The sequence below is a fragment of the Kitasatospora sp. NPDC048545 genome, from assembly GCF_040651155.1.
Classification (GTDB): domain Bacteria; phylum Actinomycetota; class Actinomycetes; order Streptomycetales; family Streptomycetaceae; genus Kitasatospora.
Map to the genome: position 1 here is coordinate 53961 of NZ_JBEZIQ010000029.1, position 55777 is coordinate 109737.

Sequence of the window (55777 nt, forward strand, 5' to 3'; positions counted from 1 at the left end):
CGCCCGACACCGCGCGCTGATCGGACTTCCGGCGGCGTCCTCCCTGGAGACCGCCGTGGTCCGTCCCTTCGGCCGCGGCGCGGTGCGGGCCATCCGGTGGGCGATGTCCGACCCTGCGCGCACCGGATGAGCGCCCCGCCAGGCCTCGAACGTGCGGAACCCCGGCAAGCCGCCCCAAGCCGCTCGGGACTCCGGATGATGTGAACGTGACGCCCTACTGACCTCGGCTCGTCAGGGTGAACCTTCTCGAAGTCCCCGATGGGTGCGGTGCAGTGGCTGTACCGGGTGGTGGGTGAGATCTGCGGATGGGGGCGGGTCGGCCGCCGCGGGACGGGTGCGCCGGGAGCCGGTGCGGACGCGGGCCGCCGAGTCGTTCGAGCAGGGAGTCAAGCCGCCTGATGGCGTGGGCGTGGGCGGTCAGTGGAAGAACGGGTCGTCCACGACGTGGACCCAGCCGCCGTCCGGCCGGCGTCGGAGGATCTCCGTGGTCGCGGAGATCACCGGCTCGGGGTCGACGCCCGTCAGGGTGGCGGTGCTCGACACCAGGGCGGAGGCCCTGTCGTCGCCGTTGTACGTCCTCGTTCCGATCGGGTCCGGCGCGCGGTTGCCCGGCGCGGGTGGGCGCATCGCCCACCGGTGCAGGCCAACGCCGGGACCGTATCGGTGACACGGGGGGATCACCCGGCCGGTCCGGTGCCTTCCGGTCCGGTGCTCTCCCCCTCGCAGGGCACATTTCGTGACATCGGCAGCGACAGTGGGACGGAAGCCGTACAGTCCCCTGCAACACCCCATGGACGGAAGACGAGGAACCGTGGCAGACAGCCGTTTCAGCGACACCATCTCCGCACTCGAGGGAGAGCTTCCCGGTATCGAGGCGCGACGGCGGGGACTGGAGGCCGAACTGGCTGCCGTCGTCGCGCACGAGAACGCCCTGCGCGGCGCGCTGGAAAGCCTGCGCGCCCTCTCCGGCCTGCCGCTCCCGCAGATCGCCGTTGCGGTGGAGAACGCCGCGCCCCTGACGACCCGTGAAGAGGTCGACGTGGCGCCCCCGTCGCAGCAGGGGCAGCGGCCTGCCGAGCTGCCGGCCGCCGAAACCGAGGCGCTCCCGACGCAGGGCCAAGGCCAGGACCAGGACCAGGACCGGGCGCCGCTGAAGAGGGCCGCCACCGCGAAGAAGGCCACCGCGAAGAAGGCCACCGCGAAGAAGACCGCCGCGAAGAAGACCGTGGGGGCGAAGAAGGAAACCGCGAAGAGGACCGCCGCGAAGAAGACCACCACCAAGGAGACAACCGCGAAGACCGCGGCGACGAAGAAGGCTGCGGCCGCGACGAGGACTCCGGCGAAGAAGGCCACATCGAGGGCCCGGGTGACGACGGCTGCGAGGAAGCCCGGGACGACCACCGCCACGGCAGCGGGCGAAGCCCGGACAGCCGAGCCGCAGACGCACGGGACCGCGGAGACCGGGACCGCGGAGACCGGGCCCGCATCCAGGCGGCGCAGTACCGGCGTCACCGCCGAGAAGGTGCTCGCGGTCCTGGCCGGCGCCGAACGGCCGTTGCGCGCCCGGGAGGTGGCCACCGAGCTGCGGATCGACGGCGGGCAGGGCGCCGTGAACGCGCTGCGCACCATGCTGGAGCGGCTGACCAAGGCCGGCCGTGCACAGCGCCCGGGTCGCGGCCTGTACGCGAAGCTCGACGGCTGACCTGCGGGCGTCCGGTCGGCAGTGGCGGCGTTCGGAGGCTGTTCCGTGGACGGGGCAGCGGTGTCCGGGTGCCGCCGGATGCCACGGCGGCGGGAGGCCGAGGAGGCCGGTCCGAACGGGCGGTCGGCGCTGCCCGCCCGTGGTGCATGAAGGCCGTGATCACTGGGGGTGCCATGGCGCTGTTCTCACCGAAGTGCCCGGTCGGCCCGGACGAACGGGTCTGGGTGGAGGAGTCCATGGCCTGGCTGGCAGCCGAGTTCGGCCGTGAGGTGCTGCGCCGCGCCCCGGTCCTGCCGACCGCCGAGTTCTTCCCGGGACCGTACCGGGGCTCCGACGAGGACATCCGGAGCGTGGTCACCCGGATCTGCGGCTACCTGGACGTGGCGCCCGACCGGCTGACGATCGAGATCGAGCCGGACGACGGCGAGCACGTCATGGTCGCCGACCTCAACCTCGCCCGGAGGTCCCGCTCCGCCGCGGGGCACTACCGGCGTGAGAACGGGCGCCCGGTGATCGCCGTCGACCAGCGCCAAGCCGCCCGTCCGGTCGCGCTGGTCGCCACCATCGCCCACGAGTTGGGCCACGTGCGCCTGCTCGACGAGCAGCGGATCCCCGCCGACCGGCGCGACCACGAGCCACTCACCGACCTGCTGACGGTCCATTTCGGCCTCGGCATCTTCACGGCCAACTCCGCCTTCACCTTCAGTCAGAGCAGCCGGGGCTGGTCGTACTCGCGCCTCGGCTACCTGAGCCAGCGCGGGCTCGGCTACGCGCTGGCCTGCTACGCCCACCTGCGTGGCGAGACCAGGCCCACCTGGGCGGCACACCTGGCCACCAACCCGAGGGCCTACCTCACACAGGGCCTTCGCTACCTGGGCCGGAACCCGCCGAGCAGGTGACGGAGGGGGGAGTCCGTCGGACGGCTTGACCGGGCGCGCCGTCAGTGAGCCTGTGCCTCACCGGCCGGTGCCGGTGTCGGTGCCCGGAGCCGGCTGGGACCGGGACGCCCGGTGAGCCGTCAGGCGACGAGCTCGTAGATGCTTCTGGCGGTGAGCCAGAGCCCGGCCAGGAGCGAGAGGGTGATGATCAGCTGGTCCTGGTGCCGATCGAGCCAGGTCCGCAGGGCGTCCAGTCGGGCGTGCGCGGTGTCCGGGGCCCAGACGGTGTACAGCTCCATCGCCAGGAGGCTGAGGGTGGCCAGCAGGCAGTAGCCGGTCAGGGCGAGCCAGGCGTAGGCGGTGGAGAGGTTCGCGTCGACGGCGGTGGCGGCGCCGGCGCCGACCAGGGCCCACGGCTGGAGGAGCCAGGCGAGTCCGGCAGCGGTGGCGAGCGAGGCGTTGTCGACGCGCCCGGTCCAGCTCGGCGGCTGGTGCGGGTGGGGAGGGCGTCGGCTCCGGTAGCAGCCGAACAGGACCAGGCCGACGCCGATCGCGAGCTCGGCGGCGAGGGCGGCGTCCGAGGGCGCGCTGTCGTGGGCGGGTGGCGTTCCGCCGGTGAGCAGCATGACGCAGGCGATCACCGCGACCAGGTTGGCCAGCCAGGACAGCAGGAAGGCGAGGCCCTTGCGGGTGCCGCGCAGGGAGGAGAGCAGCAGGACGAAGGCGCTGTTGTGCAGTGGTCCGAGGGTGATGGCCGTACCGATCACGATCAAGTCGACGACCATCGGTTCAGCCCCTCCCTCGATCGGGTAGACGCCCTGCCCGGCACGCCTGGAGACGGGCTCCGGCGTACGCGGCGGGCAGGGTACCGGCGCCCGTACGGCGCCGCGTCCCGACTCTGCGGGCCCCGGCCTGGCGCGTCAAGCAGGCCACGCCGACACCGCCGTCTCCCACCGCCTCCCCGTCCACGGCGGGTCACCGCACGGGTAGCAGGAGTTCCGCGTACAGGCCGCCGCCGGGGGCGGGGGAGAGCCGGGCGGTGCCGCCGTGGAGTTCGGCCACCCAGCGGACGATGGCGAGGCCGGTTCCGGTGCCGGTGCTCGTCGTTCCGGTGACGCGGCGTTCGAAGACCCGCGTACGGTCCTCGGCCGGTACGCCGGGGCCGTGGTCCCGTACGGCGATCCGGCCGGCCGTGACGCTCACGTCGACCGGGGTGCCGCCACCGTGCCGCAGCGCGTTCTCCACGAGGTTGCGAACGGCCTGGGCGAGCAGTTCGGGGTCGCCGTCGACGACGACGGCCTCGGTGGTGACGGTGACGCCGGTGCTGTCCGGCAGTTCCTCGACGGTCTGTTCGACCAGCTGGTCGAGCCGCAGCGGGGTCAGCTCGACGTCCTGGGTGCCGGCCTCGACGCGGGCCCGGGCCAGCAGACCGGTGACCAGCCGGCCCAGGCGGTCGACGAGGCGGACCGCTTCGTCGAGGGCGGCAGGTGCCCGGGCGGGGGAGGTGCCGCCGGTTTCGACCACCAGGCGCAGGGTGGCCAGCGGGGTGCGGAGTTCGTGCGCGGCTTCGGCGAGGAACTGTTCCTGTCGGTCGAGTCCGCGCAGCGCAGGTCGCATGGCCCGTCCGGACAGCAGGTGCCCCACGGCGGCGGCGGCCAGCACCAGGGCTGCGCAGCCCAGGGCGAGCCGGCGGACGAGGCGGTCATGGGCGGCCAGGCTCTGTGCGGGGTCGGCTCCGACCAGCACGGCGGCGCCGATCCGGTCGCCGTCCCAGACGGGGGCGGCGGCCCACTGGATCTCCCGGCCACCGGCCTCGGCGGCCATGAAGACGGTCTCCTGCTCGTGCTCGACCTGCCTCCAGATGTCGTCCAGCCCGGCCTGGTCGGGAAGCGGGGCGCGTGCGGCGGGCGCGGCAGACGCGTGGCGGACCTGGGGCAGGCCGGGCGCGGGTGCCCGGACGACGGCGAGCCGCTCCGCGCTCAGCGCCAGGTCGTCCTCCGCCAGGGCGTCGAGGTGCAGGACTCCGCCGTCGTAGTAGAGCGTGCGGGCGAGGCCGTCGGCTCGGCGGCCGACGTCGTTGTCGAGATCGTTCGTGCGGGACCGGGCGTCGGTGCGCACCGCCAGGACCGCGAGGAACAGGAGGCACAGGGCGGTGGTCGCGGCGAAGAGCAGGGTCGTCGCCCACCGGACGCGCTGCAGGTGTGCGACGGCGGGACCGGACCGCATCACCGGTCCGTGGCGGGGTCGGTGAGCCGGTAGCCGACGCCCCGGACGGTCAGGACGAGCCAGGGCGGACCCAGTTTGCGGCGCAGCTGGCCGATGAGGACGTCGACGACGTTGGAGAGCGGTTCGGTCTGCTCGTCCCAGCAGCGTTCGATGAGTTCGGTGCGCGTGACCACCTCGCCGGCGCGCAGCATCAGGACCTCCAGGACGGCGAACTCCTTGGCGGTGAGGGTGAGCAGTACGCCGTCGCGTCGTACCCTGCGGCGTGGCAGGTCGAGTTCCAGGGTGCCGACGCGCAGTTCCGGCAGCCGCGCGGGCTGACCGCGACGGCACAGGGTACGGACGCGGGCACTGAGTTCGGCGAAGGCGAAGGGCTTGACGAGGTAGTCGTCGGCGCCGTGCTCGAACCCGGCCACGCGGTCGCTGACCGCGTCGAGGGCGGTGAGCAGCAGGACGGGCAGGGCGGAGCCGGCCCTGCGCTGGGCGGACAGGAGGGTGAGCGCGTCCCCGTCGGGCAGGGTGCGGTCGGCGACCAGGCAGTCGTAGGTGTTGACCGCGAGCTTGAAGTCGGCGTCGGCGAGGGAGGTGGCGAAGTCGACGGCGAATCCTGCCTCGCGCAGACGGCGGGTGATCACGGGGCCGAGTTCGGGGTCGTCCTCAAGGACAAGTACGCGCATGGCGGGCGAGCCTACTGGGTCGAAAAGAACATGAACGCCGGGGTGGTCGTGATTGGGCTGTTATGCCCGTCCACCGGGCCGCCGGGTGTCGTGCCCGTCCGCCGGGCGGCGCCGGGGCCGGGGCATTCCGCGTCGGGAGCTGCCGAACCACCTCATGATCCCCTCATGGACGAGCGGGCAGTCTGCGGGCATGGCAAAGATCCGTATGCACAAGCGCGTCATCGGCCTGACCGCCGCAGGCGTGGCGGCCACCGTTCTCGCGGCCTACTGCGTCCAGTCCGCACAGGGCGCGGACTCCCCCAGCACGGGCGATCCGCGGGCGGTGGTGCGCGTGGACCAGGTCGGCTACACACCGGGCGAGGTCAAGCAGGCCTACCTGATGACCTCCGTCCCCGCGGCCAACGCGTCCTTCCGGGTCCTCGACACCTCCGGGAAGGAGGTCCTGAAGGGCAGGGCCGGCTCGTCCACCGGAGGCTGGAACAGCACGTACAAGGCCGTCCACACCCTGGACCTCTCCCCGCTGACCGAGCCCGGCGACTACCGGGTCGAGGTGTCCGGGCCCGTCACCGCCGTCTCCCCGACGTTCCGCGTCGCCACGGTGGACGGACTCTTCGGCAAACTCATCCGGGACAACGTCCGCTTCTTCCAAGCCCAGCGCGACGGCGCCGACGTGATCCCCACCGAACTGCGCCGCCGGCCCTCGCACCTGGCCGACCGCCAGGCCACGGTCTACGACACCCCGGCCTACGCCGACGACGAGACGGTGCTGACCTCGCCCCTCAAGCGCGTCGCGGGCCCGGTCGACGTCTCGGGCGGCTGGAACGACGCCGGCGACTTCCTCAAGTTCACCCACACCGCCTCCTACTCCACCGCGAGCCTCCTGCTCGCGCAGCGCACCACACCCGCCGGCGGGCAGGAGCTGGCCGCCGAGGCGCGCCACGGCCTGGACTGGCTCGACAAGATGTGGGACGACACGTCGCGCACCCTCTACGTCCAGGTCGGGCTCGGCAAGGGCGACACCGCCGACGGCAACGGCGCGATCAGGTCCGACCACGACGTGTGGCGCCTGCCGGAGGTCGACGACGCCCTCGACGTCAAGCCCGGCGACCCCGACTACCTGATCAAGCACCGGCCGGTCTTCCGCGCGGCGCCGCCCGGCAAGCCGATCAGCCCCAACCTCGCCGGACGCGTCGCCGCCACCTTCGCCCTGGCCGCCCAGCTGGACGCCGCCGAGAACCCCGAGCGGGCGCACGAGGAGCTCGACAAGGCCGCGCACGTCTACGCCCTCGCCGACACCACCCCCGGCGACCAGCTGGTCACCGCCTTTCCCCACGGCTTCTACCCCGAGGCGTCCTGGCAGGACGACATGGAATTCGGCGCCGCCGAACTCGCCCTCGCCGCGAAGGCGCTGGACGACAGGCGCGCGGCCGACTGGACCAGGCAAGCCGGACACTGGGCCCGGCAGTACCTCACCTCGGACAGCGTCGGCACCCTCGGACTCGGGGACGTCAGCGCCCTCGCCCACGCCGACCTCGTCCGCCTGCTCGACGACGGCGCCGCCCGCACCGAAGCGACACGCGAGCAGCTCACCGCCGACCTCCGGCGCCAGCTCGACGACGGCAGCGCCCGCGCGGCCCGCGACCCCTTCAGGGCCGGCGCCGTCTACACCGACTTCGACTCCGTGCCCCACACCTTCGGCCTGGCCGCCACCGCCCGGCTGTACCGCCGGGTGACCGGGGACTCCCACTACGACGCGTTCGCCACCCAGCAGCGCAACTGGGCCCTGGGCGCCAACGCGTGGGGCTCCTCCTTCGTCATCGGGGCCGGAACGACCTTCCCGCACTGCCCCGAACACCAGGCCGCCAACCTCGCCGGCGACCTCGACGGGGACGGCGACATCCTCCTGGGCGGTGTCGTCAACGGCCCCAACGCGGCGGACAAGCTCAAGGACCTCAACTCCTTCCCCACCATGCGCGCGTGCCCGACCGGCCAGGGCAACCCCTTCGCGGCCTTCGACGGCCGCGGCGGCGGCTTCATGGACCACGTCGGCGCCTGGCAGACCGTCGAATCCGCCGACGACTTCACCGCCACGGCCCTGCTCGCCTTCACCCTCGCCGCCGCGCCCCAGGACGCCGGCAGCAAGCCCAACTGACAGCGCGCAGCGCCACGGGTGCACGTCCGGCCGGATCCGGGCGGGACCGATCAGGATTCGAGAAGCCCCGGGCACCGGGCCGCCCGTAGCGTGATGGGCATGGGAAACAACGAAAGCACCGCGTCCACCGTGTCCCTCGCGTCCGTCACCCTTGAGGTGGCCGACCCCGGGGCCGCGCACCGCTTCCACGCCGCCTTCGGCGTGGACCGGCATGTCCGCCTGCGGGAGTCCGAGGCGCCGTCCGTCGGGTTCCGTGGCTTCGCGCTGGCGCTCACGGTGTCCGGGCCGGCCACCGTCGACGCCTTCCTCGCGGCCGCGGTGGGCGCCGGCGCCACGGTGCTCAAGCCCGCGGCGAAGTCGCTGTGGGGTTACGGCGGCTCGGTGCAGGCGCCGGACGGGACGGCGTGGAAGGTCGCGACCTCGGCGAAGAAGGACACCGGCCCGGCCACGCGCGAGATCGACGACGTCGTCCTGCTGCTCGGTGTCGAGAACGTCAAGGCCACCAGGGAGTTCTACGTCGGCCGGGGCCTGACCGTGGCCAGGAGCTTCGGCGGCAAGTACACCGAGTTCGCCTCCGGCGGGCCCGGTGCCGTGAAGCTGGCGCTGTACAAGCGCCGTGCCCTGGCCAAGGAGGTGGGCGTCGCGGTCGACGGCAGCGGCTCGCACCGCATCGTCCTCGGCGGCACCGCGGGTTCGTTCGCGGACCCGGACGGCTTCGCCTGGGAGGCCGCGGTACCGGCCACCGCTGCCGGCCCGTCCGCCCGCTCCTGACCCGCCACCGGCGGTACGCGGCCGAGGGGGAGGAGCGTCCGCAGTCCGGCGTCGAAGCGGTGCTGGTCCTGGCCACTGCGGAGCTGCCGCGGAGTGAGGTCACGGGCAGGGGTGGCGCTCAGCAGGGGCAGGTCCGCTCCGTACATCCGCCCCAGGCCACTCAGCCGTACTCCTCCTGGCAGCGGTCGGCGTTTCCCGGCGAGGCCGGACGGCCCGATCGGACAGGACGGCAGCTCCTGTCCACCGGGGCATCTGTCCGGGAGCTGCCGTCCCCTGTCGACCGGATGTGTCGCCGCCGCACCGGACCGGTCGCGGACCCCGGACCACGACCGGGGACCGGCCGGGCGAGAATGCGCGTATGAGAGTCAGATGCCTGCAGATCGTCCACCCTGCGGCCGACATCCCGGTCGCGCAGTTCGCGGGGATCCGGGTGGGCGGTGTCTACCCGGTTCTGGAGATGGTCGCCCACGACATCGACTGCCAGATCCGCCTGCTCGGCCCCGACACACCCGACCCCGGACTTCTCTGGGACGCGGCCGACTTCGAGACGGTGGACACCCGGATACCACCCGGCTGGACCTTGGTCATCGCCGACGGCCGCACCCGCCTCTGCGACGCCCGCTGGCAGCGCCCCGGCTTCTGGACCGACTACGCCCGCGGTACCCCGCAGGCCCTGGCCGACTACGAGCACGTGAAGCGCGAACTCCTCGCCGCCGCCCCGCCGGCCGAGAACTGAACCCCGGCCCCCGGGTGCCTCGGCCCGGCCGCCTGGCACACCGGATCACGGGATGCCGAGCCGCGTCCACCATGTCGTCCCGTCCGGGCTTTGTGGCGGCGGAACAGGGTGTCGGCGTGTCCTCCGAACGCGCTTTCGTCGGAACGCAGTTGTGGGTAGAGTCGGACCGGATTCCTGGATGTCGGCTTTGGCCGGAGACTGCATGCGCCTGAGCGCGTGGGGTGCCCAGTTCGCGTCGCCGTCCAGCACGTTTCCCCTCGTGGGACTGATCTGGAGGTCGACGCATGCCTGCGTGGCTGTCACGCCCTTTGCTCTCCGCGTTGTTCGCACTGCCGTTGCTGGCAGTCGTGTTGCTGTCCGCACCTGCCTGGCTGACGTGGCCCTTCCTGCCCCCGGGACGCCAGGAGGTCGTGTTGGCGGTCCTTGACCGTCTGGTCACCTGGGCCCGGGTCGCGGTGCCGCACGCGGGCGGCACCGCGACCCGGGCCACGGCCGAGGAGTCCGTGCGGCGAGCTCGCTGATGGGTCGGCCGGTTCCTGCTCCCTGGTCCCTGGTTCCCGGTGCCGGGAACCGGCCGACCCGGTCGCGGCCCGTGCCGCGGCGGCCCGCAGCGGGTGTCAGGTGATGATGACGGCCATCTGACCGTAGGTGGCGTAGCCGTTCTCGAAGTCGTCTTCCGAGACCGTCGTCCGGCCGCGTGCCGGGTCGTTGATCGACACCGTGCCGTTGCCGAACCCGGTAACGACGACGGCGTGTTCGGCCGGTCCGGCGTAGAGGACGTCCCGGCCGTCGTACGCCGTGTAGGTGGTCGGCTTCAGACGGCGCCACAGGTAGTCCACCCAGACGACCGCGGGCCGCCCGGCCGCCAGGCTTTGCCTCAGGGTCTCGACCGAGATGCCCGAACCGGACCGGTCCACGGTGAGCCCGTAGGCGCGGGCGGCCTTCGCCACCGGCGGGGCGTACACGCCGAAGCCGGTGCCGTCGACCTCGGAGCCGTCCGGGTCGCCGACGAAGGCCTCGTACGGATCGCCTGAGCGAGGGCCGGAGTGCCCGAACTCGGGGTGGTCCCAGTCGACCCCGATGTGGTCCAGGACGTCCTGGTCGTCGGTCCTCACGCCGCGCGAGGCCAGGACCATCCGCAGGGCTGCCGCCTCGCAGTCGTTGGCGAGCTGCTGGCGGTAGTAGGGCACCGAGCCGGCCGTGACCGGCTCGGCGGCCGCCGCGGTGCCGGTGCCGATGCCGATGCCCGAGGCCAGGATCGCGCCGACGAGGGCCGTGGTGGCGGCCACCTGTGCTCTCGCAATGATCTTCATGAGCATGACGCTACAAAGGCCGATTACGCAGCGCAGCCGGTACGCCCCGAACAGGTGACGGCGCACTGCCGTCCCTGCGGGCCGCGTCGCACACGGGCGCGGCACCGACGATCCGGGTGGCCCCGCCGCGGGCCTGCGTGTCCGTGTCCGCGTAGGCGTCCGTGTCCGTGTCCGAGTCGGACCGGGCCCGGCCCGTGGTCACTCGCGGTCCGGCGGCAGTCCGTCTGCGGAACCCCCGGGCGCCGAGGTCGGCGGCGTACCGTAGGTGCCGTGAACGACCGACCTGAATGGCGTGTCGCGGTGGATCCGGGCCGTGTCGTCCAGCCGACCTGCGGACACCTGGACGGGCTCCGGGACGTCCCCGCGCACACGTCCCCCGGCTGCGAGGACTGCCTGCGGGCCGGCGGCACCTGGGTCCACCTGCGGGCCTGCCTGACCTGCGGACACGTCGGCTGCTGCGACAGCTCGCCCGGACAGCACGCCTACCGCCACGCCCGCGACAACAGCGCACACCACATCGCCCGCTCCCTCCGGCCCGGCGAGGACTGGGCCTGGTGCTACACCGACGAGGTCTTCCTGCGCCCCGCCTGACCGGGGCGACCGACGCGGTGGCCCACGACCTGCGCCTCGGCCCGCCGAGCGCACCCGCCTGTCCGACCGGGCCGGGTCCGCGCCGGGGAGATCCGGAACTCCCCGGCACGGGTCCGGCCGGAGCCGTTCCCCGAGCTGTCCGGCGCGGGTCTGCCGGTACGTGGGCCCCGCCCGGTCCGGCGGGACGCCGCGTCGATCCGCGTCGATCCGCGTCGATCCGCTGAGGTCCGCGAACGGGCCTCAGCGGCGCTTGGCCCGGGGGAGCCGACACGCCTTCGCGCAGCGGCCGCAGTACCCGAACACGCGGCGGATCAGGCTAGGCACGGGTGTCCTCCTCGGTGTGGCGGTGCTCGGCGTCCAGACGCAGTGCGAGCAGGCCGTGGGCCATCGCGCCGCCCGCGCAGACCGCGGCGGCGACGAAGCCGACCTCGGCGATCTCCTCGCGGGTGGCCCCCGCGTCCGCCGCGCCGCGGGTGTGGGTGTCGATGCAGTAGGAGCACCGCGTCGTCATCGCGACGGCCAGCGCGACCAGTTCGCGCAGCTTGCGCGGGACCGTCCCGCCGTCCCGGAAGACCGTCTCGTGGAAGCGGATGAACGCGTCGAACTCGTCCTGGGCCAGGGCGCGCACCGTCGGTACGGTGCGCAGATCTGAGGGCTGCTGGTAGGTCATGGCTCGATCCAAGCCGTGCGGAGCAGGGCCCGTCCAAGACCGTTTGGGGATGAGTGGGCATGGTCCGGCTATCGCTCCCGACGACTATCGTGACCTCATGGACCTGCGCAGACTTGGCTACTTCATCGCGGTGGCGGAGGAACGCAACGTCGGGCGGGCCGCGAGGCGCCTGCAGATGTCGCAGCCACCCCTGAGCCAGCGGATCCGGGAGCTCGAAGCCGACCTGGGGTGCGCACTGTTCGTCCGGACGCCGCGGGGCATGGAGCTGACCGAACCGGGCCGGGTCCTGCTGACGGAGGCCCGCGCCCTGCTGGCGAACGCCCAGGAGGCCCGCGAGCGGGTGCGCCGGGCCGCGGGCGAACGGGTGCTGCGGGTCGGGGTGCTCGGGCCGGGCGAGTCCGCGCTGTCCTTCCCCGCGGCCCGGGCCTTCACGCTGAGCTGCCCCGGCACGACCGTCCAGCTGCGCCAGGGCGACCTGCGCGACCCGCTGATCGGACTGACGGCCGGTCAGGTCGACGTGGCGATCACCTACGGGCCGTTCGTCGAGACGGGGTTGGCGACGCGGACGGTGGGCGAGGACCGCTGCTACGCCGCCGTCCCCGCCGACGACCGGCTGGCCCGGCGGCGCAGCCTGACCCTTGAGGACCTGGCCGACCGCACGTGCGTGCGCCTGCCGGAGAGTGCCGATCCGAACTGGCGGGCCTTCTGGCAGGCGACCTCCAGGAGCACCGACGGGCCGGCCGCGCAGTCGCTGGACGAGTGCCTGCACGCCGTTCTGTGGCAGCGTGCCGTCGCGCTCGTCCCGGGCCAGGCCACCGCCCGCCACCGCGTCGACGGCATCGCCTACCGCCCGGTCGACGAACTCCCGCCGAGCCGCCTGGTCCTCGCCTGGCGCCGCGCCGACCGCTCACCGCTCATCCCTGCCTACGCGGCCGCCTTCTGCACGTCGACCCGGTAGGCGCGTCCCCCCGGCTCCCGGATGCCGGTCGGCACCTCCGGCCGGGCCTCCGGCGGCCAGGGGCTCCCGCCCGCTGCAACTCCCTTACCGGTCAAGCCAGGTGCGGCACCGCGAACAGCACCCGCAGGTGTGCCCGGGAGTGCGCCCCCCGGTGTCGACCCGACGAAGGCGGTGCGGGAAGTGTCGGGTGCCGGGAGCCGGTGCCGCCGCAGGATGGGGGCATGGACGACACGACCTTGGTATCCCGCTTCCTGCACGACGGCTTCGTGAAGCTGGAGGGCGCCGTCGCGCCGCGCGTGGCCGCGGACTGCGCGCGGCTGCTGTGGCAGGAGACGGGCTGCGACCCGGACGAACCGTCGACGTGGACGCAACCCGTCCACTGGGTGGGCGGTATGGCGCAGGGACCGTTCGCCGCCGCGCCCAACTCGCCGACCCTGCACCACGCGTACGACCTGCTCGTCGGCACGGGGCGCTGGGAGCCGCGCTACTCGCTGGGCGCGTTCCCGCTGCGCTTCCCGCACGAGGAGGAGCCGGACGACGCGGGCTGGCACATCGACGGGGGATACCTGCCGGAGGGCGAGACCTGGCACTTCACGAACCTGCGGTCCCGGGGCCGGGCGCTGCTGATGCTGTTCCTGTTCAGCGAGGTCGGTGAGGAGGACGCCCCGACCCGGATCCGGATCGGCTCACACCTGGACGTGCCGAAGGTGCTGGAGGCGTACGGGAAGGACGGGGCGAGCGTGCCGGACCTCGCACCCGATCTGGTGGCGGCGAGCGATCACCGGCCGCTCGCCCTCGCCACCGGGGCCCCGGGGGACGTCTACCTGTGCCACCCCTTCCTGGTGCACGCGGCGCAGCCGCACCACGGGGCGCGGCCCCGCTTCATGGCCCAGCCGCCGCTGATGCCGGCCGCGCCGTACGAACCGGAGCGTGCCGACGGCGCGTACTCGGCCGTGGAGATCGCGATCCGTCGCGGTTTGGGACGGGACGCCCCCGGTCCGGACGGGGACGGTACCGGCCGCAGCGTCGGGTAGCCGTGACTCACGCAACCGGTGGCCGAGGCGGTGGGCGAGCCGGCGGCCGGGGCGGCTGCCACGGTGCCGGCCCGCGCGGAAAACTCGTTTGGTGGACCGCGGCGGCCGCTGCTACCTTTCGGGTGGCCGTGTGAGAGACCGAGGAGGTGGTACCCGTGAACGCAGTTTCGACGTGGGTGCTCTCCTGTGGGGTCACGGTCGGGCGGTAGGTCGTCCGGGAGCACCGTTCAAGTGTTCTCCCGAAAGGCACGACCATGCGATTCATTTCCGAACAGCGTCTCGACGGCGGCGTCCTCGAACGCGAGTTCATCCTCGGCGAGATTCCCGGCACCTTGTGGACGCCCGGATCCGCAGCACCGGCCCCGCTGATCCTGATGGCCCACAACAACGGCCTGCCCAGGGGCGAAGCCCGGCTGGTGGCCCGGGCCCGGCACTACGCGGCGCACGGCTACGCGGTGGCCGCCATCGACGCCCCCGGCTGCGGTGAACGCCCCCGTTCCGCCGCCGACGATCAGGCCCGCGCCGACCTGCGGCAGGCGATGCGGGCCGGTGAACCGGTCGACGAGATCTTCGAGTCCTTCGTCGGCCCGCTCGTCGAGAAGGCGGTCCCGGAATGGCGGACCGCCCTGGACGCCCTGCTGGCGCTGCCGGAGATCGGCGGCCCGGTCGGGTACTCGGGATGGACGGCCGTCGGCATCCGACTGGCGGCGGCCGAGCCGCGCATTGCCGCCGCCGGATTCTTCGCCGGGGGCTACGTGCCTCGCGCCCAGCGCGAGGAGGCCCGGCAGATCACCGTACCGCTGCTGTTCCTGCTGCAGTGGGACGACGAGGGCAATCCCCGGCAGCGGGCCCTGGACCTGTTCGACGCCTTCGGCAGCAAGGAGAAGACACTGCACGCCAACCTGGGCGGCCACACCGGCACCCCGTGGTTCGAGGTGGAGGACGGCGGCCGCTTCTTCGACCGGCACCTGAGGTGAGGCCGACCCGTCGGGGTGACGGCACGGAGTAGCCGGCCCCGGCCCGGCATCGCGGGTCCCTGCCGCACCGGCAGGGACCCGCGACACCCGGAACGGCGGCCCGGCCGAGCGCCGGCCGAACTCGCCGACCGGCGCTGCCCGGTTCCGCCGCCCCGCGCTCGATCTCGACGGCTGCCCGCGCCGGCAGCACCGGGCCGGTGCCTCACACGTGCGCCGCGATCAGAACGTGCGTGCCTGGGTGACCTGGTTCAGGTGGATGAGGATGTCGTAGGCCCGTCCGATCGCGAGCTGCGGCATCGGATCGCTGACGTAGACCGAACCCGCGTCGTAGGTGGGGCGGGCGACGTCCAGCCAGTCGCGGGCCGCCCGGGGCGCGGTGCGCAGGTCGACGTAGTAGTCCCGGTAGCGGACCTGGTCGAGGGTGTACTCGTTCATGTCCGGCGTGGCTGCCGGGACGGTGACGGTCTTCCAGTTGTCCGTCAGGACCGCGCCGTTGGTGAGGAAGGAACCGCTGTCGAAGGTGAAACCTATGGCCACGTAGTCGCGACCATAGGTGTCGCGCAGCCGGGAACCCTGCGGCTTGGGGTACAGGAAGGTGTCGGTGGCCAGGTAGCCGGCGTGCCCGTTGTGCGCCGACAGCAGCACCTTGCCGCCGGTGCGGCGCTGCCACCACGCGGTGTTGTCCGCCATCGCCCGGTCACGCAGCTGCTCCGCGGCGGAGACGGAGGCCGGGTCGGTGATGTCCAGGCCGGCGAAGGCGAAGGTCTCGGCGATGTTCCGGGCGTGCTGCACCGCCCACGCGTGGGCGTCGCCGCCGGAGGCGCCGGCACCGCTCGCGGTGACCAGGTCGAGCGCCTGCTGCGCCTTGGCGGCGTTGTCGCGGCGCTCGGCGAGCGGCTTCCGCAGGTAGGCGAAGGCGTCGTCGAACGGTCGCAGGCCCGCGTAGAGGCCGTCGAGCTGCGGGAGGACGTCGGGGCGGGCCCCGCGCACGTAGGAGGTGACCCGCTCGAAGATCCCGTCGCCGAGCCTCGGCAGGCCGAGGTCGTCGCCCACGAAGTGGACCGGGTCCTGCGGGTGGCTCCGGTTGTGGTCCCGCATCCAGGCGATCAGGTCGGCGAACTCCTCGCGGTCCCACGGACTGCCGCCCAAGGCGTCCTTGACGATGTGCCGAGCGTCGCCCGGGCCGCCCTGGACGTACTCGTCGATCTGCAGGCCGCTGCTCCAGCTCGTCTCCAGAGCGAAGGTGGTGAAGCCCTTCTCCTCGACGAGGTAGCGGAACACCCGCTGCTTCATCGCGAAGAACTCGTGCGAGCCGTGGGTGGCCTCGCCGAGGCCGACCACCTTGGCGTCGCCGATCATCGAGCCCATGGCGCGCAGGTCGGCGGTGCGGCCGCCGGGTTCCGTCGTCCGCAACGGCTGGGCGACGCCCTCCAGCGCGCGCACCACGGCGGAGCGCTGCGCTGCCGCCGGGTCCGCGGCCGCGGCGGTGGCGCCCGGGGCCACCGGCGCGGCGACCGCCGCCACCGGGACCAGGACGGCCGCGGCGGCGACCACCGCGGTCAGCAGTCCGCGCCGTCCGATCGGCTTGTTGCCTGTCATCGTTGCGATCACTCCTCGACTCGACGGAACGCCGATGACCTCGGCGTTCGATGAGTCGATCTTCGCGGGGGCGGGGCCCGCGGCGCGCTGGGGCGGACCACAGTCTTTCCTGGGGGTAACCCCCCGGCCGGATTCGGCGGCCGGCCCCCCGGCCGATGGCGGCCCGCCGGCCGTTACAGCCCGGCGGCGGCCCGGTGATGTCGGTGCCGTTCGCCTGACACTCGGCGTTCGGCGCCGTCGCCCCGAGGGCGTGAGGCTCCCGCCCGGCTCTCTCGGCGTCCGTCACCCCCCTCCACCCCGGATCTGCTCCTGGACGACTGACGCCGAAACCGCCTGAGGCGTCAGCACCCTCGGCCGGGCCTTGCGCGGCGAACGGTGGGTGGGCCAGGAGGAGTTCACTGCCGTTGGTCGGTGCCCGCCCGGCCTGACTGCGTCGGGCCGGGCGGGCTTGCGGTGTCAGTGTGACCAGTAGGGGTCGTCGACCGTCGCGCACGGGGCGGCGTAGTCCAGCGGTCCTTGACCGAACCCGCCGTGTCCCTTGTCATCGCTGATGTCGGCGACATTGAGCAGGGAAGCCTGGACCTCGGCGCAACCGTTCACTCCCGAGACGAACCGGAGGGTGAAGTCGGAGCCCTTCACCTCCACCGCCCCCTTGTAGCGCTCGACCGAGTAGCCCTTCCCGGTCCAGAGTGCCTGGACGATGTCGAGCGGCTCCTGATCCCGCGCAGGGGTGATCCGGACCCGGGCCGCCTGTTTGGCGGTCATCTCCGCCCGGCCCGTCTTCCTGCACCCGGACGTACCGCAGAATCCGGTCAGGTCGGGGTCGCTTTCGTACCTCGTCGTGGCCCATTGGAGCCCCGGGTGGAAGGCTCCGGCGACATCGGCGAGTTCGGCTTCGATCCGGTGCTGTGCCCGGTCGACCGGCACGATGGGTTCCTCGGGCTCCGGCCAGGCGTACCAGCCGACCAGGAGCGCCAGCAGGACCCCCGGCACGGTCCAGCGCCATACCTTGGCCCTCACCGCGGATCCTCCCTGGTGATCGTGTTCCCGTGGCCGCTCACGATCTTCCCGATGTTGGGGAGCGAGTCGCCACCCTTCCCGTGCTTCCCGAAGTAGTTGTCGTGGGAGTCGGTCACGGTCCCGTCCGCCACCGAGAAGCGCTGCCCGCCGAAGGTCTCGCTGGCCGGGTCCGTGCCGTGCCACGACCCGTCGGGATTCGTGATCGCCTCGACCGCGGCCCAACCGGGGATGAGCATCCCGGGGGACGGCGCGTCCGCGACGGGGTCGTACTTGGCCGTGCCGACGTACACATGGTCCGCACCGATCCCGAGCTGCGATGCCTTGTCCACCCCGACACCCGGGCTGCCGACCAGGACGATGTCGTCGACGGGCAGGCCACCGGGGTGCTGGGTCGCCTTCCCGACCACCAGGGAGCCGTAGCTGTGCCCCTGCGCGGTCATGTGCGCGGGATCCCCCTCGTGGGTGGCGCGGAGTCCGGTGAGGAACTTGTTGTACGCGGCCCCGCCATCCTCCGCCCGGTCCTGCATGAGCACGGAGGGACCGTCCAGCTGCGGCGCGTCGTATCCCAGCCAGAACACGGACGCGACGCTCGACGTCTCCTTGTTGTCCTCCGCGCTCTTCACCGCGGAATCGTAGATGCGCTTCGCCGTGGCGGCGTCGCCGCCCCCGACGCCTGCCAGGTTGCTGTTCAGCCCGGGCACCAGCGACGAGACGTTCTTGGCCTTGTCCGGGTCACCCCAGGACACGATCGCGCGGCCCTGCCCCTGATCGCCGATCCCCAGCAGCAGTAGTGGAGGCTCGGAGCCCGGCCCGCCCGCACCATTGTCCACCTTGCCGTCGAGCCGGTCCTGAATGGCCTGGAAGCCGTCGAGCTTCTGCTTCAGGGCGTCGTGCTTGGCCTTCCACGCCGTGTAGTCGGGGTTCTCCACCGGCCCGCCGTTCATGTCGGCGACGCTCAGGTACATCTGCGGCTCGGGGCCGAGGTTGGCGAGCTGGTTCTGGCGGTCCTTGATCAGGTTCCTCAGGTTGACCCGGTTGGCCTGGTCGCGGACGGCCGAGGGGACGCCGTCGAGGTTGCCGATCTGGTCGGGGTGGTCGTGGATGAACTTCTGCTGTTCGGTGTCGGTGAGGCCGTCCCACCACTTCTTGACGCCGGCCGGGTCGGTGCCTGCGGGGGGTATCTGCTCGCGTCCGGTCTGGGCGGCCTGGTCGGCGGCGACGGTGGCGGCGTCGAGGCCGGTGCCGTTGCTCGCGTTGGTCGCGAAGTGGTTCAGCCGGGCGCTGAGTTCCTGGTCCGCGTGGTCGGCCTCGTTGAGTGCGGCGGTGATGCGGTTGCTGATGGCGATGGCCGTCGTCTCGGCGCCGGCGCCCGCGTAGTTCGCGGATGCGGGGTCCTTGTCCCAGGTGATGGTGCCGTCGGGGGCGACGGTGAGCTTGGCGGTCTTGGCGTCGTCGAGGGCGTAGACCAGGTGGGACTGGGCCAGCGCGAACTGCTCGGCGGCCTTGGCGAGCGCCTTGCCGATGAAGTCGAGCTCGCTGTGCGCGGACTGGAGTTCGGTGCCCAGGAACCGGATGCGGGCCTGGGCGTGGTCGGACGCGGTGCCGGTCCAGTGCGAGTTGGCGAGCCGGTCGGCGACCTCGTGCTGCCAGGACTCGATGTGCTGTCCGAACGCCGAGTACAGCGCGTCGAAGGCGTTCTTCGCGATGGTGATGTTGATGATGTTCGCGTCGTAGAGGGTCTTGATGTCCATCGGGTTACTCGGCCGCCTTCGCACTCGAAGGCTTCACGGGGCCCGGGACGACCGTCGTGCCGAACGGGTCCGGCTCGTTCTGGGCCGGGGCGGGGGCGGCCGGGTTCCGCATGCTGTTGTGGGCGTTCTGCTCGGCCTGACGGTAGAAGGTGGCCGTGGTGCCGAGCTTGGTGCCGACGTCGCCCATGTCACCGCCGAGCTTGTCCAGCAGCGTCTTCCAGTTGGCCCCGCAATCGCGTATCGCCGCGGCCGTCAGCCAGCCCTGCAAGGTGCCGGCGGCCTGGTTGCACGGCTCCGCGAGCTTCGACGTCTCACCCGGAATCAGACTCCCGATGTGCTGCGCGCTCTGCCCACAGCCGTCCAGTTCGCCCGGATTGACCTTGAATTGCAAGCTTGCGTCAGGATCGGCCATGTCTTTCTTTCCCCCCGGATACCTCGCGCCTGGATCATCACCAGGCCCACCTTCATCTGACGAACGTTTGATCGGATGGTAGCCGACTGTCGTGGAGGTGATCGGCGGCCGAGGCGGACACGAAGCGGCCGCGACCAGGGGGATCCCGCGCCCGCACACGGTCGGCCACGTGATCGTTCCGGCCGTTCGATGGCACACGACACGGCACTTGCGCACTCGGCCCGGCGTCGCTCGGCCCCGCGTCGCTCGCCCCGGCGTCGCTCGGCCCGTCGATCCGGTGCCAGACCGGGAGGACCAGCGGGCACACGGTGATCAGGAGGTACGTCCCGCAAAGGTTCTCCGGGTCGGCGCCGAGCAGGCGGGCCGCGCGCTCGACCAGGGCCGGGTCGTTGGCCGGCAGCACGGTGAGGTGGTCGGCGGTGCGGTAGTCGACGCCCTCGGGCAGGGCGAGGCGGACCAGGCGCTTGGCCCGCGGGTGGTCCGGGTCGGTCAGGCCGTCGACGGCGGTGACGGTCAGCTCGGCCATGTCGTGCCGGGCGGCCAGGGCGGCCAGCGGGCCGCCGGTCACCTCGGTCACCGTGAACGCGGCCGGCTCCGGGCGCGGTGCGGCGGGGGCGTCGGCGTCCCCGTGGTGCTCCAGCAGGACGGTGCCGCAGTGCCTGGGTGAACTGCCGTACGGTGCCGGAGAGGTCGCCGGAGGCGTCGGCTTCGGCGCGGGGGAGCAGCCGGGTGCCGCCGAGGGTGGCGAGCCGGTCGTCGATCAGGGCGGGGACGCGCTGGTAGGTGGCGGCGTAGGTGCGGTCGCCGATGCCGAGCACCGCTCGCCGCAGCGGTGCAGCGCCGCAGTGAACGGCGTGCCGGAGGCGATGCGCGCGGAGTCGGAGCACCGGACGCGGCTCGGTGGCCTGAACCGAACCGTCAGCGGGGGCGGCCTGCGGGTGGAGCCGTACTCGACGGTTCAGGGCAGTCGTCGGAGGCCGACCTTCACTCGGCGAAGCGGGCGTGACTGCCCCGGGCGCGGAGGGTCTTCGGGTGGTCGGTGCCCAGGACCCGGGCGTGGTCGGCGACCACCGTCTCAAGCAGCCGGGCGGCCTCGGCCGGATCGCCGGCCTTCCCGAGGTAGCAGGCGTGGTCCTCGCGGGCGTTGAGGGTGTTGGGGTGGTCGGCGCCCTGCACCCGGACACGGTCGGCGACCACGGCATCGAGCAGCCGGGCGGCCTCGGCCGGATCGCCGCCGTCCCCCAGGTAGCAGGCCCGGTTGTGGCGGGCGTTGAGGGTGTCGGGGTGGTCGGCGCCCAGCAGCCGGGTGCTGTCCTCGACCAGCGCATCGAGCAACCGGACTGCCTCCGCCGGATCGCCGCCCTCCCCCAGGTTGCGGGCGTGGTTGTGGCGGGCGTGGAGGGTGCTGGGGTGGTCGGCGCCCAGCAGCCGGGTACGGTCCCTGGCCAGCTCGCCGAACAGCCGGGCCGCCTCCGCCCGTTCGCCGGCCTCTCCCAGGCAGTGGGCGTGGCTGTGGCGGACGTTGAGGGTGTCGGGGTGGTCGGCTCCCTGCACCCGGACACGGTCGGCGATCACGGCCTCCAGTAGCCGGCGTGCCTCCGTCCGCTCGCCGGCCTCCCCTACGGCGTCGGCGTGGTTGTGGCGGGCATGGAGGGTGTCGGGGTGGTCGGCGCCCTGGAGCCGGGTGCGGTCCTCGGTCAGCTCGGCGAACAGCCGGGCTGCCTCCGTCGGGTCGCCGGCCTCTCCTACGAAGTAGGCGTGGTTGTGGCGGGCGTGCAGGGTGCTGAGGTGGTCGGCGCCCAGCAACCGGGTGTCGTCCGTGACCACCGCATCGAGTAGCCGGGCGGCCTCTGCCGGGTCGCCGGCCTCTCCTACGAAGTAGGCGTGGCTGTGGCGGACGTTGAGGGTGTCGGGATGGTCCGAGCCCGGTACCCGGACACGGCCCGCGACCACGGTATCGAGCAGCCGGGCTGCCTCCGCCCGCTCCCCGGCCTCCCCCAGGAACTGGGCGTGGGCGATACGGGCGTGGAGGGTGTCGGGGTGGTCGGCGCCCTGGAGCCGGGTGCGGTCCTCGGTCAGCTCGGCGAACAGCCGGGCTGCCTCCGCGAACCCTCCATCATTCCCCAGGTTGCGGGCGTGGTGGTGGCGGGTGTCGAGGGTGTCGGGGTGGTCGGCGCCCTGGAGCCGGGCACGGTCCTCGGCCAGCTCGCCGAACAGCCGGGCTGCCTCCGCCCACCTTCCACCATCCCCCAGGAACTGGGCGTGGCTGCCCCGGGCACCGAGGGTGTCGAGGTGGTCGGCGCCCTGGACTCGGGCACGGTCCCTGGCCAGCTCGGCGAACAACCGGGCTGCCTGCGCCCACTTCCCGGTCTCCCCCAGGTTGTGGGCGTGATTGTGGCGGGTGTCGAGGGTGTCGGGGTGGTCGGCGCCCTGGAGCCGGGCGCGGTCCCTGGCCAGCTCGGCGAACAACCGGGCTGCCTCCGCCCGGTCCCCACCTGCTCCCAGGTTGTGGGCGTGGTTGCCCCGGGTGCGGAGGGTGTCGGGGTGGTCGGCGCCCTGGAGCCGGGCGCGGTCCCTGGCCAGCTCGGCGAACAACCGGGCTGCCTCCGCCCGGTCCCCACCCTTCCCCAGGAAGTAGGCGTGGCTGCCCCGGGTGCGGAGGGTGTCGAGGTGGTCGGCGCCCTGGAGCCGGGCGCGGTCCTCGGCCAGCGCACCGAAAACCTGGGCTGCCTGCGCCCACCGCCCGCTCTCCCCGAGGAAGTAGCCGTGGTTGTGGCGGGCGTCGAGGGTGTCGGGGTGGTCGGCGCCCTGGAGCCGGGCACGGTCCTTGGCCAGCTCGCCGAACTGGTGGGCCGCCGCCGCCCAGTGCCCGCTCTTCCCCGTGCTGTGGGCGTGGCTGGTGCGGGTGGCGAGGAACTGGGGGCTCGGGGTCGTCCGGGAACGGGGTTTGAGGACCCTGGCGAACAGTTGAGTGGCGCCTTGCCACCGCCGGCCGGCAGGTTCGGTGGCGGGGACTGTGCCGGTCGGGGACGTGTCCTGGTTGTCCGGGACGCCTCCTCCAGGGCCGGGGACGTCGTCCGGGCCGTCATGGGGGGCCTGCCGCCGGGTGGTGTCCTGCAGTTCGTTCGTGATGCGCTGGAGGGTCTGCTCGTCGGTGTCGTTGACCTTGCTCGCGCGGTCGAGGGCTTGGTCGATGTCGTCGGCGTCGGGGTCCGTGGAGGTGCTGCCGCCCGGCGTGGCGTGTGTGCCGTCGCCGGAGGCCGCCGGTTCGCGGTCGGGGTCCCCGGAGCGGAGCCGGTCCAGTTCGTCGGTGAGCTCGTCGACCTGCCGCTGGAACAGGGCGGCGAGGTGCTCGGCCTGGCGTTGCCTGTCCCGGGCACGTCCGAGTTCTTCCTTCGCCCGGCGCTCCTGGTCCAGGGCGCGGGCGAGCCGCTGCTCGGTGTCTTCGAGGACCTGCCGCTCCACGGCGTGGCCAAGGAGCCGGTCCCGCTCGGCGGTCAGGCCCTGGACCCGGTCCACCAGGGTGCTGATCATGGCCAGCAGCACCATGACCAGCTGGGTGGAGTGCATCGCCGTCTCCCGCAGTTCGGCCTGCCGCTCCAGGGCACGGGTCAGCCGTTCGTACGTCTGTACCTGCTGCGCACGCACGCGCTCCAACTCGGCAGGGCGGTCCGGCCGGTCCTCCGGCCCCTTGCCGGGGTCCTTCGGCTCCTTGGCCGCGTTCAACAACCGGTCGGCTTCGGCCCGCAGGCGTTCACGACGCCGTGGCTCGGGGACCGTCACCTCCACCAGTACGAGCACGAAGTCCCGCTCGGGGAGCGGGTCGCCCGACAGGAAGTCCCCGATCCGCGACTTCGAGTAGGAGATCCGTTGCGCAACGGCGGTCATCGTCAACGGGCTCTCGTCGATCCGCTCCCTCAGGAAGAGCGCCAGCGCCCTGGCCTCCGGCGTCCGCGCCCGGATCGGCCCCCACGGCCTGCCCATGTCCAACTCCCGCCCCTGGAAGGGTTCCTGTCCCGGACGTCCCGGGCCGACCCGTCGTTGCCCGGACCTTACCTGCGGGAACGCCTTCACCGCTCGGGGACTGCCAAGGTCGACCGCACGCTGCTTCCAGGGCCGGTGCCCGCCGGACCCGCCCCCGGTCCGGAGAACCCCACCGAGACCCTCGGCAACCCGAGGGAGGTGTACTGCAGAGCGGTGCTGATCTGCTCACCGTATCGGTCCGATTGACGACTCATCCGATCAAGCGTTAAGTGTGTTTGACGCTTTGACACGTCGCTGGTCTACTGCCTCTCCATGACCTCCACCACGTTGCCACCTGCGCTGGACAGCGCCGTCGTCGTCGAGTCGATCGCCGGCCTGGTCTGCGAGAACTACGTCTTCCCCGATGTCGCCCGGCAACTGGCGGCCCTGCTGCGGCGCCGGAGCGCCGACGGCTCCTACCGGGCCCGATCCGCCGAGGAGTTGGCCGAAGCGGTCACCGCGGACCTGCGATCCGTCAACGGCGACTTGCACCTGGCCCTGAAGTACCACGACGTGCCCGTGCCGCCGGAACGGGGTGCGGCGGTACTCGCCGCGATGCGGAGGGACTTCGACACCTCCCTGGGCGGCGTTCCGCGCGTGGAGCTCCTCGACGGCGGTGTCGCGGTCCTGGAGATCGCACCCAAGATGTTCCCGCTGGACTGGGCGGCACAGCCGCTGGCCGCGGCACTCTCGCTGGTGGCCCCCGCCCGCGCCCTCATCCTGGACCTGCGCCGCAACACCGGTGGCGACCCGGACACGGTCGCCTTCGTCTGCGGCTACCTGCTCGACCGCCGCACACACCTCAACACCATGCTCTCCCGGCAGGGAGAGGTGGCCGAGCAGTCCTGGACGCCCCCGTTCGTGCCCGGTGCCCGCTTCGGCGGCAGCAAGCCGCTCTACGTGCTGACCAGCGGAAACACCTTCTCCGCGGGCGAGGAACTCGCCTACGACCTGCAGCAGCTCGGGCGGGCCGAGGTCGTCGGGGAGGCCACCCGGGGCGGCGCACACCCGCGCGAGGGCTGGACGGTGCACCCGCACCTGGAGGTCAGCGTGCCGGTCGCCCGCGGGGTCAACCCCGTCTCGGGCACCAACTGGGAGGGCACCGGCGTCCGGCCCGATGTGCCGTGCGGCGCCGAGGAGGCGCTGGAGCGCGCGCTGGCCCTGGCCGTGGCGCGCATGACGTAGAACCGGTGCCGACCCGGCCGACCCCGCCGCGCCGGACGCGCAGCCATGCCGGTGGCGGTGGCTCCTCGGGGCTCCGGCGGGTCCAGCAGCGACGCGGCGAAGCGTTCGGGCGGCTGCTGTGTGTGCTCCCCGTTCGCCGGGCGAGGTGCCGGATGGCGCCGCAGGCCATAGCGTGTAGGCGAATCGACCAGCGAGTCGAACGAACCCGTGACCATCCCCGTCGGGAGGTTCACATGCTCGTACTCACGCTGCTCATGCCCCCCGCTCTCCTGGGTGCCGTGCTGCTCCTCGGCCGCTTCGAGGAGCGCCTCGCCGAGAGCCTCACCGCGCCGCCGCCGATGTCGGACGGACAAGCACCGTTGTCGGCCGTGCCGGCGGTGGTGCTTGCCTCCGCCGATCGCGGTGGGTCCGGCGTCGGACATCCCGGGTGCGGGTCGCTCGGATAGCGGGACGGAGGCACGGCAGGGGCACGTTCGCCACTGGTGCCGGGCATTCCTGCTGTGCTGCAAGCGGCTCTGCGCGGGCTGGACCGGGCCGATCGAGCACGCACCCGCTACCGGCCGGCGCATCCCGGCAACTCCTCGTCACTGCACCTGCGGTCCCCGGATGTCCCGGGCCGGGGGCTTCGGCGCTGCGCCGTTCGAGTGAACGAGGGGCGGGGGTGGGTCGCAACCGTCCAGAGGGAACCCGGGCCGGCGGCGCGCTGCGGGGCAGGTTCGGGTGGAATCGGCTCTCCCGGCTGCGGACGGGGCCGTAGGGAGGCTGGTCAGGTACCTGCCGCGTGGGCGTAGCGTGCGGCGAGTTCGGCGAACGCACTGGTCAGTTGTGGTGGGCCGATGACGTGGATGTCGGCGTCGAAGCGGCCGATGGCTGCGGCCAGGCCGGTCCACGACCAGGAGCCGAGGGTGAGGCGGCAGCGGTCGGGGCCGAGTGCTTCGACGATGGCGTCCGGCGCGAAGGGGGTGACGGCCTGGGCGGGGCGGTGGAGGATGACCTCGCCCTGGCAGGGCCATCCGGCGGTGGAGCCGTCGGTGCCGCGGAACCGGCCGGAGAGGAACGCGGCCGGGCCGTCGCCGGGGAGTTCGCGTGGGGTGAAGTGCGGGCCGGTGGGGGTGCGGGGGCGCATGCGGTCGGCGCGGAAGGTGCGCCAGTCGTCGCGGTCGAGGTCCCAGGCGATCAGGTACCAGCGGCCGTGCCAGGTGAGGAGGTGGTGCGGCTGGGCGCGGCGGGGTGGCCCGTCGGGGCCGGTGGTGTCGTGGCCGTAGGCGAAGCGCAGTTCCTCACGGGCGTGGATGGCGCGGCTCAACTCCGCGAGGAGTTCGGTGCCGGCCGGGGACGTGGTGCCGACCGGGGACGTGGTGCCGGTCGTGGGCGGCCGGGCGGCGGTGACCCGGAGCATGTCGATGCGGTGGCGCAGCCGGGCGGGCATGACCTGGCGGATGGTGGCCAGGGCTCGTGCGGCGTCTTCGCCGATCGTGGTGTCGGCGGCCGCGGTCTGCAGGGCGAGGGCCAGGGCGACGGCTTGGCCGTCGTCGAACAGCAGTGGGGGCAGCTGCGAGCCGGCGTTCAGGCGGTAGCCGCCGGCGGGCCCCATGAAGGCGACGATCGGGTATCCCAGTTCCCGTAGGCGGTCGACGTCGCGGCGCACCGTGCGCGGGGTGACGTCGAGCCGCTCGGCGAGGTCGGCGCCGGACCAGTCGCGACGCGTCTGGAGCAGCGAGAGCAGGGTGAGCAGCCGGGAGGACGTCTTCTGCATGCTCGCATTCTGTCCGTGGTGCAGGACACATCCTGTCCGCCACCCGTGGAACGGTGGGTCTCAAGAACGCCGGAGAGGCCCACGCTCCCCGGCCACGAGGGCGCCGCGCGCCCGGCCCCGCCACTGCGGTGGCGTGTCTCCCCGAACCACGAGCAAGGAGTAGGCCATGTCTGTCACGACCACCACCCACCTGAACTTCCGGGGCCAGGCGCGGGAGGCGCTGGACCACTACCGGTCCGTCTTCGGCGGGCGCGTCACCGCCATCACGTACGAGGACATGGGCAACGTGCGGAACGAGAACGAGGCGGAGTGGGTGGTGTGGGGCGAGGTGGTGGGCGACAACGGCTTCCACGTCATGGCCTACGACGTGCCCTCCCGACTGCCCTGGGACCAGGGCAGCAACCCGTTCTTCGTCTCCGTGCGCGGTGACGACACCGGCGAGATCAGTGCCCTCTGGCAGAAGCTCGCCGAGGGCTCGACCGTGGTGCAGCCGCTGGAACCGTCGCCGTGGGCACCGCTGTACGGCATGCTCGCCGACCGTTTCGGCGTGACCTGGGTCCTGGACGTGGCGGCACCGTACAACGGCTGATCAACGTCCGAGCACGAACACACGACCTGCCGGGGCCGCCGCACGGCGGCCCCGGCCGCAGTGAACCGAAAGGGCAGGGCGCCATGAGAGTGCGACCACCGGACACACCGGCATCGACGCCGCCGCCTCCCCGGTACGTGATGGGCCGGCCCGCGCGATTGGCTGTCCCGGCCTGCCGTCGCTGCGGTCGGCCGACGAGCGCGCAGGGAGCCGGACGGTCATGACCACGCTCAGCACCCGTGCTCTCAACCGTGCCACCCTGGCCCGTCAGTACCTAATCGCACGCACCGCCACACCGGTCCGGGAAGCAGTGGCACACCTGTGCGGCCTGCAGGCCCAAGCACCGCAGGAACCCTTCACCGGCCTGTGGTCGCGGCTGCACGCGTTCACACCCGACCGACTCGACCGGGTGCTGACGGACCGGCACGTCGTGCGCACGCACCTGATGCGGCGAACCGTCCACCTGGTCACCGGCGACGACGCACTCGCCTGGCGGGCCCGCCACGACACCATGCTGCGTCAGCGGGTGACGGCCACCTACCGACGCGAACTCGCCGCCGTCGACCCCGACGACGTCGCCGCGGCCGGCCGAGCGGTCATGGCCGACGGGCAGCCCCGCACCATGACCGAACTCGTCCGAGCGCTCCAGGACCGCTGGCCGGGCCCGCCCCGTCGCGTCCTGGGCGAACTCCTCGTCGCCGCCCTCGTCCCGATGGCCCAGCTTCCCCCGCGCGGCCTGTGGCAGACGACGGCCGGCGTGCGGAACCTGCCCCTGGCCACCTGGCTCGGACGAGACCTCGACCCGCTGCCCGACGACGCCGACGACCCGGTCGGACAGCATCTGGTACGCCGCTACCTCGCCGCCTTCGGGCCGGCCGCCACGGCGGACATCCGAGCCTGGAGCGGTCTGGCCGGTCTCCCCGCCGCGGTCAGGGCCATCCGGGACGAGCTGGTCGCCTTCCGCGACGATCGCGGCCGGGAACTCCTCGACCTGCCCGAGGCACCACGCCCGTGCCCGGACACACCCGCTCCCGTTCGGTTCCTCCCGGCCTTCGACAACGCGATCCTCGGCTACCGCGACCGCAGCCGCATCATCGACGACGCCCACCTCGGCCTGTCCGTCGCGGGCCTGCGCGCCGTGCTCGTCGACGGACGCGTCGCCGCCACCTGGACCACGCAGGACCGGCACCTGCACATCACGCCACTGCGGCCACTGGCCCCACAGGAACAGGAAGCCGTCGGAGCGGAGGCGCATGCCCTGGCCGCCTTCCTGGACCAGGGCATCGACCAGGTGCGGATCACAGCCGCCGCGGCCCCGGCCGACCCGCATCGGCGACGGTGAAAGGCCGAACGCTCCGATCAGGTGGCACGGACGGGGCCGGACACCCCGAGGTCGCCCGGTCGCGCCGTACCGGCCGGACCCGGGGCCGGTACGGCGCGCACCTGCTGTCCGTGGCCGCCGCCCCGGCGGACTGCGACCGGGAGCAATCGCCACCCGGACGGGGCCGCGACGAGGCATCCGTGCCCTGGACGGGTTGCATCCCGCGGGCCCCGTCGGCAAGTGATCGTTCAGCCGATCCGTGGGCGGCCCGGTGGGGCGCCCCGTCGGGAGGTGACCGGTGCGCACGTGGGCGGCGGGTCCGTCGAACCGGTGGGCTGTTTCCCTCGATGCCATCGAATCAGGTGGTCCAGACCATTGTTGGCATCGGGTTGCCGTGCCCAACTCCGATGCTGGATCGCTGACATGACGATCAGTCCGATATCGGCGGGGTCCGGCGATCAGTTGTTTCCTGCCAAATTGGTCTCGACCATTGCCTCGAATCCGGGATTCCGGAAGGCTCGCAGCCGCAACGCCGGGTAGCGGACTCCGGCGTTCTCGTCAGAGGGAGGAAGACACCGACATGGCACTGCGCACAGCGGTTTCCACGATGGCCCTGGCCGGACTGCTCACCGTCGCGGGTGGCGTGATGGCCGCCCCCGCCGCCCAGGCATCCACCACGAGGACCACCGGATACACCTACATCGGCATGTACCCGAGCGGCGCCGCCTGCGACGCCGCCGGCCGCGCCTACGTGACCCGCGGGGAGGCCGTCACCTACTTCTGCGACGTCGCCCCCAACACGGCCCGCCTCTCCGTCCTGTTCTACTAGGCCCTGTCCGGAACTCCGGCTGCGCTTCGCCGTTCCTGCTGGTCAACGGCTCGGGAGCGGGGGAGTGCGGCGACGGGAGGCGGTGTGGGACGGTCTCTGCCGGACCGTCCCACCATCCTGTGCCGCGCAGCGTGCCGTGCCAGCGGCGGGCGCGTGCCCGGTACCGGCGGCGCCACCGCGCCCGGGCCGCGGACGAGTGATCAACCGCACCTGCCCGTTCGGAGCCGGATGATCAACCACGAGCTCACTCCGTCCTGAACCCGGGGCACGAGCACGAACGCTCGTTCCAGGTACCGATCCAGTTGCCGCCGCCGTCGTAGCGGTCCGGGCCGTCGTACTCGGTCTCGCTGCAACTGCCGCGGGAGCCATGGCTGTACGCGCTGTGCCCGCACGCGACACAGCCCGGCGGGCCCGGCCGCTCCGGCGGGAACGGGGTGCCGGACCGCCACACGGCCACGATTGCGGCTACGCAGAGGACCAGGACCACGATCCCGACCGTGCCGATGACGCTGACCGTGCTCATCCGGGGCCCCCTCGCGCTGCTGTGTGGTCCACGCGTGGGCGGGGCGTCATGGTTCCGTGGGGTGCTGCGGTTTCGCCGCCGCACTGGATCGCGTCCGGAGTCGCGGCCGAAAGCCGGACCGGCCCGGACCGGCCCGGACCGGCCCGCCCGGTGGGGACGAGTGTGCTCCGCCGGACCGCCTGCCCGAGGTCTGCCACCGCTACGGCGAGGGCCCCGGGTGCGGCGCCGTCCGGAACGAAGGCCGGCACCGTCTCGTTCACCGCCGCCGCCACCGTGGCTGACCGGCGGCGGTGGCAGGATGGCGGGATGGTGACGAATCAGCCGTGGGCGGGGCTGCACGACGATCTGCCGGCAGCGAAGGCATTGGTGTACGACCCGAGCGGTTTCGTCTGCTCGCATCCGGTGGCCGAACCGGAGAGCGCCGAGTACGCGGCTTGCGGATTCACGATCGACGGCCGCTCGGTCCGGTTCCGCGTGGCCAAGACCACCCCGACGAAGGTGGGCCAGTTCGTGACCGTGTGGCAGCGGTCGGATGAGGGCCCGATCCGGCCCTTCGACGTTGCCGACGCGGTGGACCTCTTCGTCATCAGCTGCCGCGACGACAACGGGTTCGGGCAGTTCGCCTTCCCGCGCGAGGTCCTGTGCGAGCGCGACATCGTCTCCCGCGGCGGCTCCGGCGGGAAACGAGGGTTCCGCGTCTACCCGCCGTGGGTGACCACGACCAACCGGCAGGCCCGCGGCACGCAGGCATGGCAGTCGAACCACTTCCTCCACATCGGCGGGGACGGGCCCGTCGACCTGACACGCGCCCGCGCCCTCTACCACCCGTAGGCGCTCCTCCGGTCCTGGGCGGCGTCCTGGCGCTCACGAGCGGAGCCGGCTGACCGGCCCGTGCTCACCGTGCTCCTCCTCGCCGACGGCCGGACACGATCGGCCCGGACGCCGTGAGGTGCCGGGGGCGGGGCCGGCGCAGCCGGTCAGCGGCGGCCGCTCAGCGGTTCACCGCCCGCATCCCGTCCTCGTCGTAGCGCTCGCCCGCCGCTCCGGGCACCTCGGCCTCGATGCGGGCCAGGTCCTCGTCGGTCAGCTCGACGTCGACCGCGGCCGCGTTCTGCTCCAGGTAGGTGCGGCGCTTGGTGCCCGGGATCGGGACGAGGTCCTCGCCGCGGGCCAGTACCCAGGCGATCGCCAGCTGGGCCGGGGTGATGTCCTTCTCCGCGGCGATCTGCTTCACCTTGTCGGCGAGCCGGAGGTTCGCCGCCAGATTGGCCTCGGTGAAGCGCGGGTTGCTGCGGCGGAAGTCGTCCCGGTCGAGCTCGTCGGGGGAGCTGAAGCGGCCCGCGAGGAAGCCACGGCCGAGCGGGGAGTACGGCACGAAGCCGATTCCGAGTTCCCGGCAGGTGGGGAGGACCTCCGCTTCCACGTCCCGCGTCCAGAGCGAGTACTCGGTCTGGACGGCGGTGACCGGGTGGACGGCGTGGGCGCGGCGGATGGTCTCCGCACTCGCTTCGCTCAGCCCGATGTGCCGCACCTTGCCCTCGGCGACCAGTTCGCCGAGGGCGCCGACGGTCTCCTCGATGGGCACGGCCGGGTCGACCCGGTGCTGGTAGTACAGGTCGATGCGGTCGGTGCGGAGCCGCGTGAGCGAGCCGTGGACGGAACTGCGGACGTGCTCGGCGGAGCCGTCCTGGCGGCCCACCGTCGACATGTCGCCGGGTACGGCGTCGTCCATCCGGTAGTTGAACTTGGTGGCGATCACGTACTCGTCGCGGTGTCCCCGGACGGCCTCGCCCACCAGGGACTCGTTGGTGAGCGGTCCGTAGACCTGTGCCGTGTCGAGGAAGGTGATGCCGAGGTCCAGGGCACGCCGGACGGTCGCGACGGCCTCGTCCTGGTCGGCCGTGCCGTAGAAGGCTGACATCCCCATGCAGCCGAGGCCGACGGCCGACACCTGGAGGTCCCGCAGACTGCGCTGTTGCATGTGATGTGCCAGCCCTTCGTCTCGTCCTTCCGGCGGCCCGGCGCCCGTTCGGCGCGTCCCCGGTCCGGGTGACCGGGCGGGCCGCGTGTCCTCGGAGAGGACCTTACGGTGCCGGTGTCGTCCGGTGGCGGACCGGCACGTCGGGTGCACACCGCTGGTCGGCCGTCGGCCGGACCCCCGGCCCGGCCTGCTCTCGAATGCTCTTGAATGGTGTTCAAAGTCCGGCCCGGTGGCCGTGCCGGACGACTGCGGAGCCGGGGCTGCGGCCGGGGCCGGGGCCGGGCGGGCCGGCTGTCACGGGGAGACGCGCTTGATCCGGCGCACGTTCTCCCGGCCGCAGGCCGTGCAGACGATCCACTCGCACAGCCGGCTGTTCCAGGCGAAGGCCTCGCCGGCCCGGTTGCAGTCCTCCCAGCCGCAGAAGACGAAGTCGGCGTCGTCGCCGGTCAGCTCGCGGAACGGGTGGAGGACGGGGCGGCCCCCGAGATCGGGACGTCCCAGGAACCCACAGCCCGGGCACCTCCACCACTCCTTGGCACGTTCTCGTTCCCCGGACTGCGTGGCCTCCCGCACCAGGTCCCGAGCGCACCGTGGGCAGGCCCCGGGGCCCGGCTCACCCGCCCCGCCCGGCCTCTCGACTCCCATGCCGTTCCCCCGGCCGATCCGTTCGTGGCGGCCAGCCTATGCCGTCGACCGCCCGGCCGCGGTCCCCAGCGGACGACGCAGCAGGTGGGGCGCGTTTCCCCGCGATGTAGTCCGTTCGGGTGACGGTCGGGTTCGGCCCGGCGGTCGGGCGGGCAGAGCCCTCGGCATGACGACTCCCACTCGGCCCCGCCGCCGCCGACGCTCCCGTGCATCGACCGCTCCCGTTCCCGTTGCCGCTCCCGCTCTTGCTCGCGTGCCCGTTGCTCCGGTCCGCGTCGCCCCGTTGCCGGCCCGTCCGGGCGGCGTGGGGTGCTGCCGGACCTGGTCCAGCGAGCACCGCACCCACGGCGGCGGGGTCGTCCGCAGGACCTGGCACGAGCCCGCCTGCCCGGCTGGGGCCCGACGCTGAGTGTCGGCGCGGTCGCCGGGGCCGCCGGTTCCGCAAGCGCACCGCCCGCCCGTCCGGCCCCCGCTACCACCTCGACCGGCGCGCCACCCGTGCGGCCATGGGCTGATCGCGGCGTTGCCGTGGGCCGCTTCGGCCGGTCCTCGGGAAGGCGGAACAGCGAGGGTACGGCCCCGCCGCGCCCCAGCAGGCGTGCCCTGGACGCCGGTGCAAGGCCCAGGGGATCACGACCGGGCTGACTTGCGGGCGGCTCGGCGGCGGGCCACGAAGACACCGATCAGCACGCCGACGAGGATCGTGACGGTCAGGACGACCCAGAGCGGCATGGTGACGTCGGCGACCCACAGGGTGATGGTCACCGAGGCGGTGTTGACCGCGATGAACCAGACGGCCAGGACCGCGATGACGGCCATGGCGATGGTGCGCAGCCGCACCTCGCGGCCCTTGACCGTGAGACGCGACTGTTCCTGGTGCGTGCGGGCGTTCTGCGACATGGGTCAAGTATCGGACGATTCACCCGATTCGTCCCCAGGGGCGCCGGTAGGGGCCCGCGCCCGGCGCCCGACCCGCACGCCGGCCCCGCGCGTTCGATCCTCGGTCCTCGTTCTCAGTTCTTGAGGATGTCGTCGAGCCAGTCGTAGATGCGGGCCTGGGACAGGCGCATGGCGCCGGGGTGGCAGTGGGCGCCGGCCCCCTCCTCGGTGGTGAAGGCCATCAGGGTCCTGGGGCAGGTGAGGTGGTCGTAGAGCTGTTCGGGCTGGCCCTGGAAGAACATGTCCTCCTCGGCGTCGCAGACGAGGGTGGGGCACTGGATCCGTTCGGCGATGCCGTCGGCGAGGCTGTAGTCGAGGTAGGAGGCGTTGAAGGCCCGGGGGGTGTCGACGCCCATGACGTACATGCCGTGGTTGATCGCCCAGCGTGCGATCGGGTCCTTGGCCATGATCTCGTCGAGGGCGGCGTCGAGTTCGGGAGCGGACTGCGCACGCAGGAGCCGCTCGGCCTCCTCACGGGGGCCGGGGATGTTGCGGACGGAGGTCTGGCCGAGGTCGTAGAGGCCGTCGACGGCCACCAGCGCGGCCAGGCGGTGTTCGAAGGCCGCGGCCCTGGGGGCGAGGATGCCGCCCATGCTGATGCCGAGGAGCGCGATGCGGTTGTTGTCGACGTCCGGGAGGGTCTCGGCGAAGTCCACGACGGGGGTGATGACGTTCTCCCAGTCGGGGCGGAAGACCAGGCCCTCGTGGTGGCGCGGCCCGGGCATGCCGGGACCGTCGAAGACCAGCACGGTGTAGCCGCGCTCGACGCCGGCCATCGCCCCGGAGAAGTGCAGTTCCTCGGCGGTGCCGTCGAAGCCGTTGTGCATGATCAGGGTCGGCCGCGGTGTCCCGGAGTCGTCGACGCGGTACAGGTAGCCCGGCAGGGTGGTGCCCTCGTACGGGATCTCGACGGGCTCGATGACCGGGGTGAACAGGGCGGCCGCCGCCCGGAAGCAGGCCACGCTGCGGTCGTAGGCGTGGTCGTGGCGGGGGTCGCAGGGGTGGCCGTGCAGGAAGAACTCGGCCGACCGGTAGTAGTTCGACGCCCGCAGGAACCCGTCCCGGGCGCTCACCGGGTGACCGGCCGCCAGTGCCTTCTCGGCCTCCCCGGACACCCGGTCGGCGGTGGCCATCCACTCGGTGTACCAGCTGGAGTAGTCGCCCTCGGTGATCCGCTCACCGGTCGAGACGACCTCGCCGAAGTCCGCGCCGCCGTAGGCGATGTGGCTCAACGACCGCAGGGTCTCGTACCAGAACTGGATGTTGTTCGGGAACAGCAGCTGCTTCATCGCGCACTCTCCTTCGTCTGCAAGCACAGATTTGTGCTTGCGACTGGAACTGTAGACCCCTCCTGCCGTGGAAGCAAATATTTGTGCTTACGATGAGGGCATGCCTCAGAAACCAGCGTCCGAACGAGTCCGCAGGAGCCCCGAGCAGGTCCGCGCGGCCGTCCACCAGGCGGTCGTCGACCTGCTCTCCGACCCGCAGGGCGAGGACCTCAACATCCCGGCGATCGCGCAACGCGCCGGCGTCAGCCACACCAGCGTCTACCGGCGCTGGGGCAGCCTCGACGCACTCCTGGCCGACACGGTCACCACCCGCCTCGAACGCAACTCACCGCTGAACGACACCGGCACCCTGCGCGGTGACCTCCTCGCCTGGGCCCGGGCCAGCGTCGAGAGCATCCGCACGTCCGAAGGGCGCGCCCTCGTGCGCGCCGTCGTCCTGTCCATGCCGACCAGCGCCCACGCCCCCACCGAACGTGCACAGCACTTCCAGCGCCGCATGCACTCCATCGAGCAGATCCGCCGACGTGCCGCGGCCCGGGGCGAGGACCCGCCACCGCTGGAGCAGATCCTCGACCAGCTCGTCGCACCGTTCTACATCCGGGTGATCTTCGGCCTCGACCTGCCGGCCGACGGCTACCCCGAACTCCTCGTCGACAGACTGCTCGGCAGCGGAAGCGGGCCCGGCCCGAGCGGCGCGTCCACGGCGGACCAGCCATAGAACTCGTGGGAACGGCCGGGGGTCGGAAGCACGGTGGGGCCCCGCCTACCGGAACGTCACCGTGCCGTGTCAGCGCCGCCAGGCCGCCCTCGCCCCGGCCGGGCCCGAGCGGCCGGGGCGGGAAGCGCAAGGTGCTCCTCGGCACTACTCAGCCGGGTGTTGAGTACGCCTGCTCATGAGTCCGTGCCGACCGCTTCCTATCGTGACCCGCATGGACACGGACTCGACTCCCACCAACCCTCCGGCCCCGGGAAGCCCGCGGTGGGCCGGCGGCTGCGGCATCGCGGTGGCCGTCCTCACCGCCCTCGTCGTCCTGGGAAGCGTGGCCTTGGGCGAGTTCGAGAAGGGCCTGACCGGGTACGGGCACCTCGAAGGCACGTCCGGGAGCGATGCCGAACCCCTCCGCCCCGGCGCGACCGCCCGTTACGACGACGGCCTGACGATCACCGTCAGCGCACCACACCGGGAACCCGACAACACCTACGGCTTCACCGTCACCTACGACAACGGCACCGACGAAGAACTGCGCCCGGGCGGGACACCCCCGGACACCGGCGTCGGCGTGAGCGGCTTCGCCCCCATCGTGGTCCGCGGGGGGAAACCGCGCAGCCCCGACATCCCCGGCTGGGGCGTCACCGTGCTGGACCGGGCCGGCACCGAATCCGCCCTCACACCGCCCCTCGGCAAGGACCGGAAACGCACCGTGCCGGTGCGGATCAAGCCCGACAAGGAGGGGGGCTTCGTCACGGTGAAGGTCACCCCGCAATCCGCCGGGTACCGCGACGCTGCGTACTGGCAATTCACCCTGAACTGACAGACCTACGAAGGCCGCCGCCCGCCCCGGGCGACGGCCTTCCACGCTGCTCAGCCGTCCGGCCGGCTGCCCGGACGGGACGCTGACCGTGGCCTTCGCATCCTCATGCTGCTGCCGAGCGGATGCCGTGACCGGCGGTGTGACCTGGTAGTACCGTCGGTCACGGACCAGGGGCCACGGACCAGGGGCCACGGAACGTCGACGCGCCGACAGTCGAGGGCGCAGGAGGTGGACCCGCATCGGCGCTCCCGGTGCCGCCTCCGTCACCACCGACGACCAGCTGGGCATCTGATGGCCCGCTGTTCTCGGCTGTCGCCGCGATCCTCAAGGCCGTCCCGGAGATCACGAAGGTCATCGCCTGCGCGCCCGCCCCTGGCCGGGTCATCATGACATCGGCGTACGCCCCGGACGGTGCCGTCGTGCGGGGCGCGGGCCTCCGGGACCTGCGCGCCGGCTTCGACGATCGCCCGATCGCTGCACGGGCGCCGCAGAATCGGGAGCGCCGATCGAATCCAATCGTCCGGGTGACAGTCGTCCTCCCAGAGCGTGCCACGGCCTCTCGTGCGGCGGTGCGGGCTATGCCTGTCAGAACGGATTCGACCGGAGGAAGGGGCGGGCTGGGATGCCGCTGTCGAGGACGAAGGCCCGGGTCCGTGACCGGGCCGGGCGAGCCGTGGAAGCCACGGCAGTGGCGCTCGACCGGCGCCTGCCCCTGTTCGACGGCGCGAAGGGGGTGATCCGGAAGGTCTTCCCCGACCACTGGTCCTTCCTGCTGGGCGAACTCGCCCTCTACAGCTTCGTACTGCTGCTCCTGACCGGCGTGGTCCTCACCTTCTTCTTCGACCCCTCCATGGCGGAGGTGGTGTACCACGGCACCTACGCTCCGCTGGACGGCATCCGGGTGAGTCAGGCGTACTCCTCGACCCTCGCGATCAGCTTCGACGTCCGCGGCGGCCTGCTGATCCGCCAGATGCACCACTGGGGCGCCCTGCTCTTCACCTCCGCCATCGGCGCCCACCTGCTGAGGGTCTTCCTCACCGGGGCCTTCCGCCGTCCCCGCGAGGTGAACTGGCTGATCGGCCTGACCCTGTTCCAGGTCGCCCTCATCGAGGGCTTCGCCGGCTACTCGCTGCCGGACGACCTGCTCTCCGGCACCGGCCTGCGCACCGCGCAGGGGTTCGTGCTGTCCGTTCCCCTGGTCGGCAGCTACCTGGCCTACTTCCTGTGGGGCGGCGACTATCCGGGCCAGGACATCGTGCCGCGCCTCTACAGCACCCACATCCTGCTGCTGCCGGGACTGCTGCTCGCGCTGATCACCGCCCACCTGATCCTGGTCTTCCACCTGACCCACACCCAGTGGGCCGGGCCGGGGCGCACCAACCGGAACGTGGTCGGCAAGCCGCTGTTCGCGACGTTCACCGTCAAGACGGTCGCCCTGATGATGGCGGTCTTCGGCGTCCTGGCGCTCGCCGCCGCGATCGCCCAGATCAACCCGATCTGGCAGTACGGGCCGTACCGCCCGGACCAGGCGTCCACGGACGCGCAGCCCGACTGGTACATGGGGTTCATCGAGGGAGCGCTGCGGCTGATGCCAGGTGCCGAGACCAGCCTGTGGGGCCACACCGTCTCCTGGAACCCCCTCGTCCCGGCGGTGCTGTTCCCGCTGCTGTTCTTCGCCTGCCTCTACGCGTACCCGTTCCTGGAGCAGTGGGTGACTGGGGAGCGCGGTGAGCAGCACCTGTGCGACCGGCCTCGCAACCGGCCCACCCGGACCGCGCTCGGGGTCGCCGGGTCCGTGTTCTACGTGGTCCTCCTGGTGGCGGGCGGGCAGGATGTCGTGGCGCGGGTGCTGGACGTGTCCGTGGAGGGCCTGGACCGGGTCCTGCGGGCCCTGGTGTTCGTCGGCCCGGTCGCGGCGTTCTGGCTGACCAAGCGACTGGCCCTGGCCCTGCAGGCGCACGAGCGGGAACTGCTCACCGGGGGGATGGAGACCGGGTTCGTCCGACAGGGCATCGAGGGCGGGTTCCACGGCAGGCACCGGCCGTTGCCCCGCGGCCGCCGGTACGTGCTGGCCATGCGGAACATGCCCCGTCCGCTGCCCCCACCCGGGGCGGGTGCGACCCGGCGAGAACGGCTGCGGCAGCGGGTGAGCCGCTGGTTCTACCGGGACCGGGTCGAGCTGCCGACGCCCCAGGAGATCGCCGGGGCCGCACCGCAGGAGGACGCGACGCCCGGCCGGGCAGGCGCACCAGGCGACTGAGTTCCCCGTCTCAGTCCTCCCTGCCGGCGTACTGGAAGTACGCGCCGAAGACCCCGGCGGCCGTCACTCCGGCGCCGATCAGGACGATCCACAGGGCGTAGACCACCCCGAGGCCGAACAGGGCCAGCCCCGCCGCGGTGAGCGCCGGGTAGTAGCTGCGGGGTCCGAAGAACTCCAGCGGACCGGCGCCCGCGACGATCTCCTCGTCGGTGCGGTCCTGCGGGCGCTGACTACGGCGGGTGTACTGGACCCAGAAGAAGAACGCGACCAGCGTCGACATCAGGAAGGCGATCGCGAGGGCGGCCTTCCCCGCGGGCTCGCTCGCGAAGTAGCCGTAGACGACGGCGGCGGCACCGAAGAACGCGGCGATGCCGCCGAACAGGTAGGACTCGGCCTTCACCGGTTCTCCTCCATTGCGTCCAGGGCCTGCCGTGAGTGCTCGGGGTGGTGGAGGTCGAAGGCGGGCCCCTCGGAACGGATCCGCGGCAGCGCGTGGAAGTTGTGGCGCGGCGGCGGGCAGGAGGTGGCCCATTCGAGGGAGCGCCCGTAGCCCCAGGGGTCGTCCTCGGTGACGTTCGGCGCGTACCTGGCCGTGTGCCAGACGTTGTAGAGGAACGGCAGGGTGGACGCGCCGAGCAGGAACGCGCCGATCGAGGAGACGGTGTTGAGGGTGGTGAAGCCGTCCGACGCGAGGTAGTCGGCGTAGCGGCGGGGCATGCCCTGGGCGCCGAGCCAGTGCTGGACCAGGAAGGTGGCCTGGAACGCGGGCAGCAGCAGCCAGAAGTGGATCCTGCCGAGGCGCTCGTCCAGCATCTTCCCGGTGATCTTGGGCCACCAGAAGTAGAACCCCGCGAAGGTCGCGAACACGACCGTGCCGAACAGCACGTAGTGCAGGTGGGCGACCACGAAGTAGCTGTCGGTCACGTGGAAGTCGATCGGCGGCGCGGCCAGCAGCACCCCGGTCAGACCGCCGAGGAGGAAGGTCGCCAGGAACCCGAGGGAGAAGAGCATCGGTGTCTCGAAGGAGAGCGAGCCGTTCCACAGGGTGCCGACCCAGTTGAAGAACTTCACCCCGGTCGGTACTGCGATGAGGAAGGACGCGAGGGAGAAGAACGGCAGCAGCACCTGGCCGGTCGCGAACATGTGGTGCGCCCACACCACCGCCGAGAGCGCGGTGATGGCGATCGTCGCACCGATCAGGCCGTAGTAGCCGAAGACCGGCTTGCGGCTGAAGACCGGAAGGATCTCCGTCACGATGCCGAAGAACGGCAGCGCCACGATGTACACCTCGGGGTGCCCGAAGAACCAGAACAGGTGCTGCCAGAGCATCGCGCCGCCGTTGGCCGCGTCGAAGACGTGCGCCCCGAACTTGCGGTCCGCCTCCAGGCAGAGCAGCGCGGCGGTGAGCACCGGGAAGGCGAACAGCGCCAGGATCGAGGTGAAGAGGACGTTCCAGGTGAAGATCGGCATCCGGAACAGGGTCATGCCCGGAGCCCGCAGGCACGTGATGGTGGTGATGAAGTTGACGGCGCCCAGGATCGTGCTGACGCCCGCCACCGCCAGGCCCATGGTCCACAGGTCGGCTCCGGTGCCGGGGCTGTGGACGGGCCCGTTGAGCGGGGCGTAGGCGAACCAGCCGAACGCGGCGGCACCGTTGGTGGTCAGGTAGCCGCCGACGACCGTCAACCCGCCCAGCAGGTACACCCAGTAGGTGAAGGCGTTCAGCCGGGGGAAGGCGACGTCCGGCGACCCGATCTGCAGGGGCATCACCGCGTTGGCGAACCCAGCGAACGTCGGCGTCGCGAAGAGCAGCATCATGATCGTGCCGTGGATGGTGAACAGCTGGTTGTACTGCTGGTTGTCCATCAACTGCATCCCGGGCCTGGCGAGTTCCGCGCGCATCAGCATGGCGAGCAGGCCGGCGAACAGGAAGAAGCCGAACGCGGTGACGAGGTACAGGTTCCCGATCACCTTGTGGTCGGTGGTGGTCAGCCAGCGCAGCACCGCCCGGCCGGTTCTCAGCCTCGGGCCGGCGGTCCCGGCCGGAGGGGCGTCGATGGTGCCCGTCATACGGTGGCTCCTCAAGGGCTGGGGGTGGCCGGCGCGGTCAGTGGTCATGCAATCACCACACGTCACCCTCGTGTCGGTGACCCGCCAGGGGTGGCCAGGACGGCTCACCCCGAGGACCGCGCGGCCGCGCCCGGGCGTGGAATCAAAGCCGGTGACTCGGCGGAGGGGGCCTCTGAGGACCCTTCGCCGCAGCGTCCCGATGTCCCAGACCGGGAGCGGATCCGGCCCCGACGCCGCCGGGGTCGGAACGGGAGCATCCGCGGGCGGACGATCCTGGTGGCCGACGTGCTGCAAGGGCACCGCCTCGGCGGATGCGGTGCCGCCGACGAACAGTGAGCCGATGAGCGTTGCGCCACTGACAACGGCACCCGTCCACCTTCGCGTGTTTCGACGACAGCAACTACGGCCTGCGCGACCACACCGCCACCACCCACGTTCTGATCTCCGCCCGGGGCCCGGCTCCAAGCCCCCGCCCGATCGTCCGCGTCCGGCGGGGGCTCCCGTCCCGGGCCAAAATTGAACACGTTCAAGGAGTGTGGCAGGGTAGCCCCGTACTCGTGGCGGCCGGCCGTCTGCTTCCCGCCGGCCATCGACTCGCTCGAAACCGATGGAGAGGGAACGGACATCATGCTCGCTGCCATGGGCGGGTTCGACCTGGGCCGGCCGGCGGCACCGAGGCCGGGCAGCAGGAAGACCGACCCTGCGCATCGACTCCACCGGCTGTTCGGACGCCTGGCTGCGGTCCTCGGGCTTGTGGCCCTCGGCTGCATCTCGTGCGCGGGCGCCGGCGGCGGAGCGGCCGCCATCCGACAGGCCGAACTGGTCGGGGACTGGAGCAACGCGGCGGGCGCCAGACTTCACGTGTCGGCGGATCACAGCCTGACGGCGAGTGGGATCCGCAAGGCGGTACCCGACTACACGTGCCCTTCGACTCTGGCCGCCGGCAGATGGCAGTTCTGGAGGCAGGACGGCTCGTCGAACAACGCCGATGCCTCGCCGACCGAAGGTGCGTTGTTCGACGTCTGGGCGAGCAGCAAGGGGGCGACCGGCGGGTGCGACATCGTCGCGCAGGTCCAGCGTGACGGCCGAGGCTTCGACATCTGTCTGGTGCTGGATCCCGACCAGAGTTGCACCTCCGAGGAGCTTCTCCGCAAGGACTCCTCGCAACCCCGCTGAGCAGCGTTGACGTGCATGTGCCGGGGAGACCCCTCGAAGCGCGCGGGTTCGTCGTGGGCCATCGGCTGCCGGAGCCGTCCACGGGTCGCCATCCTCCGGTTCCTGGCTCCCGGTTCCTGACTCCCGGTTTCCGGCCCGGGGTCCGGCGTCGTGCCCGCCGCGCACCACGACCTGAGGGCGTGTCGGATGCATGTCGGTCGTGCACGTCCGGGGCATGGCTCCGGACAAGTCTCGACAGTCGGGACGGCCTGCCCCGAGGCGGGCCGTCGCCCGCACGGGACCAGCAGATGTGACATCAGCCACATCCATACCGTCGCGTACCGGTCGGCGGTCGTTCGCAAACACCCAAACCTGCAGGTCAGTTCGCAACTCGAAGTCCCGAACGAACCCGGGGCCGTTCGAAACGATCTGGCTACCCACAGTGGATTGGGCCTAGCCTGCCCGCCATGTCCCAGAACACGAACACCCCCGGTCTCCCCGGGCAGCCGGCTGCTCCGGTCGGCGACGCTGCCAAGGTACAGCGCCAGGTTCGGCAGCAGGCAGGCGTCGGACCGGTCCTCGGTGGCGGCGGCACCCTCTTCTCCGAGCCCGTCCTGGTGGTGAACCAGAAGGCCAAGCTGATCGAGCTGACCAACGAGTACTCGGTCTTCGACCAGCAGGGCGCCACGCTGGGCTCGGTGGTCCAGGTCGGCCAGAGCGGTCTGCGCAAGGTGATACGGCTGCTCTTCTCCATCGACCAGTACCTGACCCACAAACTGGAGATCCGTGACGCGCAGGGCACCCCGGTGCTCCTGCTGACCCGCCCGGCGAAGCTCATCAAGTCGCGGGTGATCGTGCAGCATCCGAATGGCCAGGAGGTCGGCCAGATCATCCAGCAGAACGCCATCGGGAAGATCAATTTCGCGCTGGAGGTCGGCGGCCGGAAGGTCGGCGCCATCAAGGCGGAGAACTGGCGGGCCTGGAACTTCTCCATCGTCGACGAGACGGACACCGAGGTGGCCCGGATCACCAAGACCTGGGAAGGCCTGGCGAAGACGATGTTCACCACGGCCGACAACTACGTGCTCCAGATCCACCGCCCGCTCACCGACCCGCTCCTCAGCCTTGTCGTGGCGACCGCGCTGACCGTCGACACGGCGCTGAAGCAGGACGCTCGCGGCCTCGGATAGCCGCGAACCGTACGTGTCCGGAGCTCGTGGCGGTCGGCCGCTACGGCTCCCCGGCGGCATCCCTGACCGTGCTCGGCTCAGCTCCTCGTACGGCGGCGGTGCCGTACGAGGACCAGGGTCCCTCCGACGAGAAGCAGCCCGGCGCCGGCACCGGCGGCGAGCTCAAGGACGACGTTGGGCCCCGGTCGAGGGGAAGTCGGAACCCCCCGGGGCCGCCGGGCTGCTCGGGGAGGCCGGCCGGGCCCGGCCCCGCCGGGTCGCTCGGCGTGGCGGTCGGCGAGCGGGAGGGAACGGCAGCCGCCAAGCTCACCTTCGCACTCGCCGTGGCGGCGACCTTGGCGTCGCCACCCACCAGGAGCAGTGCCCGGCTGTCGGGGATGTCGGGGCTTTCGGGGCGCATGAGTGCCCGGCCCTCCCGGACCGGGACCGAGGCGCCGTCACCGAGACGGTCGCACGGCCGGGGTGCGCCCCCGCCGGTGTGGCGGACGCCGCCCGGCACGGCCGCCGCGTGCCGCGACACCGCTGCCACCCGCCGCCCCGCTTCGGCCGGCGCCCGCGTCAGCGGCCGGCCGATTTCGCGGACGGTCACGGTGACCGGTGGTGAGGGCCGCCGCGTGGTGGTGAACGGCCCGTCCTGGGCGGACTCGGCCGTCACGCGGTACCTGACCACGGGTCGGCTGCCTGCCAAGGACCTGGCCTGCGGCGGGTGGGCCGTTTCCTGTGGATCGTCCGAGGATCGGCCGGCCGTGACGGTGGTCGGCGCGCGGGCCGGCCGAGCGGCCACCGGCGCCTGTGGCGACGGGCGCCGCAGGTGTGGCGAAGCCCCGCCGGGCAGGTGCTCGGCGGGGCTTCGTGCCGCGTGGGGGCGGCGGGTTTCGGGGTGCGGTCGGCGGAGGGTGAACAGCGGACGGCGGAGGGCGGACGGCCCCGGATGGGGCGTCGGCCGGGTGTCAGGCCGGGGTGTCAGGCCCGGGTGTCGGACGGGACCGTCAGGCGCGGGCGGCGTCGATCTTGCCCTGGAGGGCGGTGAGGAGGTCCTTGAGGATGCCGGCGGTGCCCTCGTCGGTCAGCTCGCCCTCGTCGTCGAAGCGCTCGTGCGAGCGGAAGGCGACCAGTTCGGGCTTGACCACGACGTCGCTGTCGGTCCAGACGAAGACCTGGCGCAGTGCCAGCTGGGCGCGGACGGAGCCGAAGTTGGTGGGGGCGGCGCCCATGATCGCGGTGGGCTTGCGGTGCAGCGGCAGGCCCTCGGTCTTGGTCCAGTCGGTGCTCAGCCAGTCCAGGGCGTTCTTGAGGACGCCGGGGATGGAGTAGTTGAACTCCGGGGTGGCGATGAGCAGTCCGTCGGCCTCGGTGACCTTGCGGCGCAGGTCCTCGACGACGGCCGGGCGCTTGCCGGGGTGGTCGAGGTCGTAGTCGTACGGCGGGATCTCGCGCAGGCCGTCGTAGATCTCGATCTCCATGCCGGCCGGGTCGAGCTTGCGGGCGGCGCGCAGCAGCGCGGTGTTGTGCGAGTCGGCGCGCAGCGAGCCGGAGATGGCGAAGACCTTGGACGCGCTCATGGCGGTGCTCCTTGCGGTGTGGGTGCGGGTGGTGGCTGGCCTGCCCGGTGCAGGGCGGGTGGTGCGGGGCAGTGCGGGTGCTGGGCCGGCGGTTGTTCCGACATCGAAAAATCTAAACGGTTCAGTTCAATGCGTCAACCAGACGGTTCAGTCTTGACTCTGAACTGGCTCGTGTAGTTCAGTTTTCGGCATGACGACGACTCAGCTCGCCGCGGCCCAGGCCGCCCCCGTCCGCTCGACCGCCACCGTCATCGATCCCGTGCACACCGTCGAGGGCGCCGGTTTCCCCGTCCGCCGCCCGTTCCCGGTGGCCGAACTGCCGATGCTCGACCCGTTCCTGATGGTCGACCAGACCGGTCCGCTGCTGCTCGCCCCCGGCGAGGCCAAGGGCGCCCCCGCCCACCCGCACCGCGGCTTCGAGGCGGTCTCCTACCTCATCGAGGGCTCGATGGACTGGGCCGACTCGACCGGCCGGCGCGGAACCAGCGTCGCCGGCGAGGTCGAGTGGCTCACCGCCGGTGCCGGCATCGTCCACTCCAACGAGCCGACCGCCGACCTGCTCGCCCACGGCGGCCGCCAGCACATGCTCCAGATCTGGGTGAACCTGCCCGCCCGGCTGAAGGACCTCCCGGCCCGCAGCCAGAACCAGGGGCCCGACACCATCCCGGTGGTGCACACCGAGGACGGCAGCCGGGTCAAGGTGATCGCGGGCCGCAGCCACGGCGTGGCCGGACCCTTCGAGACGCACCTGCCGGTCCTGCTCGCGCACGCCGTGCTGCCCGCCGGCGGGCGGGTCGACTTCACCGTGCCGGTCGGCCACAACGCCGCCGTCTATGTACTCTCCGGCGCCGTCGAACTGCCCGACACGCCGCTGTCGGACGGCCGGCTCGCGGTGCTGGCGCACGACGGCGAGCGGATCGCCGTCGCCGCGCCGGACGGCCCGGCCGAGGTGCTGGTCCTGGCCGGCGAGCCGATCGGCGAGCCGGTGGCCCGCGGCGGCCCGTTCGTGATGAACACCGCGGCCGAGCTCCGGCAGGCCCAACTCGACTTCTCGAACGGAAAGTTCGGGAGGATCCCGGAATGAGTCCGGGAGCGCTGGACACGGCGGCCGGGGCGGACACGCTCCCGGCGGAGCCGCCGGAGGGCAGCACCGGCCGGGGCGTACGGGGGTCGCTCCGGACCGGCGTGCTGCTCGCAGCGGTCGCCGTCCCGGGGGCGGCCGGACTCTCCGGCCCGAGCCTCGTCCTGCCCGCCATCGCGCGGGAGCTGCACACCGGCCTCGACTCCGCCTCCTGGCTGATGAGCGGCTACGGGCTCGGCATGATGCTCGGCACCCCGCTGCTCACCGGCACCGCCGGGCGGCGCGGCCCCCGGGCGCTGCTGCTCGCCTCCGCGGGGGCGCTGCTGCTCGGCGTGCTGGTCACGCTCGCCGCCGGGGCGGCCCTCGGCCCGTTGGTCGCCGGGCGCGTCCTGCTGGGGGTCGGTGCGGCCGGGTTCAACGTGGCCGCCTTCCAGCTGGCCGCGCGTCAACCGGACGGACGTGCCTCCGGAGTCGTCGCGATCGGCAGCGCGGCGGGTGGCACCGTCGGGCTGTTCATCGGCGCGGCGGTGGCGGCCGGGCTGGGCTGGCGGGCCTGCCTGGTGCTGCCGGTGCTGACCCTGGCGGTGCTGCCGGCCGCACTGCGCGGGTGCGCCGCACCGGCGCATGGCCCGGCGCACGGCCCGGCGGCCGGGCCCGGACCGGAGCCGGCGCGGGGCGCGGGCGCGCCCGCGGCGAGCCGCTCGTTCCTCGGCCTGGACGCCCTGGCGGTGCCGCGCTTCCGGGCCGTCGCCGGGGTGATGCTGGTCCTGGCGACCGTCAACTTCGGCCTGGTCTACGGCGCACCGCGGCGGGCCGCCGCGCTGACCGGCTGGAGCGCCGTCCAGACCGGCGCCGCCGGCTCGCTCGCCACCCTGACCGGCGCGCTGCTCTCCTGGTCGCTGGTGCGCGCCGCGCCCCGACTGGGCCTGCGGCGCACCGCCGGCCTGCTGCTCGGCGTCTCGTTCGCCGCACTCGGGCTCGCCGCGTTCGCCCCCTGGGCGCCGCTGGTGCTGCTGGGCGCCGGGGCCAGCGCCTGCGTCAACGCGGGCGGCCAGGGCGTCCTGACCGGCGCGGGGGCCGAGGCCGTGGCGCCGCAGCGGCGGCCGGAGGCGATCGGGCTCTTCAACCTGGTGTTCCTGCTCGGTGCGGCGCTCGGCCCGCAGCTGGCGGCGTCCGGCGGGCGGATCGCCGGGCTGGGCTCGTACGTCGCCTCGCTGGTGCGCTGACCCGGCGCACGGCCGGGGGCCGCGGGGCGCACAGCGGGGGCACAGCCGGGCGCCCGCCACATGCCGCCGAGTGCCGCCGGCTGCCGCCGGGTCTCCCGCACGCCGACGGGGTTACCGCCCGTCCCGGCGCCACCTGCCTACGGTCCCGGTGTCACCGCATCGACCGAACCGTTCAGTTTCCTATACTGGCCCGTACCGTCTCCGCCCGAGCACCCCGAGGAGAACCCCGATGGCCGCCGACAGCCCCCAGCCGACCGACGAGTTCGGCATCCCGATCATCCCGACCCCGGTCGACGCCGCCCAGCGGCGCCGGCAGGCGATCATCGACGCCGCGCTCGCCGAGTTCCTCAAGGAGGGCTACTCCGCCGCCTCGATGGACGCCATCACCGCCCGCTCCGGCGTCTCCAAGGCCACCATCTACAAGCACTTCGGCAACAAGGAACGGCTCTTCCTCGCGGTGATCGGCGGCGTCCTGCCCACCACCTACGAGGACCTCAAGCCGTGGAACTCCACCATCGCCGAGGCCGACGACCTGCGCTCCGCGCTGATCACCCTCACCCTCGACTGGACCCGCATCCTGCTGCGCCCCGACATCATGTCGCTGCGCCGCCTGGTGATCGGCGAGATCGACCGCTTCCCGCAGCTGGGCCAGCTCTGGTACCGGGTCAGCTACGACATGAACAACGGCCCGCTGATCGAGGCCTTCGCCGAACTGGACCGCCGCGGCGTGCTCGTAGTGGAAGACCCGGCGCTGGCCGTGCAGCAGCTGGTGGCCTGCACGGTGGGCGTGCCGCAGCTGGTGCGGACGTTCAGCCCGGAGGCCGAACTGGACGAGGCCGGGATGCACCGGATGATCAGCTCCGGGGTCGACCTGTTCCTGGCGCGGTACGCGCGGGAGCAGTGAAGATCCACCACCTTGGAAATGGCTGATCAGCCGTGGTGGTGTGGCAGGGTTCGTAGGTGTTCGTGCAGTCGGTGGGCGGCTGTCCCGGGCCTTGATCGGTTGACTACGAGGTTCGCCGGGACGAGCAGGGCGCGCAGGAGGTTGGTGGCGCGGGCGGGATCGGTGCGGAGTTGGTGAGGATCCGCCAGGTTTTGACGAACATCCGGGCCGCGCGCATCGGGCCGACTGTCTGTGACCTCTACGGGCCGATGCCGATCGAGCACAGGTCGAAAACGCTGCCCGCCATGCCGGGTGCCTCTCACGCCTCTGTGTTGAGGGAAGACGCCGGAATGCCGACCTCCCGAGGGCATCAACCGGGGGAGGTCGGCATTGGCGTTGTTGCCGCGCCGTGCAGTGCCCAGCACCGCCGTTGCCGCGGCGACCAGCGGCTCTGCTCGGTCCTGTTCGGTCCTACTCGGTCCGCAGCGCGGTGGCGGTCCGCGACCGGGCCGCCCAGCCGGCCGGCAGCAGTGCCCCGAGCAGGGCGATCACGATCCCGCCGGCCAGCAGGGGGATGAGCAGCCCGGCGGTGTAGACGTGGGACACGCTCGGCGGCAGGTGCCGGCCGATCGCGTTCCCCATCGGGGTCAGCGTCGCCTTCTCCACCGCGACCCCGAGCGGGACCCCGATCAGCCCGGCGATCAGGCCGGTGAGGGACACCGAGGTCAGCACCATCGCAATGGTCTGCTTGGGCGTCATCCCGAGGGCCTTGAGGATCCCCAGGTCATGAACCCGCTCCCGGGTGTCCTGTACCACCATGCTCAGCACCCCGAGCGCGGCGACCGCGATCATCATCAGCGTGAGCGTGGCCACCAGGGCGCCCATGGTGATCACCACGATGTTCTTGCCCCCACCGGTGCTCGGCTGGACCGAGGCGTTCAGCGGGGTCAGCGCGGCGGCGGCCGAGGTGGACCAGTCCGATTCGTTGACGGTGTCGGCCAGCTCGACGTTGAACTGGTCGATGTGCGGGGTCAGACCGGCGGCGGTGAAGGTGGCCGCATCCGTCATGACCGTGTAGTCGCCCTGGTTGGTGTCGAAGTTGATGCCGACGACCTTCAGCGACAGTTGCTCGTTCTGCTGCACCACGGCGACGTCGTCACCGACGTGGATCCCCACCGCCGTGGCCAGCTTGTCGCCGACCACGGCCTCGCCGGGCGCCGAGTACCAGCGGCCGGACAGCAGCTCCATGTTCGTCCAGGAGAAGTCGCCGGTGACCGTGAACACCTTCGCCGGTTCGCCGCCGGGCGGGGCGCCGACCATGGTCGCGCCGCTCTCGCCAAAGCCGAACGCGGCCTTCGTGCCCGGGATCCCGGCGAGCGCGGCGGCCACCTCGGCGGCGTCCAGGTGCGGGTTGCGCGGGTCGTTGGGGCCGTAGAGACCCCAGGGCACGCCTACGTCGGCCGTGGGTATCACGAACTCCGACCCGACGTTGAAGCCTGAGGTGCTGACGTCCAGGTACTTGTTGAACCCGGTCTCCAGCCCCACCGCGAACGTGACACTCACCACGCCGAACAGCACCGCCGCACCGACCACTACGGCCCGGGCCGGCCGGGCGAACGGTTGGGCCAGCCCCAACGACATGGCCCGGGGCAGCGGCAGCCGCGCGGCCAGACGCTGCGCCGCCTGACCGCCCCCGGCTCTGGGGGCGCGGCCGACCACCAGGGCCCGCACCGTCGGCATCCGGCCGGCCCGCAGTGCCGGGATCAGAGCCGCGACGCCGACGATGAGCAGGGTGCCCAGCGGCACCACGGCGCTGACCCACAACGGGATCGTGGCCCTGGCCGCGCCGAGCTGCTTGGTGGCCCCGTCCAGGATCGGCACGGCCAGGAGGTTGCCGAAGACCGTGCCGAGTACCAGGCCGAGTGTCGCCGGGATCATGGCCTGCGCGGTGTAGGCGCGGGCCACCTGCGAAGGGGTGAAGCCCAACGACTTCAGAATCCCGATGCGCCGGATTCCCGAGGCCACAGCCCCGCTGACCACGATCGAGATGATCAGCACCGACATGAACAGCCCGAGGATCCCGAAGGCGATCAGGAACGGCACGTAGGCCTTGGCGTTGCCGGTCGCCTGCTGCTCCGCGGTCAGGTACGACTGTCCGGCCTCGACCGCGCCGGCCGGCGCGGCGGCGGCGATCGCCTGCTTGTCGGTGGCGATGTCGGCGGCGGTCCCGGCCTTGGCGAACCGGTAGAGCATCTGCTCGTCGGACTTGGCACCGGCGGCGGTGAGCCGCGCGAAACCGTCGGCGGTGGCGAAGGCGGTCGCGCTGTCGGTCACCGAGCCGGCGAAGCCGACGACCTTGAACGACGGCTTGCCCGGCAGGGAGGAGAACACCACCGAATCGCCGAAGCAGTCGGCGGCATAGTGCTGCCACGGCAGGGCGATCTCGCCCGGGCTCGTCGGCCAGCGCCCCTGGGTCAGCGCCAGCTGGTCCATCCCGGAGGTGCTGCCCAGGTCGGGCCGGGTGGTGACGGTGATCGGACCGTTGTCGTGACCGGCCCAATCCTTCTTGGAGCAGTCCATGCCGATCGTCGTGTCCAGGGCGGCGGCGACCGGGTACGGCCCGGCCGCCTCGGTGACGCCGGCGGCGTGAGCGGTGGCGGCAGCCTGCGCGGCCGTGACCTTCGAGCCGTCGAACTGGACCGCCAGGTGCGCCCCGTTCCGAGCACTGAAAGCGTGCTCGAACGGGGCCTGCACGACAGTCAGCAGACCGAGGGAGAGTACTGAGGATGTCACCGCGGCGAACGTCGTCAGGGCCATGACGAGAGACTGGACCCGACGGCGGCCCACGCCGGAACGTACGACCTTGCCCAGGGCGCTCACCGGCTCACCGCCGGCAGCAGGCGGGCCACGGCCCGGAAACCGACCTCGAAGACGCGCCAGGGCGTAGGCGGCTTGCGCAGTGTCATCGGACCTCTCCCGCCGGACCGGTCAGGGGTGTGTGGGCGGCCAGGCCGGCACCGCTGCCGTCGTTGATGACGTCCCGCTCGACCGCGCCGTCCACCAACTCGATCGTGCGGCGCGCGGTGCTCGCGGCCAGCTGCACGTCGTGGGTGACCAGCAGGATGGTCTGGCCCTCGCTGTTCAGGTCCAGCAGCAGCTCGCGCACGTCCTCGGCCGAGCTCGAGTCCAGCGCGCCGGTCGGCTCATCGGCCAGCAGCAGCGCCGGCTTGTTCATCAGGGCCCTGGCCACCGCCACCCGCTGCCGTTCCCCGCCGGACAGCCGCTGCGGATAGCCCTTGACATGCCGGTCGATGCCCAGCGAGTCGAGCAGCTCGATGGCCCGCCGCTTCGCTTCGCCCTTGCCCATCCCGGCCAGCTGCGCCGGAACCATGACGTTGTCCAACACGGTCAGGTCGTCCAGCAGGTTGAAGAACTGGAAGATCATGCCGATGGAGGCCCGGCGGTACTTCGCCGAACCGGCCTCGCCGAGCTGGTCGACGCGGGTGCCGTCGACGGTCACGGTGCCACTGGAAGGCTTGTCCAGACCCGCGATCAGGTTCAGCAGCGTGGACTTGCCACTGCCGGAATGGCCGAGGATCGCCACGCACTCACCAGCCGCCACGGACAGAGTGACGCCGGCCAGTGCGGGCGGGCCGTCGTCGTACTTCTTTGTCGTGTCGCGAAGATCGATCATCGGAGCATTCGTCATGACCATGAACCTAGGAACGGACCACGATCCACCGCGTCGGCCGGCGGATGACACCACTTCCCGGGCCATCGGCTCGGGGGCGTATCCGGCGTACATCCCCGGGGCGACGCGCAGAGCCGACGCCACTGAATACGATCTCCGTATGGAACAGCTTCTCCAGCGTCTCTCGACATCGAAGCGGGTGACCTGGCTGATGTCACAGGCCGTGGTGCTGGCCACCGCCTGCTTGTACGCGCTGACTCTCGCCTTGACGATGCTGCCCAATTCGGCGCACTACAACGGCCTGTTCCGGTTCCCCGACCTCGGGGGCTTCCAGATTCTCGGTCTCTGCGTCGTGCTCGCCCTGCCGGTTCTGCTGGTGCGCCGTCTGCCGGCGACGGTCTTCGCGGCGGTCCTGGGCGAAGCAGTCCTCGGCGACGCCTTCGACGCGCGGCCCTTGATCGTGTTCGTCCTGCTCGTCGGCTTGGGCGGGTACCTCGCTGTCCGGCGGCCCAAGGCTGCCGCCGTCGGTTCCGTCGCGGCCGTCGCGGCCGCGTTCGTCAACAACATCCACGACCGCGGGCAGAACGTCGGCGACGCGTCCCAGTGGGCCGGGCAGTTCGCGTTGTGGTTCGCGGTCGCGTGGGTCTTCGGGGGGGTGTATCGCAGACGCCGTGAATACCTCGAAGCCCTGCAGGAGCAGACCGCGGCCCGCGTCGTCATGGCCGAGCGGCTACGGATCGCCCGCGAGCTGCACGACAGCGTCGCGCACAGCATCGGGATCATCACGGTGCTGTCGGGAGCGGCGGCGCGGGTCGTGGAGACCAAGCCCGAGCAGACGCGGCAGGCGCTGACCGGCATCGAGACCACCGGCCGGGAGACGCTGCTGGAGCTGCAGCGCATGCTCGGGGCGCTCCGCCGCGCCGAGCCGGACGACGCCATGCCGCAGGCCGCACCGCTGGCGCCGGCCGGCAGCCTGGCCGACGTCCCGCAGCTCGCCGATCGCACGGCCGGCGCCGGGGTGCGGGTTCATGTGACCTGGCGGGGCGAGCGGCGTCCACTGCCGCCGGAGATCGAACTGTCGGCGTTCCGGATCATCCAGGAGTCGGTGACGAACGTGGTACGGCATTCCAGGGCGCGGACGTGCCGGGTCGCGGTCGGTTACGAGCCGGAAGGGGTGACGATCGAGGTGGTGGACGACGGGGACGACGGTCGCGGCGGGCCGGGCCGTCCGAGGAACTCGGCGACGGCCGGCGGGAGCGGCTTCGGCCTGCTCGGCATGCGCGAGCGGGTGACCTTGCTGTCCGGCCAGTTCAGCGCCGGCCAGCGTCCGGAGGGCGGATTCCGGGTGGCTGCGAGGCTCCCGGCATGAGCGTGCGGGTACTGCTGGTCGACGACCAGCCGCTGATGCTGCTCGGGCTCGGGATCCTGATCGGCGACACCGACGACCTGGAGGTGGTCGGCCAGGCCGGCGACGGCCGCGAGGCGGTGCGCCTGGTGCGTGAACTGCGGCCGGACGTCGTGGTGATGGACATCCGGATGCCGGACGTGGACGGGATCGAGGCGACCCGACAGGCGACCGCCGAGCCGGACCCGCCCAAGGTGCTGGTGCTGACGACCTTCGACCACGACGAGTACGTCTACGGCGCACTGCGCGCCGGGGCCAGCGGATTCCTGCTCAAGAGCATGGCCCTGGACGCGATCCTGGAAGCGATCCGCGTGGTGGCCGCGGGCGACGCGTTGATCGCGCCGAGCGTGACCCGACGGCTGATCGCGGACTTCGCCGGAACGTCCGGCCCCGCGGCCCCCGAACCGGACGCCGGGCCCGCCGCGGACTCGAGTCCCATCGCGGGGATCACCGACCGGGAGCGCGAGGTGCTGGCACTGGTCGGACAGGGACTGTCGAACGCTGAGATAGCCGAGCGGCTGGTGATCAGCGCGGCGACCGCGAAGACGCATGTCGCGCGGCTGTTCGCCAAGCTCGAAGCTCGGGACCGCGTCCACCTCGCAATCATCGCCTTCGAGGCCGGACTCGTGCCGCGTAGACGGTAGGGGCAGACAGTAGGGGCAGGATCAGAAGAACGATCGCGAAGCCGCTGCGGGCGAAGCTGAACCGGCCGGCAGACCGGGCCTGGCTGCGGAAACTCGCTGACGGCCGGTTCACGATCGCCTTCTGAGACGTCCCGATGGAGTCCCTTACCCGATCACGCTCGGCCGCGGGCCGCGAAACGAACCCTGACCTGCACGGCAGGCGAAGATGCCGAACAGTCGGCGATGTCGCGCGGAACGGCGGTGGGCGTCCGGGCCGCCGTTGCGGTCTCCCGCATACTCAGGATTATGCGGACACTGAGATCATCCCAAAGTGGGGTGGCCTGCGGGGCCGCGAGTAAGGGGCGTCCCGGCGCTCATCGAGTTGGTGTGAACAACAACAAGCAGCCCGGGGACGCCGTCTGTCCGGTATGTCAGTGCGCGCTGCCGCTGTCCTCGAACACCCTCAACTACGCCGCCGACCTGCTGCGCGCCCACCTGAAGGCCCGTTCAGGATGGCGCAAGCTCAGTGACCACGGCGACGGCGGGCCCTGTGACCGAGGCCGCCGTCGCGGCCGGTGCGTCGGCTGTCGGAGCAGCCGTCGGCGCCGCGGCTGTCGGTGTGGCGGTCGTCGGAGTAGCGGCCGGTGTGGCGGCTGTCGGTGTCGCGGCCGGATCGGCCTCCGGCCCGCGACGGCGCCGCCGCACCCCGGCCACCAGCAGCAGCACCGCTGTCCACGCGCCGGTGCAGAGCACCTGGCTGCGGCTGCCCGGGTCCACCAGCATGAACACCAGCACCCCGGCCATCGCCGCCAGCGCCAGGTAACCCAGGTACGGGAAGCCCCACATCGGGGCCGCCTGCTGCAGCCCGCGCTCCTGCTCCGGCCCCCGCTGCTGATCCGGCCCGCGCTGCTGCTCCAACCCCCGCTGCTCCGGCCCGTCCATGTGCTGCCGCCGCCCGTGCAGCCGCAGGTGGGAAGCGGCGATCAGGATCCAGACCACCAGGATCGCCGTCCCGATCGAGTTCAGCAGGAACGGGAAGACGGTCCGCGGCCACAGCAGGCTGAGCACCACCGACGCGAAGCCGAACGCGGCCGAGGCGAGCACGGCGCGGCCGGTCCCGGCCGGGGCAGCCGGAGAGCCGGCCGGTACCGAGTCTCCGGCCGCGCCGTCACCGCCGCGTCCGGCCGACCGGCCGCGGCCGGTCAGCAGACGCGGGGCGTCGCCCCGCGCGGCGAGGGCGTACAGCATCCGTGAGGAGCCGTAGATGTTGGCGTTCATCGCCGACAGCAGGGCCACCAGCACGACGGCGTTCATCAGTTGCGCCGCGCCCGGCACCCCGATCCGGCCGATCGCCGCCGCGTACGGGCCGCCGGCGACCGCCGGGTCGTCCCACGGCACCACGGCGACGATCACCGCCATCGAGCCGACGTAGAACAGCGCCACCCGCCACAGCACCGTGCGCACTGCCCGGCGCACCGCGGCCACCGGGTCCTCGCACTCGGCGGCGGCGATGGTCACCGTCTCCAGACCGCCGTACGCGAACACCGCCGCGACGGTGCCCACCGCGACCCCGTGCCAGCCGTGCGGCAGCAGGCCGCCGTGCGCGGTCAGGTTCTCCGCGGCCGGCGTCCGGCCGGCGAGCACGGCGGCGGCGCCGAGCAGGATGAACGCGCAGATCGAGGCCGCCTTCACCCCGGCGAACCAGAACTCCAGCTCGCCGAAGTGCCGTACGCCCGCCAGGTTCGTCCCGGTGAACAGCGCCATGAACGCCGCCACCCACACCCAGGCCGGCACCTGCGGCAGCCATCCCACCACGATCCGGGACGCCCCGATCGCCTCCGCCGCCACGCTCACCACCAGCAGTGCCCAGTACATCCAGCCGGCCAGCAGCCCGGCCCACGGCCCCCAGGCGCGGGTGGCGTGCGCGGAGAACGACCCGGAGCCGGGGCGGGCGGCGGACATCTCGCCGAGCATCCGCATGACCAGCACCGTGAGCACCCCGGCCACCACGTACGACACCACGATCCCTGGCCCCGCCGCGGCGATCCCGACGCCGGAGCCGACGAACAGCCCGGCTCCGATCGCACCGCCCAGCGCGATCATGGCAATGTGGCGCTGTCTCAGCCCACGACTGACCGACCGGTCTTCGGACATCACGGCTCCCCCCGTTGTGATCCAACCGGGGGAGATCCTCGCCCCGACCACCCGTCGTGATCAAGTCCTCCGGCCGGTCCGACCGAGGCGTGGACACCCGCCGACCGGAGCGCGGACGCCCATCGGCCGGGCTCCGCACCGTCGGCGGCCGACCGCGTCGCGCCGTCTCGGCCGCGGAAGGCCGAGACGTCCGGCGGCGCCGCCCTCCGCCGGGCTCCGGTCGGTGCGCCGCCGCGGCCGCCGACGGTGCGGCAGGTGACCGGCCGGCTCACCCGACACCCCTCGACCCTGAACGAGAGGACCGGGCCGGCCTGAAGGAGGTCTGCTTCTCGTCCACCGGGCCGGCGCTGGACGGGGCTCGTCCGGTCAGCCCAGCGATGCGCTCGCCGCGCGCAGTTCGT

At 72.3% G+C, this 55777-nt stretch carries 50 protein-coding genes and 1 pseudogene (2 of these 51 only partly in view); 26 read left to right on the forward strand and 25 right to left on the reverse strand.

What is annotated here, in order from left to right:
• A protein-coding gene (locus AB0D10_RS25960; protein WP_360260643.1) for an oxygenase MpaB family protein crosses the window boundary here: on the forward strand, positions 1–130 show its 3' end. Its footprint begins 749 nt before the window's first position; only the last 130 of its 879 coding nucleotides appear in the window; its start codon lies off the left edge, out of view; the stop codon is at positions 128–130.
• Positions 131–417: 287 nt separating this feature from the next.
• Here the strand turns inward: AB0D10_RS25960 and AB0D10_RS25965 are convergent, their stop codons facing one another.
• Entirely contained in the window at positions 418–627 is a 210-nt protein-coding gene (locus AB0D10_RS25965) for a hypothetical protein (RefSeq protein ID WP_360260644.1), read from the reverse strand.
• 184 nt (positions 628–811) lie between these two features.
• On the opposite strand from AB0D10_RS25965, the gene AB0D10_RS25970 reads away from it, so the two are divergent.
• Positions 812–1702, forward strand: a complete 891-nt coding sequence (locus tag AB0D10_RS25970; RefSeq protein ID WP_360260647.1) for a hypothetical protein — start codon at positions 812–814, stop codon at positions 1700–1702.
• Between the two features lie 155 nt (positions 1703–1857).
• Complete coding sequence (locus tag AB0D10_RS25975) at positions 1858–2601, forward strand: hypothetical protein (RefSeq protein WP_360260650.1); 744 nt, start codon at positions 1858–1860, stop codon at positions 2599–2601.
• Positions 2602–2720: 119 nt separating this feature from the next.
• Here the strand turns inward: AB0D10_RS25975 and AB0D10_RS25980 are convergent, their stop codons facing one another.
• From AB0D10_RS25980 to AB0D10_RS25990, 3 genes are all read right to left on the reverse strand, one after another.
• Positions 2721–3365, reverse strand: coding sequence for a GAP family protein (locus AB0D10_RS25980; protein ID WP_360260652.1), 645 nt, complete (start codon positions 3363–3365; stop codon positions 2721–2723).
• Positions 3366–3555: 190 nt separating this feature from the next.
• Positions 3556–4806 (reverse strand): HAMP domain-containing sensor histidine kinase, encoded by a 1251-nt coding sequence (locus tag AB0D10_RS25985; RefSeq protein WP_360260655.1) that lies wholly within the window; start codon positions 4804–4806, stop codon positions 3556–3558.
• Positions 4806–5480, reverse strand: a complete 675-nt coding sequence (locus AB0D10_RS25990) for a response regulator transcription factor (protein ID WP_360260657.1) — start codon at positions 5478–5480, stop codon at positions 4806–4808. The genes AB0D10_RS25985 and AB0D10_RS25990 overlap by 1 nt, the downstream gene beginning before the upstream one ends.
• Before the next feature lie 190 nt (positions 5481–5670).
• On the opposite strand from AB0D10_RS25990, the gene AB0D10_RS25995 reads away from it, so the two are divergent.
• The 3 genes from AB0D10_RS25995 to AB0D10_RS26005 all read left to right on the forward strand — a co-directional run bounded on the left by AB0D10_RS25995 (position 5671) and on the right by AB0D10_RS26005 (position 9139).
• Complete coding sequence (locus AB0D10_RS25995) at positions 5671–7632, forward strand: glycoside hydrolase family 9 protein (RefSeq protein WP_360260659.1); 1962 nt, start codon at positions 5671–5673, stop codon at positions 7630–7632.
• A gap of 99 nt (positions 7633–7731) precedes the next feature.
• Positions 7732–8403 carry a glyoxalase gene (locus AB0D10_RS26000; protein ID WP_360260661.1) on the forward strand — a complete coding sequence of 224 codons (672 nt, stop codon included), beginning with the start codon at positions 7732–7734 and terminating at the stop codon, positions 8401–8403.
• Between the two features lie 358 nt (positions 8404–8761).
• Positions 8762–9139, forward strand: a complete 378-nt coding sequence (locus AB0D10_RS26005; RefSeq protein WP_360260664.1) for a hypothetical protein — start codon at positions 8762–8764, stop codon at positions 9137–9139.
• 617 nt (positions 9140–9756) lie between these two features.
• Here the strand turns inward: AB0D10_RS26005 and AB0D10_RS26010 are convergent.
• Positions 9757–10452, reverse strand: coding sequence for a C39 family peptidase (locus AB0D10_RS26010; protein ID WP_360260667.1), 696 nt, complete (start codon positions 10450–10452; stop codon positions 9757–9759).
• A 339-nt stretch (positions 10453–10791) separates the two neighbouring features.
• Here AB0D10_RS26010 and AB0D10_RS26015 point away from each other — a divergent pair, with 339 nt between their 5' ends.
• The gene (locus AB0D10_RS26015) at positions 10792–11043 is read left to right on the forward strand and encodes a UBP-type zinc finger domain-containing protein (protein WP_360260823.1); all 252 of its coding nucleotides are present in this window, start codon (positions 10792–10794) and stop codon (positions 11041–11043) included.
• Between the two features lie 316 nt (positions 11044–11359).
• Here the strand turns inward: AB0D10_RS26015 and AB0D10_RS26020 are convergent, their stop codons facing one another.
• Entirely contained in the window at positions 11360–11713 is a 354-nt protein-coding gene (locus AB0D10_RS26020; RefSeq protein ID WP_360260670.1) for a carboxymuconolactone decarboxylase family protein, read from the reverse strand.
• A 97-nt stretch (positions 11714–11810) separates the two neighbouring features.
• Between AB0D10_RS26020 and AB0D10_RS26025 the strand changes: the two genes are divergently transcribed.
• The 3 genes from AB0D10_RS26025 (at position 11811) to AB0D10_RS26035 (ending at position 14682) form a co-directional block, all read left to right on the forward strand.
• Positions 11811–12671: a LysR substrate-binding domain-containing protein gene (locus AB0D10_RS26025; RefSeq protein ID WP_360260673.1), complete on the forward strand. Its 861-nt coding sequence runs from the start codon at positions 11811–11813 to the stop codon at positions 12669–12671.
• 221 nt (positions 12672–12892) lie between these two features.
• Positions 12893–13705, forward strand: a complete 813-nt coding sequence (locus tag AB0D10_RS26030; protein WP_360260676.1) for a phytanoyl-CoA dioxygenase family protein — start codon at positions 12893–12895, stop codon at positions 13703–13705.
• Positions 13706–13959: 254 nt separating this feature from the next.
• A complete protein-coding gene (locus tag AB0D10_RS26035; RefSeq protein WP_360260679.1) occupies positions 13960–14682 on the forward strand; it encodes an alpha/beta hydrolase in 723 nt (240 codons plus the stop codon).
• Between the two features lie 219 nt (positions 14683–14901).
• Here AB0D10_RS26035 and AB0D10_RS26040 read toward each other — a convergent pair whose 3' ends face one another.
• The 6 genes and pseudogenes from AB0D10_RS26040 to AB0D10_RS26065 all read right to left on the reverse strand — a co-directional run bounded on the left by AB0D10_RS26040 (position 14902) and on the right by AB0D10_RS26065 (position 23448).
• Entirely contained in the window at positions 14902–16281 is a 1380-nt protein-coding gene (locus AB0D10_RS26040) for an erythromycin esterase family protein (RefSeq protein WP_360260681.1), read from the reverse strand.
• Positions 16282–16737: 456 nt separating this feature from the next.
• On the reverse strand, positions 16738–17301 hold the full coding sequence (locus AB0D10_RS26045) for a hypothetical protein (RefSeq protein WP_360260684.1): 564 nt from the start codon (positions 17299–17301) through the stop codon (positions 16738–16740).
• A complete protein-coding gene (locus AB0D10_RS26050) occupies positions 17298–19052 on the reverse strand; it encodes an alpha/beta hydrolase (protein ID WP_360260687.1) in 1755 nt (584 codons plus the stop codon). Before AB0D10_RS26050 ends, AB0D10_RS26045 begins: the two co-directional genes overlap by 4 nt.
• Positions 19053–19056: 4 nt before the next feature.
• Entirely contained in the window at positions 19057–19464 is a 408-nt protein-coding gene (locus AB0D10_RS26055; RefSeq protein WP_360260689.1) for a hypothetical protein, read from the reverse strand.
• Between the two features lie 340 nt (positions 19465–19804).
• Positions 19805–20285, reverse strand: a pseudogene (locus tag AB0D10_RS26060) (reductase); the annotation flags it as partial.
• 163 nt (positions 20286–20448) lie between these two features.
• Positions 20449–23448 carry a tetratricopeptide repeat protein gene (locus tag AB0D10_RS26065; RefSeq protein ID WP_360260691.1) on the reverse strand — a complete coding sequence of 1000 codons (3000 nt, stop codon included), beginning with the start codon at positions 23446–23448 and terminating at the stop codon, positions 20449–20451.
• Between the two features lie 312 nt (positions 23449–23760).
• Between AB0D10_RS26065 and AB0D10_RS26070 the strand changes: the two genes are divergently transcribed.
• Together AB0D10_RS26070 and AB0D10_RS26075 are read left to right on the forward strand one after the other, a co-directional pair.
• The gene (locus AB0D10_RS26070) at positions 23761–24672 is read left to right on the forward strand and encodes a S41 family peptidase (protein WP_360260694.1); all 912 of its coding nucleotides are present in this window, start codon (positions 23761–23763) and stop codon (positions 24670–24672) included.
• 233 nt (positions 24673–24905) lie between these two features.
• Positions 24906–25118, forward strand: a complete 213-nt coding sequence (locus AB0D10_RS26075) for a hypothetical protein (RefSeq protein WP_360260697.1) — start codon at positions 24906–24908, stop codon at positions 25116–25118.
• Between the two features lie 320 nt (positions 25119–25438).
• Here the strand turns inward: AB0D10_RS26075 and AB0D10_RS26080 are convergent, their stop codons facing one another.
• A complete protein-coding gene (locus AB0D10_RS26080) occupies positions 25439–26428 on the reverse strand; it encodes a WYL domain-containing protein (RefSeq protein WP_360260700.1) in 990 nt (329 codons plus the stop codon).
• 166 nt (positions 26429–26594) lie between these two features.
• On the opposite strand from AB0D10_RS26080, the gene AB0D10_RS26085 reads away from it, so the two are divergent.
• The 3 genes from AB0D10_RS26085 to AB0D10_RS26095 all read left to right on the forward strand — a co-directional run bounded on the left by AB0D10_RS26085 (position 26595) and on the right by AB0D10_RS26095 (position 29167).
• Positions 26595–27017 (forward strand): VOC family protein, encoded by a 423-nt coding sequence (locus AB0D10_RS26085; RefSeq protein WP_360260703.1) that lies wholly within the window; start codon positions 26595–26597, stop codon positions 27015–27017.
• Positions 27018–27237: 220 nt separating this feature from the next.
• Positions 27238–28359, forward strand: coding sequence for a winged helix DNA-binding domain-containing protein (locus AB0D10_RS26090; RefSeq protein ID WP_360260706.1), 1122 nt, complete (start codon positions 27238–27240; stop codon positions 28357–28359).
• 559 nt (positions 28360–28918) lie between these two features.
• A complete protein-coding gene (locus AB0D10_RS26095; protein ID WP_360260709.1) occupies positions 28919–29167 on the forward strand; it encodes a hypothetical protein in 249 nt (82 codons plus the stop codon).
• A gap of 244 nt (positions 29168–29411) precedes the next feature.
• Here AB0D10_RS26095 and AB0D10_RS26100 read toward each other — a convergent pair whose 3' ends face one another.
• Complete coding sequence (locus AB0D10_RS26100; protein ID WP_360260712.1) at positions 29412–29690, reverse strand: hypothetical protein; 279 nt, start codon at positions 29688–29690, stop codon at positions 29412–29414.
• A gap of 306 nt (positions 29691–29996) precedes the next feature.
• On the opposite strand from AB0D10_RS26100, the gene AB0D10_RS26105 reads away from it, so the two are divergent.
• A complete protein-coding gene (locus tag AB0D10_RS26105) occupies positions 29997–30521 on the forward strand; it encodes a MepB family protein (RefSeq protein WP_360260715.1) in 525 nt (174 codons plus the stop codon).
• Positions 30522–30681: 160 nt separating this feature from the next.
• On the opposite strand, the gene AB0D10_RS26110 is transcribed toward AB0D10_RS26105, so the two are convergent.
• The 4 genes from AB0D10_RS26110 to AB0D10_RS26125 all read right to left on the reverse strand — a co-directional run bounded on the left by AB0D10_RS26110 (position 30682) and on the right by AB0D10_RS26125 (position 34544).
• Positions 30682–31671 carry an aldo/keto reductase gene (locus AB0D10_RS26110; RefSeq protein WP_360260718.1) on the reverse strand — a complete coding sequence of 330 codons (990 nt, stop codon included), beginning with the start codon at positions 31669–31671 and terminating at the stop codon, positions 30682–30684.
• Between the two features lie 294 nt (positions 31672–31965).
• On the reverse strand, positions 31966–32244 hold the full coding sequence (locus tag AB0D10_RS26115) for a hypothetical protein (RefSeq protein WP_360260721.1): 279 nt from the start codon (positions 32242–32244) through the stop codon (positions 31966–31968).
• Positions 32245–32946: 702 nt separating this feature from the next.
• Positions 32947–33216 (reverse strand): LapA family protein, encoded by a 270-nt coding sequence (locus tag AB0D10_RS26120; protein ID WP_360260724.1) that lies wholly within the window; start codon positions 33214–33216, stop codon positions 32947–32949.
• Between the two features lie 113 nt (positions 33217–33329).
• Entirely contained in the window at positions 33330–34544 is a 1215-nt protein-coding gene (locus AB0D10_RS26125; protein WP_360260727.1) for an alpha/beta fold hydrolase, read from the reverse strand.
• Between the two features lie 100 nt (positions 34545–34644).
• Between AB0D10_RS26125 and AB0D10_RS26130 the strand changes: the two genes are divergently transcribed.
• From AB0D10_RS26130 to AB0D10_RS26140, 3 genes are all read left to right on the forward strand, one after another.
• Positions 34645–35262: a TetR/AcrR family transcriptional regulator C-terminal ligand-binding domain-containing protein gene (locus AB0D10_RS26130; RefSeq protein WP_360260730.1), complete on the forward strand. Its 618-nt coding sequence runs from the start codon at positions 34645–34647 to the stop codon at positions 35260–35262.
• Between the two features lie 211 nt (positions 35263–35473).
• A complete protein-coding gene (locus AB0D10_RS26135) occupies positions 35474–36076 on the forward strand; it encodes a hypothetical protein (protein ID WP_360260733.1) in 603 nt (200 codons plus the stop codon).
• 622 nt (positions 36077–36698) lie between these two features.
• Positions 36699–38336, forward strand: a complete 1638-nt coding sequence (locus AB0D10_RS26140; RefSeq protein WP_360260736.1) for a cytochrome b N-terminal domain-containing protein — start codon at positions 36699–36701, stop codon at positions 38334–38336.
• Positions 38337–38346: 10 nt separating this feature from the next.
• On the opposite strand, the gene AB0D10_RS26145 is transcribed toward AB0D10_RS26140, so the two are convergent.
• A complete protein-coding gene (locus AB0D10_RS26145) occupies positions 38347–38736 on the reverse strand; it encodes a cytochrome c oxidase subunit 4 (protein ID WP_360260739.1) in 390 nt (129 codons plus the stop codon).
• The gene (gene ctaD, locus AB0D10_RS26150) at positions 38733–40406 is read right to left on the reverse strand and encodes a cytochrome c oxidase subunit I (RefSeq protein ID WP_360260742.1); all 1674 of its coding nucleotides are present in this window, start codon (positions 40404–40406) and stop codon (positions 38733–38735) included. Before ctaD ends, AB0D10_RS26145 begins: the two co-directional genes overlap by 4 nt.
• Before the next feature lie 516 nt (positions 40407–40922).
• Here ctaD and AB0D10_RS26155 point away from each other — a divergent pair.
• The gene (locus AB0D10_RS26155) at positions 40923–41582 is read left to right on the forward strand and encodes a hypothetical protein (RefSeq protein WP_360260745.1); all 660 of its coding nucleotides are present in this window, start codon (positions 40923–40925) and stop codon (positions 41580–41582) included.
• Between the two features lie 446 nt (positions 41583–42028).
• The gene (locus AB0D10_RS26160) at positions 42029–42751 is read left to right on the forward strand and encodes a phospholipid scramblase-related protein (protein WP_360260748.1); all 723 of its coding nucleotides are present in this window, start codon (positions 42029–42031) and stop codon (positions 42749–42751) included.
• A gap of 989 nt (positions 42752–43740) precedes the next feature.
• On the opposite strand, the gene AB0D10_RS26165 is transcribed toward AB0D10_RS26160, so the two are convergent.
• Positions 43741–44313, reverse strand: coding sequence for an NADPH-dependent FMN reductase (locus AB0D10_RS26165; protein WP_360260751.1), 573 nt, complete (start codon positions 44311–44313; stop codon positions 43741–43743).
• 190 nt (positions 44314–44503) lie between these two features.
• On the opposite strand from AB0D10_RS26165, the gene AB0D10_RS26170 reads away from it, so the two are divergent.
• The 3 genes from AB0D10_RS26170 (at position 44504) to AB0D10_RS26180 (ending at position 47524) form a co-directional block, all read left to right on the forward strand.
• On the forward strand, positions 44504–45397 hold the full coding sequence (locus AB0D10_RS26170; RefSeq protein WP_360260754.1) for a pirin family protein: 894 nt from the start codon (positions 44504–44506) through the stop codon (positions 45395–45397).
• The gene (locus AB0D10_RS26175; RefSeq protein WP_360260757.1) at positions 45394–46620 is read left to right on the forward strand and encodes an MFS transporter; all 1227 of its coding nucleotides are present in this window, start codon (positions 45394–45396) and stop codon (positions 46618–46620) included. The genes AB0D10_RS26170 and AB0D10_RS26175 overlap by 4 nt, the downstream gene beginning before the upstream one ends.
• A 229-nt stretch (positions 46621–46849) precedes the next feature.
• The gene (locus tag AB0D10_RS26180) at positions 46850–47524 is read left to right on the forward strand and encodes a TetR/AcrR family transcriptional regulator (RefSeq protein ID WP_360260760.1); all 675 of its coding nucleotides are present in this window, start codon (positions 46850–46852) and stop codon (positions 47522–47524) included.
• A gap of 450 nt (positions 47525–47974) precedes the next feature.
• On the opposite strand, the gene AB0D10_RS26185 is transcribed toward AB0D10_RS26180, so the two are convergent.
• Positions 47975–50320, reverse strand: a complete 2346-nt coding sequence (locus AB0D10_RS26185) for an FtsX-like permease family protein (RefSeq protein ID WP_360260763.1) — start codon at positions 50318–50320, stop codon at positions 47975–47977.
• A gap of 145 nt (positions 50321–50465) precedes the next feature.
• Complete coding sequence (locus tag AB0D10_RS26190) at positions 50466–51212, reverse strand: ABC transporter ATP-binding protein (protein ID WP_360260766.1); 747 nt, start codon at positions 51210–51212, stop codon at positions 50466–50468.
• Between AB0D10_RS26190 and AB0D10_RS26195 the strand changes: the two genes are divergently transcribed.
• Together AB0D10_RS26195 and AB0D10_RS26200 are read left to right on the forward strand one after the other, a co-directional pair.
• Positions 51211–52563 (forward strand): sensor histidine kinase, encoded by a 1353-nt coding sequence (locus AB0D10_RS26195; RefSeq protein WP_360260769.1) that lies wholly within the window; start codon positions 51211–51213, stop codon positions 52561–52563. The genes AB0D10_RS26190 and AB0D10_RS26195 overlap by 2 nt on opposite strands.
• Positions 52560–53243 carry a response regulator transcription factor gene (locus tag AB0D10_RS26200; RefSeq protein ID WP_360260772.1) on the forward strand — a complete coding sequence of 228 codons (684 nt, stop codon included), beginning with the start codon at positions 52560–52562 and terminating at the stop codon, positions 53241–53243. Before AB0D10_RS26195 ends, AB0D10_RS26200 begins: the two co-directional genes overlap by 4 nt.
• A gap of 486 nt (positions 53244–53729) precedes the next feature.
• Here AB0D10_RS26200 and AB0D10_RS26205 read toward each other — a convergent pair whose 3' ends face one another.
• Both AB0D10_RS26205 and AB0D10_RS26210 read right to left on the reverse strand, forming a co-directional pair.
• Positions 53730–55376 carry an amino acid permease gene (locus tag AB0D10_RS26205; RefSeq protein WP_360260775.1) on the reverse strand — a complete coding sequence of 549 codons (1647 nt, stop codon included), beginning with the start codon at positions 55374–55376 and terminating at the stop codon, positions 53730–53732.
• A gap of 366 nt (positions 55377–55742) precedes the next feature.
• On the reverse strand, positions 55743–55777 hold the 3' portion of the coding sequence (locus tag AB0D10_RS26210) for a helix-turn-helix domain-containing protein (RefSeq protein ID WP_360260778.1). It continues 544 nt past the right edge of the window; only the last 35 of its 579 coding nucleotides appear in the window; the start codon falls outside the window, past its right edge — the gene reads right to left on this strand; the stop codon is at positions 55743–55745.

Excerpts from the sequence above, each read along its gene's own strand:
- AB0D10_RS25965 (WP_360260644.1), bottom strand. The coding sequence starts at position 627 with ATGCGCCCACCCGCGCCGGGCAACCGCGCGCCGGACCCGATCGGAACG.
- AB0D10_RS25980 (WP_360260652.1), bottom strand. The coding sequence starts at position 3,365 with ATGGTCGTCGACTTGATCGTGATCGGTACGGCCATCACCCTCGGACCA.
- AB0D10_RS25985 (WP_360260655.1), bottom strand. The coding sequence starts at position 4,806 with ATGCGGTCCGGTCCCGCCGTCGCACACCTGCAGCGCGTCCGGTGGGCG.
- AB0D10_RS25990 (WP_360260657.1), bottom strand. The coding sequence starts at position 5,480 with ATGCGCGTACTTGTCCTTGAGGACGACCCCGAACTCGGCCCCGTGATC.
- AB0D10_RS25995 (WP_360260659.1), top strand. The coding sequence starts at position 5,671 with ATGGCAAAGATCCGTATGCACAAGCGCGTCATCGGCCTGACCGCCGCA.
- AB0D10_RS26000 (WP_360260661.1), top strand. The coding sequence starts at position 7,732 with ATGGGAAACAACGAAAGCACCGCGTCCACCGTGTCCCTCGCGTCCGTC.
- AB0D10_RS26005 (WP_360260664.1), top strand. The coding sequence starts at position 8,762 with ATGAGAGTCAGATGCCTGCAGATCGTCCACCCTGCGGCCGACATCCCG.
- AB0D10_RS26010 (WP_360260667.1), bottom strand. The coding sequence starts at position 10,452 with ATGAAGATCATTGCGAGAGCACAGGTGGCCGCCACCACGGCCCTCGTC.
- AB0D10_RS26020 (WP_360260670.1), bottom strand. The coding sequence starts at position 11,713 with ATGACCTACCAGCAGCCCTCAGATCTGCGCACCGTACCGACGGTGCGC.
- AB0D10_RS26025 (WP_360260673.1), top strand. The coding sequence starts at position 11,811 with ATGGACCTGCGCAGACTTGGCTACTTCATCGCGGTGGCGGAGGAACGC.
- AB0D10_RS26030 (WP_360260676.1), top strand. The coding sequence starts at position 12,893 with ATGGACGACACGACCTTGGTATCCCGCTTCCTGCACGACGGCTTCGTG.
- AB0D10_RS26035 (WP_360260679.1), top strand. The coding sequence starts at position 13,960 with ATGCGATTCATTTCCGAACAGCGTCTCGACGGCGGCGTCCTCGAACGC.
- AB0D10_RS26040 (WP_360260681.1), bottom strand. The coding sequence starts at position 16,281 with ATGACAGGCAACAAGCCGATCGGACGGCGCGGACTGCTGACCGCGGTG.
- AB0D10_RS26050 (WP_360260687.1), bottom strand. The coding sequence starts at position 19,052 with ATGGACATCAAGACCCTCTACGACGCGAACATCATCAACATCACCATC.
- AB0D10_RS26055 (WP_360260689.1), bottom strand. The coding sequence starts at position 19,464 with ATGGCCGATCCTGACGCAAGCTTGCAATTCAAGGTCAATCCGGGCGAA.
- AB0D10_RS26065 (WP_360260691.1), bottom strand. The coding sequence starts at position 23,448 with ATGGGCAGGCCGTGGGGGCCGATCCGGGCGCGGACGCCGGAGGCCAGG.
- AB0D10_RS26070 (WP_360260694.1), top strand. The coding sequence starts at position 23,761 with ATGACCTCCACCACGTTGCCACCTGCGCTGGACAGCGCCGTCGTCGTC.
- AB0D10_RS26075 (WP_360260697.1), top strand. The coding sequence starts at position 24,906 with ATGCTCGTACTCACGCTGCTCATGCCCCCCGCTCTCCTGGGTGCCGTG.
- AB0D10_RS26080 (WP_360260700.1), bottom strand. The coding sequence starts at position 26,428 with ATGCAGAAGACGTCCTCCCGGCTGCTCACCCTGCTCTCGCTGCTCCAG.
- AB0D10_RS26085 (WP_360260703.1), top strand. The coding sequence starts at position 26,595 with ATGTCTGTCACGACCACCACCCACCTGAACTTCCGGGGCCAGGCGCGG.
- AB0D10_RS26090 (WP_360260706.1), top strand. The coding sequence starts at position 27,238 with ATGACCACGCTCAGCACCCGTGCTCTCAACCGTGCCACCCTGGCCCGT.
- AB0D10_RS26095 (WP_360260709.1), top strand. The coding sequence starts at position 28,919 with ATGGCACTGCGCACAGCGGTTTCCACGATGGCCCTGGCCGGACTGCTC.
- AB0D10_RS26100 (WP_360260712.1), bottom strand. The coding sequence starts at position 29,690 with ATGAGCACGGTCAGCGTCATCGGCACGGTCGGGATCGTGGTCCTGGTC.
- AB0D10_RS26105 (WP_360260715.1), top strand. The coding sequence starts at position 29,997 with ATGGTGACGAATCAGCCGTGGGCGGGGCTGCACGACGATCTGCCGGCA.
- AB0D10_RS26110 (WP_360260718.1), bottom strand. The coding sequence starts at position 31,671 with ATGCAACAGCGCAGTCTGCGGGACCTCCAGGTGTCGGCCGTCGGCCTC.
- AB0D10_RS26120 (WP_360260724.1), bottom strand. The coding sequence starts at position 33,216 with ATGTCGCAGAACGCCCGCACGCACCAGGAACAGTCGCGTCTCACGGTC.
- AB0D10_RS26125 (WP_360260727.1), bottom strand. The coding sequence starts at position 34,544 with ATGAAGCAGCTGCTGTTCCCGAACAACATCCAGTTCTGGTACGAGACC.
- AB0D10_RS26130 (WP_360260730.1), top strand. The coding sequence starts at position 34,645 with ATGCCTCAGAAACCAGCGTCCGAACGAGTCCGCAGGAGCCCCGAGCAG.
- AB0D10_RS26135 (WP_360260733.1), top strand. The coding sequence starts at position 35,474 with ATGGACACGGACTCGACTCCCACCAACCCTCCGGCCCCGGGAAGCCCG.
- AB0D10_RS26140 (WP_360260736.1), top strand. The coding sequence starts at position 36,699 with ATGCCGCTGTCGAGGACGAAGGCCCGGGTCCGTGACCGGGCCGGGCGA.
- ctaD (WP_360260742.1), bottom strand. The coding sequence starts at position 40,406 with ATGACGGGCACCATCGACGCCCCTCCGGCCGGGACCGCCGGCCCGAGG.
- AB0D10_RS26160 (WP_360260748.1), top strand. The coding sequence starts at position 42,029 with ATGTCCCAGAACACGAACACCCCCGGTCTCCCCGGGCAGCCGGCTGCT.
- AB0D10_RS26165 (WP_360260751.1), bottom strand. The coding sequence starts at position 44,313 with ATGAGCGCGTCCAAGGTCTTCGCCATCTCCGGCTCGCTGCGCGCCGAC.
- AB0D10_RS26170 (WP_360260754.1), top strand. The coding sequence starts at position 44,504 with ATGACGACGACTCAGCTCGCCGCGGCCCAGGCCGCCCCCGTCCGCTCG.
- AB0D10_RS26175 (WP_360260757.1), top strand. The coding sequence starts at position 45,394 with ATGAGTCCGGGAGCGCTGGACACGGCGGCCGGGGCGGACACGCTCCCG.
- AB0D10_RS26180 (WP_360260760.1), top strand. The coding sequence starts at position 46,850 with ATGGCCGCCGACAGCCCCCAGCCGACCGACGAGTTCGGCATCCCGATC.
- AB0D10_RS26185 (WP_360260763.1), bottom strand. The coding sequence starts at position 50,320 with ATGGCCCTGACGACGTTCGCCGCGGTGACATCCTCAGTACTCTCCCTC.
- AB0D10_RS26195 (WP_360260769.1), top strand. The coding sequence starts at position 51,211 with ATGACCATGAACCTAGGAACGGACCACGATCCACCGCGTCGGCCGGCG.
- AB0D10_RS26190 (WP_360260766.1), bottom strand. The coding sequence starts at position 51,212 with ATGACGAATGCTCCGATGATCGATCTTCGCGACACGACAAAGAAGTAC.
- AB0D10_RS26200 (WP_360260772.1), top strand. The coding sequence starts at position 52,560 with ATGAGCGTGCGGGTACTGCTGGTCGACGACCAGCCGCTGATGCTGCTC.
- AB0D10_RS26205 (WP_360260775.1), bottom strand. The coding sequence starts at position 55,376 with ATGTCCGAAGACCGGTCGGTCAGTCGTGGGCTGAGACAGCGCCACATT.